The organism is Paracoccus sp. M683, from assembly GCF_007096355.1.
Lineage (GTDB): Bacteria > Pseudomonadota > Alphaproteobacteria > Rhodobacterales > Rhodobacteraceae > Paracoccus.
On sequence record NZ_VKDF01000016.1, the window covers coordinates 1 to 49,547 of the forward strand.

Below are 49,547 nucleotides of genomic sequence, written 5' to 3' on the forward strand. Positions count from 1 at the left end.
ACTATCGAGGAGGTGCAGCAGATAGCCACTGAATGGCTGTGGACCTACAACAACGAACGCCCCAACATGGGCATCGGCGGCGTCACACCCGCCATGAAGCTGAAAATGGCCGCGTAAATTCTACGCCAGCTGACCTGCCCCCCGCGAAATCCCTCATCGTGATTTAGAGTCTGCGCCAACTCTGAAGGAGCAGACACATGCGAAAGAGCCGTTTCACCGAGGCGCAGATAATCGGGATGATCAAGGAACAGGATGCCGGGATGCCGACGGCTGAGGTGTGCCGCAGGCATGGGCTGAGCACCGCCACGTTCTACGAACTGAAGGCTAAGTATGGCGGTATGGAAGTGTCCGAGGCGGCCAGGCTGAAGGCCCTCGAGGACGAGAATGCCAAGCTCAAGCGGCTGCTGGCAGACACGATGCTGGACAACGTGGTGCTGAAAGACCTGCTGGGAAAGAACTGACGACATTGATCAAGCGGCGAGATGCGGCGCTCCGGGTGATGCGGGATCATGACATCTCGCAGCGCCGGGCCTGCAGGCTGGTTGGTGTCGATCCCAAGACTGTCCGGCGAGATCGCCCACCGGACAGTGCCGATATCCGCAAGGAGATGCAGGAGATCGCCGGTAAGCGGCGCAGGTTCGGTTACCGCCGGATCGGCGTGCTGCTGGAGCGCAAGGGCATGGCCATGAACCACAAGAAGCTCTACAGGATCTATCGTGAAGAAGGGCTGTCCGTGACGCGGCGGCGTGGCCGGAAACGCGCACGTGGGACGAGGACGCCGATGCCGGTCGCGGGACGACCCAATGCGCGCTGGTCCTTGGACTTCGTGTCCGACAGCTTCGGCGCCTCACGTAAGTTCCGGATCCTCGCCGTGATCGACGACTGCACGCGGGAATGCCTGTGCCTCGTGGCGGACACCAGCCTCTCCGGCGCACGGGTCGCCCGGGAGCTCAGTGCCTTGGTCCGGGTCTACGGCAAGCCTGGCTGCATTGTCAGCGACAATGGCACCGAGTTCACCAGTCGGGCCATCCTGAAATGGGCCGACGAGAACAAGGTGCCGTGGCACTACATCGATCCGGGTAAGCCCCAGCAGAATGCGTTCATCGAAAGCTTCAACGGCAGCCTGCGCGACGAGCTGCTGAACGAGGAGCTTTTTGACAGCCTAGACGATGCGCGTCGGAAATTGGCCCTATGGCGTTACGACTACAACACGGTCAGGCCGCACTCTTCCCTGGGCAACCAGACGCCACAGCAAGCGCGCCGAGCGCTTGAGCAATTTGAGGGCTCCGCGCCCGGCGCGCTTCCGCCGGACGGCGAAGCCGAATACCCAAATCCAACCTGCAGACTCTCGTTATGAACGAGGGACCAGCAGGGGGCAGGTCATCATCCTAAAGCTCTTTCAGCCTTTCCACCTGCCGAGCGTCGGTTGGCCACAATTCGCCTGCCATCTATAGAGGGTCTGAGCCGCACCAAACGTTCCACATTTAACCTGTGGAATCCGGGCTGCGACAGGAGAGACGGCAGCGAGAACCGCTTTCCTGTATTGGTCGTATTGCATTGCTCTGATGGCTCAGTGACCAGGCAGCCGGGCACTGTGCGCCGTATCAGTGCCGGAAGGGACCGTCAGTTGCCGCCCCTTCCAGCGAACGTTCTCGATAAACAAGGGCAGCCAGAGTGAGGGATGGAGGCACGGAGCGCGATGCGGCCAAGGTTACTGCTCTGTCGTCGGCTTGTTTTCCAGCTGTCCGATCTCGTGATAGAAAGCGGTCATGTCGAGATGCGTGTCCTCGGCCCGCTGCGCATCATAGGCGACAAGATCTCCTTGAAGAAAATCCGCGTCCTCGCCCATCATTTCGGCAAGCCGGCGGTTCCCCAGGGTCAGTTCTGGCAGGGCGTTTCTCAGGACGACAGGCAAAGGCAGATTGCGCGATTTGGTCCAGCGTGATGCCTGTTGGTGCAGCGTCTCGTAAAGTGTCAGATAGGCGCACCGACGCTCTGCATGATCCTGGATCTTGCAGTTTTCGCGGCGCAGATACTCCATCGCCTCGGGGGATAGCGATTCGTTTACAGCCCCGGCAGGTGCTGCAAGGCGGTTCAGCGGCGGCGCCCCCGGAAGAAGCCTGAGGAAGCTTTCCGCCAAATCAGCACGCTGCTGGTTGTAGTCCAGGATGCGCACCCCGACGCCGGCGTTGATCCAGTATGCAATACGCGCATCATAGGCCAGCGTGCGGTTTTGCAGCATCTGCCTGGCAAACTGGTTGTAATCGCTGATGCCACCCCATTTGAGATGTTCGAAATATAGCGACTGCATCAGATCGACCTGATTGCGCAGATAGATCACCACGCCAAGATCGTGCCCACCAAGGGCGCCAAGCAATCGCGAGATCGATTCCGGCGACACGCCGACATCAAAATGTTCCGACGAAAGCAGGGCAGTTTCACTGTCGTTCGCCGCAAGCTCTTGCATGAGCTCTTGAACGAAACCGCCGGCGGCCTCGGCCCCGAGACGCTGCGCCGGATAGCCGAAACCTGTTGCGCGGGCGATGTCGTAATGATGCATCGACTGCACGCCGGTCTTTGGCACGAAAATTCCGGCATGCGCAAAGGCCGGCATGTTGTTCCAGATCAGGGCTTGCAGATAGGTCGACCCGGTTCTCAGACTACCTGCGTGCAGAATCACCTTCATGCCGATCAGGCCAGTTCTTTGCGCCGCTGCGCATTCAACGCCTTTACATAATTATAGGCGTCATCCAGTTCGCGTTGACGTTTGTCGCGCGTCTCCTGATGATCTGGGGTCCGGTACATCGAGGTCACTTTAGGGATCATCCCGAACTCGCCGTGATTGGAATAGCGCGACCAGAGGTTCCAGTCTTCCAGATGGTCGATATCCGCATGGAAGCTGCCTTCGGCCTCGAAGACGCTGCGCCGGAAGATGATGGCCTGGATCGGGATGAAGTTCATATCCCGAAGCCGTTTCTGATCATAGGGCAGCCTGTGCCCCGGAGGCAGCATATGCGCAATCTCGCGATAGGTTCCATCTTCTTCGAAACGTGTCCTAAGCTCCCAGGCCAGGGTATACGCGGCAACCAGATCGGGTGCGGCCATCAGCCTGCGCTGCAAAATCTCGACATGGTCGCCAAACAGCAGATCGTCATTATCGAGGAACATCATCAACTCGCCCGTAGCAGCCGACAACCCGAAATTGCCCGCGGCTGACCGGCCGCTGCCATCCGATTTCAGATAGCGGATCTCGCGGCCATAGGCCGTAGCGGCCCGCACCACGATGTCGCGCGCGAAATCGGTCCTGTCCTCGACAATCAGATGCTCAATATTCTGATAGCTTTGGTTGATGACGGCAGCCAAGGCCTCGCGCAGGATATCGGTCTTGGGACCATGGCTGCGGGTGACAATGCTTACCTTGGGTTCATTCCCCGACGGTTTCACACTGTCGAACGCGACAGCCGCCCCATCGCGCGCAAAGACATAGTCGAAGCCGGCGAAGGGAAAGTCTGCGGCATGGGTCGGCTTGAACGTGGTGCGGAAATGCTCGCGATGTTCGATGACGCGGGTTTGCGCCTCGATCATGCCGGCACGGCGCGCCGGATTACGCTCGACCGCGAGGGTTTCGGCAAGCAACCTTTCGCCCTCGGCGCCCGCAGCATCGCCGCCATAGCGATAGCGCAGAAGCACATTGGCCGCCAGCGAGCCTGACAGTTGCAGCGGCCGCAGGCTGGTATCTTCCAGATCGACGAAATGGGTGACGCTGATCTGTGGCAGATAGCGCAGGCGCCAGCCGAAGCCACGGAAACGGTAAGAAAGCTCGACATCCTCGCCATACATGAAGATGCGGTCATCATAGCCGCCGACATCCAGATAGGCGGTGCGACGCAGAAGCACGCAGGCATGGCTGTTCCAGATCGCCTCAAGCGTGACCGGATCGTAATATTTCGGATGTTCGTATGGGCATTGGCGCAATTCCCAGGCAGCGACATCCTTGCGATCAGCCCTGGCGGCACGCTGCACCCGTGTCAGGCTGTCGCGGTGAAGGCGCAGATCGACATTCGTGATCAGCACGAAATCGTCCGAAAGCTGACGGATCGCGTGGTCATGGCCTGCGCCAAACCCCAGATTGGGGCGGCGATGCAGGGTGAAAGACGCTTAGAGATCACCGAATTCGGCGATATGCGCCGATATCAGATCAATGGTGTTGTCCTGCGAGTCGTGGTCAACGATGGCGACATTCAACCTCGAAAGCGGAAAGTTCTGCTCGGCAAGGGATGTCAGGAAACCTGGAAGCCAGCGCGCCGAGTTATGCGTGACGATCGAAAGCCCCAGCGTTGCGCCATCGGGTTCCGGCGGTCGGTCATCCCAGATCGCCTGCGTCAGGGCGACATGCCAGTCCGAGAACAGCACGTCACCGCGCTCGGCAGCCATCAGGTTGACATATTCACCAGAGCTGCCGTTGCCGTTCGGCATCGAATTACCGATCTGATAGCCATTTGCCTTCAACTGGCGCAGGCGCGTGGCAAAGCCGCGAACGCCCTGTTGGCGAAGGACGCGGGTTGCGATGGCAAGGGTTGGGCGAACGCCTCCCAGCACGGCAACGGCGTTTCTCAGGCCCCGGGTGTTCTTCCAGCGCCCTTTCGTCATTCTGCCGACACTGCGAAGCGGCGCGGTCACGCGCCACGAGGTCGTTGACCGGTAAACAATATCTTTGGCCTCAAGAAGCTGCTGAGTCCGTGCTTCACTTGCCCCAAGCGCCGATGAATATTGACGGGACAACGCCTCGCGTTCACTCTCGAAACCTTGCTCCAACTCGGCCTGCGACTGGCGAGCGGCCGCGTCAGCCTGTTGCCGCGCATTGGTCAGCTCGGCCCGTGCCGCCTGCATCTGGTCGTCAGCCTGCTGCCGCAACGCCGCGATCTCGTCCTGCGACTGACGTGCCGCCTCGTCGGCCTGCTGCCGCACATCGGCCAGTTCGGCCTGCGCCGCCTGCATCTGGTCGTCAGCCTGCTGCCGCAATGCCGCGATCTCGTCCTGCGACTGGCGTGCGGCCTCGTCGGCCTGCTGCCGCGCATCGGCCAGTTCGGCCTGTGCCTGTCTTTTTGCGGACTGCGCCTCAACCAGCTTGTTCGAGGCCAAAAGCAGCACGGGTATGGATGCATTGATCTGTTGACGCACATCATCCAACTGCGCCCTTGCGACGGGTGACGCTGGATCCGCCTCCAGAAGGCGCATTGCCTCATAGACGCTACGCACCCATCCCATCGTCAGCGTATCACGGGCGAAGAAATCGCCATGCTTATTGTGATGCCGCTCATCCGTGTTCAGGAATTCCGCGACGGCCGTTCCGATGACATCGGCCCCGTTGGGCAACGTGATCTGGCCACATTGTTCGATATCGGCCACAACCGAGCGCCAGTCGCGCATGGTGCGGTCATAAGAGACCACGATCCGGTCAAGATGACGGGTCTCGTGCTCGGCTTCCAGTGTATGGACCAGCCACAACAACGCAGCATCCAGGGCGCTTTTATCGTCTGGCCAGCTTGAACGCGCCGAGAGCGACAGGATTACCTCTTGCGGATGCCGGAATGCCAGCACGGGAACAACCCGGCAATCCATTTCATCGAATACGGACAGATACTGCGGTACCAGACGGCAAATCCGTGGATCTTTCACCACGATCATGTCATCCGGCCCGAATTCCTTCCTGATGACCCGAGCCAGGTCCGATTCCATCATCGCGCGATCGCGGAAGGACACAGCCGCCAGGTCTGGTGACTGCCAATCAGACCAGGTCAGACCGAACGCCTCGAAGATACGGTCATTCGTCCGCACCAGTTCGCTCGATTCCCAATGCCCGGTCCGGTTTCCATCCCCGGCCGGGATCATCGTGCGTGGCAGTCCCGCCCCGGCAAGAGAGATGATGCGCGTCAATGCGCTGGTTCCCGATCTGTGCATGCCAAGAACAAGAAGCGCGACGCGCCTGCCGGCGGCTTGTGCCGGCCGCTGATGGGTCATGACGCCGGTTTGGCCGTCATCTCGGGCAATGCGAAGCAGTGTTTCGGGGGTAGGTTCACGCGACATTGCTTACTCCGATTGTTGCTCGGCAAACCGACAACGGCATGTTAGCAACCCAGGCCAACTGAGTGGGATTTCTACTGCCACTTGCCAATCAACCTTGCCCAACGGCACGCCCCCCCACCGATCCGTGCCAATCAGTCTTGGAATTACTATCCCGCTTCTTTCCGCTGATCGGGTTCGGGTCAAAACCTATGACCGAGAACCGTTGCGCAGATCGAACAAATTGGTCCGAAATCACACATTCATGAGCAGGCTAGATGACCGGTTTTCACGTCGGGCCCGGCCGGAAACTCACATGCCGTCGCACAACCATGACGGTCGCGGACTTGCGCCAGTCAATTTGACGGTTCGCGCCGTGCTTATGTTTTTTGTTGACGATATCTTCATTTTAGTTGATCAACACAACGAAATAGAGGAATGAAATGTCATCCAGCCTGACACTCTGCGAATGCTTTGCCCGCGACGGGCTTCAACATGAGGTCAAGCAGCTGCCGACAGCAACCAAGCTTGATCTGCTCGGCAGCTTTGCCCGCGCCGGATTTCGGCGGATCGAGGCGACAAGCTATGCAAATCCGGCGCGGGTGCCGGGATTTGCCGATGCCTCGGATCTGCTGGCCGCGCTGCCGCGCCAGCCGGGCAGATGGTACAAGGCCACCTGCCCCAATCCTCATGCAGTCAAGCGGGCATTGGCCGATCAGCAGGCCGGTCACGGCGCGGAAGAGCTGAGCTTCCTGATCTCGGCGACCGAGGCGCATACCCAACGCAACCTGCGAACCAGCCGCGAGGGGCAATGGCAGCGGGTAACGGAAATGGCCCGCATGGCCGAGGGTCGCTTTCGTCTGGTCGGCGTCATCTCGATGGCGCTGGGCTGTCCGTTCGAGGGCAAGGTTGATCCCGGCGCGGTCATTGCCGATGCGGCCCGGCTGGCCGATCTGGGCTGTGAACTGGTCACCATCGGCGACACGATCGGGTCCGGCTGCCCCTCAACCGTCAGGCACCTGTTTGGCCGCTTGCTGGGCGAGGTTCCGACAATCACGCCTGTTGCGCATTTCCACGACACACGCGGCACGGGAATCGTCAATTGCATGGCCGCGCTGGAAGCCGGGGCGACGCATTTCGACAGCGCAATGGGCGGGGTCGGCGGTCACCCGACACAGATCGCATATGGCGCGGGCGACACCGGCAATGTCGCGACCGAAGATCTCGTGACCCTGTTCGAGGCCGAAGGCCTGCCCCATGGAATCGACCTTGACAGGATGATGCGCGCCTCGGCCGCCTGCGAAGCCGCGCTAGGCCGCCAACTGCATTCAAGGATCGCGCGAACCGATCTTTGGCGCGTCAGGGATGAGCAAGCTGGAAAGGAGATTGTCTGACATGTCCGAAGATGGGCTGATCTTGATCGTGGACAGGGGGCAGGTGCGCATCGTCACGATGAACCGGCCCGACAAGCTGAACGCGTTGAACACGGCATTGACGCAGGCACTTCTGGATGCGCTGACGGATGCGGACCGCGCCGTGCATATCGGTGCCGTGGTTCTGGCCGGCGCGGGCCGTGCCTTCTGCGCGGGCGCCGATCTGGCCGAATTCAGCACCCTCACCCCGGCGCAGTCAGGCGCGGTCGAGGCACGTGCAGACCTGACATGCCGCCTTCAGATGGCGATGCAGAAACTGGGCAAGCCGGTGGTTGCGGCGGTTCAGGGCGCCGCCATCGGCGGCGGCGCGGGCCTGGCGATCGGCTGCGACATGGTGGTGGCGGCGCAGTCACTGAAATTCGGGTATCCGGAACTCAGACATTCCATTGTCCCGGCGCTGGTGATGACCGGCCTTGTGCGCGCGCTTGGTCGCAAGCAGGCATTTGAAATGGTCTCACTGGGGCGGCTTGTCGGTGCGGACGAGGCGCATGCCATGGGGCTGGTCAACCGCGTCGTCGACGAGGATCCGCTGACCGCAGCGATCGAGATTGCGGAAACCTGGGCAAGCTTTGAACCGCGGGCAATGCGCGCGGTCAAGTCGCTGTTCTACCGGGTCGAGGAATTGCCGACCGAGGCGGCGATGATGGCCGGCCGCGATGTCAACGCGCTGATGCGTTCGTTCCGCGAGCCAAAGCCATGAGACCGCTAGACGGCATCAAGGTGCTTGATTTCTCGCGCGTGCTGGCGGGCCCGATGGCAACGCAGATTCTTGCGGAATGCGGCGCATCCGTAACCAAGCTTGAGCATCCCGGCACCGGCGATGAAAGCCGTGTCTTCGAACCGGCCTTCGACGGCGGGCAAAGCGCCTATTACTCGGCCTTCAACCGCTCGAAGCGGTCGGTCGCGGTCGACATGAAAAGCGACGAGGGCCGACAGCTGGCCTTCCAGCTGGCCGCACAGGCCGATGTCGTGGTCGAGAACTTTCTGCCCGGAACGATGGACCGGCTGGGTCTTGGCTATGACGCGCTGGCCGAGGTCAATCCCGGCCTTGTCTATGTGTCGAATACCGGCTTTGGCCAGACCGGCCCCTACAGCAAACGCAAGGGGTATGACACGATCTTCCAGGCGCTTTCGGGTCTTGTCGACCTGACGGGCCACCCTGACGGTCCGCCCGCGAAGGTCGGGGTTCCCTTCGCCGACCAGACCTCGGGGTTGTGGATCGCCATTGCCGTGCTGACCGGGCTGCTTGGCCGGGTTTCATCGGGCAAGGGATGTCAAGTCGACCTCGCGATGATGGATGTGCAGGTCAGCATGCTGGCCCTGCCTGCCGCGCGGTATTTCGCCATGGGCGAGACACCCCGGCGCAGCGGCACCGAACATCCCGGCCGGGTTCCCTCGGCCGCGTTTCAATGCGCAGATGGATCCTGGCTGTTCATCTCGGCTTCGGATCAGCATTGGCCGGTTCTCTGCGATGTGTTGGGGCTTGCCGAGATGGGACAGGATACGCGCTTTGCCCGGAACCGCGACCGCGTGCGGTTGCGCGATCAGGTCACCCATGCGCTTGGCGATGCGATTGCGTCGCGTCAGCGGGCCGAACTTGCCGAAAGCCTTCGTGCCGCCGGCGTTCCTGCGGGCGAGGTCAATACCGTGCCCCAGATCCTGAACGATCCGCATATCCGCGCGCGTGGCATGGTGGACAGCTTTGACGATCCTGACCGGGGGCCGACACCCGGCCTGCGCACCCCGGCGCGCTTTTCCGGCTATGACGCGCATCGGTTCGAGGCGCCGCCTCGGCTTGGCGCCGATACGCAGCACATTCTGTCGGCAGAGCTTGGCCTGAGCGAGGCCCAGATCGCGGCGCTTTTCAAGAAAGGTATTGTGGCATGACCAAGCACGGCACAGTCAGGGTCGAAATCAGTGGAAAGCGCGCGGATGTCGTCCTGTCCCGCCCCGAGGCACGCAACGCCCTGAATCTTCAGATGTGCGAGGATCTGGTGCAGGCCTTTGCGATGATCGCCGCCAACGGCGATGTCGCGCTTGTCGTCCTGCGCGCCGAGGGCAAGGTCTTTTGCGCCGGTGCCGATATGAAGGAACGCGACGGCCGGGACGAGGCCTGGGTCATGATGCGCCGGCGGGCCGCCTTCCGTGCCTATGACGCCATCGCCGCCTGCGCGGTTCCGGTCATTGCGCAGGTGCAGGGGCCGTTGGTCGGGTCTGGCGGCGAAATGGCCATGAGCGCGGATTTCATCGTCGCAAGCCATGCGGCGACCTTCCGCTTTCCAGAACCGCAATGGGGCACGGTCGGCGCAACGCAAAGGCTTCAGCGTGTCATCGGCATCGCCAGGGCGAAAGAGCTGCTTTATACCGGCCGGATCATGGATGCAGACGAGGCGTTTTGCATCGGGCTTGTGACCCGGCTGGTCGCCCCCGAGGCGTTGTCAGGCACCGTCTCCGAAATGGCAGATCGCATCCTGCAAGCACCCACGCTTGCGATCAGGCTGACGAAGCATTGCGTTGACGCGGGCGGGCGCACGGATCTGGCATCGGGTATCGCCATTGAGCTGGCCGCCATCGACCGGCTGCTTACGGAAAGCGACTGGCGTGCCGGGGTGGCGCGGTTCGGTGCCACGGTCGGCAGGACGGCAAAGGGCAACCCGGCATGAGCTTTGTCATCGACGATCTGTGCCCGGTCACGGTCCAGGACGCGATTGTCAGGGCCGCCACCCTTGCCCCGGATGTCGAGGCGCTTGTTGCGCCCGATGGCCGCCTGACCTTTGGTGCGCTGGTCGGTCGCGTCGCCCATATCAGCGCATCGCTGGATGCCCTGGGGATAGGTCGTGGGGACCATATCGGGCTTTGCCTGGGCAACAGTGTCGATTTCTATACCCTCTTTCTGGCGCTTGGCAGCCGGGGCGCCGTGGCGGTCCCCATCAACACGCGCCTCAAGGCCGATGAGATTGCCTATGCGCTGCGGCAATCGCGGGTCACGCAGCTGTTCACGGCCGATACGCTGCTGAACGCCGATTTCATCGCCACGCTGCGCCAGATCGCGCCCGCGATTGATCACAGACTTCCCGATCCGGCCTTGCCCGAGCTGACCGAAATCGTCGTTCTGGGCAAGAATGTTCCGGCCGGATGCATGACATGGGACGCATTCATGGACGGCGCCAGCGCGCATTGTGATGCGGCTGCGACACCCGATGACACATTGCTGATCCAATACACCTCGGGCACCACCGCCTATCCGAAAGGCGTGATGCTAAGTCATCGGAACATGCTGGCGAATGGCTTCGTCTCGGGTCAGCGGATCGGGCTGCGCACGGCGGACCGTTTTCATTCCGCGCGGCCCTTCTTTCACGTCGCCGGCACGACGCTGTCCATCCTTGCCTGCCTTCAGAACCTGGCGACGCTGGTGACGATGACGCGCTTCGAACCCGCTGAAGCCCTGTCCCTTCTGGAACAGGAAGGATGCACGCATTTTTCCGGCAATGACACGATGGCGCTGATGCTGCTGAACCACCCCGATCGCCCGCATCGCAAGCTTTGCCTGCGCGGCGGCTGGATCGCCGGTTCGCAAGCGGTGCTGCGGCGCTTTGTAACCGATATGGGCGCGACCGAGGTGGTGTCGGGCTATGGGCTGTCAGAGGCCTCGCCCAATATCGCCCAATCCTGCTGGTGGGAGCCCGAGCATATCCGAACGGCGGGCCGGATGCGCCCTCAGCCCGGACTTGAGCTGCGCATCCTGTCGCCGGCAGATGGCACGGAATGCGCAGCCGGTGAAACCGGCGAAATCAGGGTGCGCGGCTGGTCAGTGATGCGGGGCTATTTCGACATGCCCGAGAAAACCGCCGAGGCGCTGACGGATGACGGCTGGCTTGCGACCGGGGATCTGGGCCGCCTTGGCGATGACGGGCGGCTGGAATTTCTGGGTCGGCTGAAGAACATCATCCGCGTCGGCGGCGAGAACGTGTCGCCAGAAGACGTCGAGGACCGGCTGCACCAGCACCCGGCAATCAAGCAGGCACAGGTGGTCGGCATCCCTGACGAGCGGCTGATCGAGGCCTGCGCGGCCTTCATTGTCCTGAACGAGGATGCTGATCTTGCACCGCAGCAGGTGATCGAATGGGCCAGGGGCAAGATGGCCGGTTTCAAGGTGCCGCGTCATGTCTGGATCGTCGACGGGTTCGAGGAAATCGGCATGACCGCATCATCCAAGATCCAGAAGCCCAAGCTTGCCGCCCATGCCCGCAGCCTGCTGGAAAAGGAAAGCCCGGCATGAGAATCGAAACCTCGGTCACCCGGCTGCTCGGCATCGACCTGCCGATCCTTCAGGCCGGCATGTCATGGGCATCCTCGAATGCGGCGCTGCCCTTGGCGGTGTCGCGCGCCGGCGGCCTGGGTGCCATCGCGGCCGGGCCGATGTATCTGGCGGCGCTGGAGGAAGCGATCGACACGGTCCGGGCCGGGACCGACCGGCCCTTCGCCGTCAACATGCCGCTTTACCGCAAGGGCGCAGATGAGATGCTGGACCTGCTTGAGGCCAAGCGCATTCCGGTGATCGTGGCCTCACAGGGCGGGCCGGGGAAATATCTCGACCGTTTCAAGGCCATCGGCACCGTCTGCCTGCATGTCGTTGCCTCGGAAACCCATGCCCTGAAGGCGGCCGGGCAAGGCGTTGACGGCCTTGTCGTGGTCGGCGGCGAGGCCGGCGGGCATCCGCCAGCCGACCTGGTTTCGACGCTGGTTCTGGTCCGCGCCATTGCACGGGCGACAGAGGGCCGGACCCCGCTGGTCGCATCGGGCGGATTTGCCGACGGGCAAGGTCTGGCGGCGGCGCTGGCGCTTGGCGCGGGGGCGGCGAATTTCGGAACCCGCTTCATCGCCACGCCCGAAGCCGGCGTTGCGGATGCCTATAAGCAGCGTGTGCTGCAAGCCGGCACCGCCGATACACGCACCGTCGGGCGCGGCTTCGGCATGATCCGCACGCTCAGCAACGACTTTGCCGACCAGATGGTCGCGCTTGAACGCGACGGCGCATCCGAGGCGACGCGCCGGGCCCATTTCAGTGCCGCAACGCTGAAGATGGCGGCACTGGATGGCGATGTCACGCGTGGCAAGGTCGAGGCCGGCCAAAGTGCCGGTTTGGTCGACCGGATCATGCCTGCGGCCGACATCGTGGCCGAGATCGCCCGCGACTATATCAACTGTCTGCGCGCAATGCCCCAGCAGCAGCCCGTCGACTTATCGGCGCAGGCGCGACAGCGCTGACCACGACCGGCCCGGCGCCTTGCCAGCCGGGCAGCGACCCGCTGGCGGCCGTCAGCCCATCTCTGTCTCGAAGATCGTCGCTGGCGGTGGCGGGCGGCGGCCCTGGCTTTCCTCGCCCTTCAGTCGCCGCAAATGGGCAAGCGAGCCGATCGTGACCTTCTCCATCAGGCGCATCAGCTCGCCCCGTTCGCCATCCGTCAGTTCCGACAGCATCTGCCTGTTGCGTTCCCGCGACGCCTGCAAGACCTCGCGCACCACGCCTTGCCCCCGCGGCGTCAGCCGCAGATGGATGCTGCGCTTGTCCTCGGGGTTGATTTCGCGTTCGACAAAACCCTTTTCCTCAAGCGCCGACACTGTCCGGCTCATCTGGCTTTTTTGGACACCCGCCCGTTTCGCCAGCGTATGAAGTGGCGTGACACCCAGAAAATCCAGCACCGCCATCGCCCGCCAATCCTGAACATTCAGGTCGAAATGCGGCCTGATATCCAACAGTGCAATTCGCGACGAAAGACCGGCGAGTCGTTGTAAATTATATGAAAAAAGGTATCTGATATCATCGCCCTCGGCCCCGATACCGTCAATTTTCTTTTTGGCCGTCACCCCACATCCTTTCGGACCATGAATTTCGTTGACAGTGTAACGTAATTGCCGCCTGCATCAATGTCGCTTTGGGAATGACGGCCGGCCGGCATCGGGATCCCCGCGGCCTAGGGGTTTGTTGCCACGCGGCGCCGTCTCAGGAAGGGCGCCACCACCGTCCACAGCAGCAGCAACCCCGATATCGTCATCACGGTTGCGCTGATCGGCCGGTCAAAGAAGGTCATGAAATCGCCACGCGACAGCAGCATCGCGCGGCGGAAATGTTCCTCCATCAGCGGGCCCAGCACGAAGCCCAGCAGCAGCGGTGCGGCCGGAAAGGCCAGCCAGCGCATCAGACAGCCCAAGGCGCCAAAGACAACGACCATCATCACATCGAAACTGGACGAGTTGATCGAATAGGTGCCGATGCAGATGAAAACCAGGATGGCCGGAAACAGCAGGTTATAGGGCACCAGCAGCAACCGCACCCAGACCCCGATCAGCGGGATATTCAGCACAAGCAGCATCAGATTGCCGATCCAGAAGCTCATGATCAGGCCCCAGAACAGCGCCGGCTGCGACGTCATCAGCGACGGGCCGGGGGCAATCCCGTTGATGGTCAGCGCCCCCAGCATCAGCGCCATCGTGGCGCTGCCAGGAATGCCAAGCGCCAGGGTCGGAATAAAGGCCGTCTGATCGGCGGCATTATTGGCTGCCTCGGGCGCGACAACGCCCTCGATCGCGCCCTTGCCAAAGCGGCCAGGCTCGGCTGCGACGCGCTTTTCCAGCGCATAGGCCATGAACGAGGCGATGGACGGGCCGGTGCCGGGCAATGTGCCGAAGAATGATCCAAGGCCGGTGCCGCGCAGGATGGGGCGCCATGAACGGCCCAGATCCTCGCGCGTCGGTTTCATCGCCCTCAGACTGACAGAGGATCTGTCAATGGCTCGCCGCGCCCGCGTGCCGACGCTGAAGATGACCTCGGCCACGCCGAACAGCCCCATGGCCAGCGTCACCAGATGAATGCCGTTGGCCAGTTCCAGAAACCCGAAGCTGAAGCGCGTCCCGCCCGAATATATGTCGATGCCAACGGTGCCAAGGATGATGCCGAACACCACCATCGCAAGGCCCTTGGCCGCAGAGCCGTCGGAAATGGCCGAGGCCGCGATCAGCCCCAGAACCATCAGCGCGAAATAGTCGGCAGACCCGAATTTCAGCGCATAGCTGGCGATGACCGGCGCAAAGGCCATCAGGATCACGATGGCAATCGAGGCACCGACAAAGGACGCCACCGTCGTCATCAGCAAGGCAACGCCGCCCCGCCCCTGCTGCGCCATCGGATAGCCATCAAGGCAGGCGACGGCGCTGGATGTCGTGCCGGGAATATTCAGCAAAATGGCCGCGGTCGAGCCTCCATAGGCCGTCCCGTACCAGATCCCGCCCAGCATGATCAGCGCGGTTGTCGGTTCGAAGTGATAGGTCAGCGGCAACAGCATGGATATCGCCGTCAACGGGCCGATCCCCGGCAAGACCCCGACCAGCATGCCGACCACGACACCGACGAAGCAATAGATCAGGTTGACCGGTGTGACGGCAGTATCCAGCCCGATGGCGACATTGGCCAGCAGTTCGTTCATGATGGCATCCTTAGCATCGGGAAGGGCAGGTTCAGGCCGAGAACAAAGATCAGATAGCTCAGCACACACATCACCACGGCGACGGCGGCGGCATTGACGATCCGAAAGTCGCGATCCCCCAGCGACGACAGAAAGACCAGCACCGCGATGGCCGGCGCGAGGCCAAAGCGGGGCATGACAAGGGCAAAGCCCGCGACCGAGGCCAGCACGCAGATCAGGGCGCGAGGTGAAACGCCGCGCCAGTCTGTTGGTTCGGATCGCATGAATGCCGGTATCAGGACCAGCAGGCCCAGCAGCGCCATGATGATTCCCGCACCAAAGGGAAACATGCCCGAACCCATCCGCTGCAATGTTCCCAGCGGGTATTGCATCGCGGCATGGACCGCCACGCCGATCCCCGTCAGCAGCAACAGGACACCGCCAAGGAAATCACGTTTGTCCACGGTCATGATGCGCTCCTCTTTTTCATGTTCGATCAAACAGCTGCCTGATGGCTGTGACCACAGCCAGCGGCGAGTCGCAGATGGTGGCCCCGGCATCCTTCAGGCGTCTGGCCTTGGCCACGGCCGTCTCTGAGCCGTTGCGCGCCAGCGCGCCGGCATGGCCGAACTGCCGCCCCTCGGGCAGGCTGCGCCCGACGATCATGGCAAATACAGGCGTCGACAGATCCGGCAGCGCAGCGGCAAGCTCGTCTTCCTTGCCGCCACCGATTTCGCCGATCAAGACAATGGCCTCTGTGGCCGGGTCGGCATCCATCAGCCGGGCATATTCGGCCGGCCGGCGACCGGTGATCGCGTCGCCTCCGACCGAGACGACGGTGCTTTGGCCGATGCCACCGGCCGTCAGCCTGCGCAGCATTGCAATCGCCAGCGTCCCACTGCGCGAAATGACCCCGACACGGCCCGGCATGCCAAAGCCCGCCGGAAGCCCGCCCAGCATGCCCTGACCCGGATTAAGCAGGCCAAGGCTGTTCGGTCCGATGACCCACGCGCCACGATTGCGCGCATGGGCAAGCGCCGGCATCATGTCATGAACCGGCGCATGTTCTGCGGCGACGGAAACCAGCGCGATCCCCGCATCCACGGCCTCGACAATCGCGGCGGCGACGCCAAAGGCTGGGGTATAGACGACAGAAACATCCGCCCCGGTCTTGTCCACCGCCTGCGACACCAGGTCAAAGACCGGCAGGCCCAGATGATCCGTGCCGCCAGCGCCGGCCTGGACCCCGCCGACAATCTGCGTCCCGGCCAGCCGCATCTGCCGGATCAGCCCGGCCGCATAAGATGAATGAACGTTCTGGATGACGACGCGACTGTCCGGCTTCAGCAGGATTCCCATGACCGCGCCCTCAGATCAGACCGGCATCACGGTCGAAACGCATCTGCGCGACCATGTCTTCCGCAAACTCGAAGGACGGATAGCCGGCCTCGGCAATCAGCTGACGCGCTGTTTCTGCGGTCATCGTCTTCTCTGCCGCGGCACTGGCGCAAAGACCGAAATAGAACGGCTTCGATGGCGGGTCGGCCCTGAGACGCGCCAGCAGAGAGATCACGCGCGGCGCCAGATCACGCGATGCCAGCGCCTGATAGAAGGCGATCGCGCGGATCCCGTCGGCCCGTGCCAGGTTCCAGGCCATGTCAAGGCGGGCATCTGCCGTATCGCCACGCGCGCCGCTGGCATTGTCGAAAAAGCTGGCCGCCGCAAAACCGGCATCATCCAGCAGATCGGCGATCATCATGCCCAGCCCTGCACCCGCGCTAAGCACCACCACGTCACCCGGCGATTGAACCAGCGTATATCCCCCGTCCTGCGCCTCGCGTTCCGCCGTGCTGCGGCCATGTGCGGCCAGCCGGCGGGACAAGGCGAACACCCGGTCGCGGTGGCGATAGGCCGCGCTGTCATCAACCGAGGCCTTGCAGTCCAGCGCAACCAGCCGCCCCTGCGGCGTCACTGCCAGCGGGTTGATCTCGATCATGGTCATGTCTTCGTTTCGGAACATGCGTTGCAGATCCGCCCCAAGCTGGGCAAGGCGCGGTATCGTCGCCGGGGGCGCCTGGGCCGCGATGAAGAACCGTGCCAGTTCATGAACCGGGCAGATCCCTTCGACAGGAAGCGGCAGCGAATGCAGGATCGCACCATCCTCGACATTCATGCCGCCGCTGGCCGAGAACATCAGCCTCGGCGCGCCAGCGACATCGTCCAGCATGATCGACAGATACAGCTCATCGCTGATATCGACGGGCGCCTCGATCATCATCACCGGCAGCAGGCCGCGATCTTTCAGGCGTGCAGCGATGGTGCCGGCCGTTGATGCGGCTTTGGCACCCGCCGGCCGCACAAGCCCCGCCTTCCCGCGCGCCCCGAACAGCGTCTGCGCCTTGACGATGTCAGATGGCGCGACATCCCGCACGGGACCACCGCCATATTCGAGCAGGCGCGAATCCGGGACCGCCACCCCACAGGCACGCAGAAGCGCCTTCGCATCCCATTCGCACAGATCCATCGCGCTAGACCTCCAGAACCGTTCTGCCCGATGAAATGGCCGAGACCCGCGCCCAGTCGATCGCCCCTGCAAGGTGCAGGACAGGTGGCATCGCGTAGCCGCCGCCTGCGACCGGCAGGTCGAATTGCAAAAGGCGACCGTCCAATATGTCGTGAAACGAGGCCTCGACCCCCCAAAGCGTCTCTGCTGAGGCCTGGGCCGCAAGACGCAGCTGCGCCAGCGCGCCAATATCGGTTTCGCCGAACAGGCCAATGACCGCCCGGCCGCCACGGGCAGCCACCGTATCAAGCATCTGGCGTGCCGCGTTCAGACCAACGCGCGCAGGCTTGGCCGCTATGTCGATCTGGCCCAGCTCGGCGAATTGCCGGGCCGCAAGAATGCCATCGCAATGGCGGTCGACCAGAATCGGGATCGCCTGACCGGAAGTCGCCGCGACAGGTTCCGCCAGCGGCACGATGGCAATCGGATCCTCGACAAAGCGCAGGTCGTATTGCTGCGCCAGCGCGACGACCTCGGAAAGCTGCGCCGCGCCATAGGCGCCGTTGGCATCGGCGCAAAGCCTTGTCGCATCACCCACCGCCTGACGGATGGATGACAGGATTTCTGCGTCCCGGACCAACCCCTGTCCAAGCTTGACCTTGATGATGCCGAACCCGTCCGCAACCGCCCGCACCGCCGCGCCGGCCATCTCGGCTGCCGTGGCGCGGGTCAGGACGGCAATTGCGGGGCCAACGGCGCCGCCGGTCACGAAGGCGGCATGATCGTGACGGAAATCGTCAAGCAGCGTATCCAGCCCAGCGCCAAGCGCAGAAACGTCCCTGATGCGCCCGATATCCCCGGCCCGAAAACCGGAAGACGAGATGACCGGCCAGGCAACGTCGCGGAACAGTTGCACAAAACCCTGCTGGCTTATGCCATTCCAGGCGGGGCGGCAGACCACCTCGGCCGCCCCCTCCTGTCCGGCGCGGTTCCACGCCCTGATGATGACATGGGCCGAGCGCGTCTCGACCCCGCCCGTGGTCCACTCGACAGGTGCGCGGTATTCCAGCGCAACGGCGTAAAGCTCTGCCCGGACGATCTGCGATGCTTCGGTCATTATCCGATTGCGTTCCTCGTGGCGGCCGCGGCTGCGGTCAATTGGCTTCCACGTCCCGCGTCGAATCTATGACCTGCTGCCAGCGCGGCAGATTGGTGGTGATCCGTTCGACGATCGCGTCGCCGGTCGCGAATTGCGGCGTCACACCCATCTTCAGCAGCGCCTGCTGGTAATCCTCCTGCGCAACGACCGTTTCGATCGCGGCCTCAAGCTGATCGACGACGTCATCGGGCGTGTCCTTATTGACCACCACCACGGACGGGGTTTCGACAAAGGCCATCTCGATTCCCAACTCGCCGACCGTCGGGACATCGGGCAGGACGGCATCGCGGCCCTCGCTCATGAAGGCCAGAAAGCGCAGCTCGTTCTCGAAGCCGATATAGTTCGAGCTGGACAGAACGGCGGCATCAATATGGCCCCCCATCAGATCGGCAACCGAAGCCGAGCTGCCCTGGAAGGGGATGTCGATGGCCTCGACCCCTGCGGCCTGGAACAGACCGACACCGTTGACGTGATGAAAGCCACCCCGTCCGGTATGCCCCCAGGTCATCTCGCCCGGCGCTTCACGCATTGCTGCCAGCAAATCATCAAGCGTCTGATAAGGGCTGTCGGACGATACGGCGATGGCCGAGGTCAATTGCGCCATCTGCGCCACATAACGGACGTCGGCGACCGGATCTATTGCCTGCTTCTCGAAAAGCGAGGTCAGGATGAACGTGCCAAGGGATTCATGCGCCAGCTTGTACCCATCTGCGGGGCCCGTGACGACTTCCTGCGCCGCCACATAGCCACCCGCCCCGGTCCGGTTGATCGGGGCAACCGGCTGGCCAAGGATCGCTTCCAGCCGTCCGGCGACCTGGCGGGCAACCTGATCATTTGCCCCACCAGCCGAAAACGGGATCAACAGCTCTAGCGGGCGGTCGGGATAGCCCTCCGCCACGGCCGAAGACGCAACCACGCTGATTGCAGTCACAATAGCCGCTTGCAGGCGGCCCACAGGTCCAAAACTCATATCATCCTCCCTGATGCATCCGAGGTTCAGGCGACAATCCTGACTTTAATTCACAATGTCAACTATCTTGTTGTCTATATAAACCATCTGCCTGTGCAGCCAATCCCCGTCAGCACCATTGCGGCACCTGGGCTTTCTGCTTGATTTCACCAAAGATATGACCTGATTGCCGACGGCCTGATGACCAGGTCCCACTGTCCTGCTTGCGACGGCATCCAGATAGCGGCGGGTCAACGCCTCGTGCTTGGGGCCGCAAAGGCGCTTGTGCTAAGCTGCCGCCAATCTCGAATTGTCCTCAAGGCCAAAGGCGAGATCGAACGGGTTGGCACCGGGATCAGAGCGACGGGTGGAAAAATTTTGGCTAAACTGAGAACAATGCCGGTCCTGGGCCTGACCTTGCTTGCGGGACTGGGCGTCTGGTTCATTGCCGACAAACGCGGTGAAGCCACTGAAATGGCGCCGCTGTGTCAGGGCATGCATGCCGACTCCGGCTTTGACGAGGCGCTTGTCTATATTCAGTCGGCACAAGGCTATTTGACCGGCCGTGTTGACAGCCCCGATCCGGCGCCATGCCCGGAAAGCACGGCCGGGCAGGTCCTGGCGACAACCGACGACCCTGCCGCATTGGGAAAATTCTACGATGACCGGATTGCGCAGCGCGCGGCGCTGTCATCGGTCGAGGCGCGATATGCCTGGGATGTGGAAACGCTTTTTCAGGTCAATCTGGAATGCGCCGCCGATTGGGACTGCGCGCAGAAGCGTATTTCGGCTTTGATTGCGGCCGGGCTGAAACCCTCGCAAAGCCTGGTCTTTTGCGGATTCGATGCCAGCCCCGCGCCAGAAGGCGCCGAAACCGAAGGATTGGCCGCCTTTCGCAGGCCGCAATCCCTGCCCTTCATCTGCGATGAATTGATCAGGGGCAGCGGCGTATCGGAGGGCTGGATAGCCGCCTATGCCGATTATTTCGACGGCCGATAGCAGGACGAAGCATAGAATGGGTTACACGGTTATCGACGGCATTGATTACTTTTGAACGCCGCGTCTCGATCTGCCTTTCGACGAGGGTGACAGTCCCTTCTTCACCCAGCCCGCAAAGCGCGGTGTCAATTATGACGTTCCTGCAAAGGCTGACTCGGCGGTCGTCATTCGCTTTCAAGGTGCGGCCGGTGCCGATCTGGCCGAGAAGATCGACAGTTCAGGCGGCAGTATTCCCGCCGCCAATCTGCCCGAGGTTCTTTTGAAGCTGCTCACCATCGCCAATCGCGCAGCCGATAACGAAGCCAGTTCGCCTGACGGTCACGTTGATTTTCGGGCGCCGCTGCCAGCCAGCATGTCTTTCTACAGCATCAGATATCGTCACCGGCGCTTGAGTTTCCCATGTTGATGCCGGGGATCGGGCCATTTCCACCGACCTTTATGTCGAGGTGCTGATCAAGACCTGAAGGATCGACGCAAAACCCGTCCCGAGGTCCAGGTGAACCGGCACCTGACCAGCAGATAAAGCGGTTTGCGCCCAGGCTGGATAGCGGCCGGATCAGGAAAGCCGTTCCAGCAGTCGACATTCTTCTGGGTCTCGACACAGCCGGGGGCCAGCGCGCACACCATCATCGCGGGTTCTGGCGTTGCTTCTGATCGGCGTGACGGTGGCTTCGGTGGCCCTTTTCCTGCTGTCGGCGCGGGATCAGCCGCCAGCCATTCACCCCGCCCGGTGATCCGTGAAAAGCTGCACAAGATCACCGAGAAGCCTCAGGCCGTTGGCATGATCGACGCAGCCAGGGACGGATCGACCCTGGGACCGGCTGACTGCGCGGGCGCCCCGACACGTTCCGCAAGCCGATCCAGCGTCGAGCGAGAGGCGCCAAGCCCGGACACGGTGTTCCACAGATCTTCTGCTGCTGCGGCGCCGATCAGCGTTGTCGCCTTTGCACGAAGCCGGTGTTCAAGGCTGTTGGGGTCGGCATCGGCAAGTATGTCGTGATGCGCCTCCAGGGTCTGACCGCGAACGACCACTGACACCGACGCCTGACTGTCCGTCAGGCTGTCATCCGGCTGGACCGTGACGCGATCGCGCAGCGCTTGCAGGTCGTCGCGGGCGCAGGTCTCGTCGCTATAGACCTCAAGCGAAGCGGTGTCGACGCCGCCCAGCATCATCGCAGCGGTCAGGCGATAGCTGAACTTGGCCTGAAGCCCTGTCGCAGGGGCGGGCTGGTTGCAAACCGCCAGCCAACGCGGATGCGTGCGGATCGTCACCGCTTCGACATCGCCCGGCACAACCCCGGCCGAGCGAAGGTCGCGCAATGCCTCAAGCATCGCATGCAGCCCGTGGCAGCAGGCATGGAACTTGTACGAGACGCGGGGGAACTGCCAATCGGTCCCGATCTGGTCAAGCGCCGCGCGTTCGGCGCTGCCCGCATGGGTTACACCAAAGCCCTGCACGCCCTCGATCGCATCGGGTGACGAGGTTGCACCAGCCTGCGCCAACAGCGCGCAGGTGACACCGACCTCGGCGGCGAAGCCGGCGTTCAGTGGCTTGCCCATGGTGCCGAACTGACTTTTCAAGCCCGCTGCGCGCGTCGCGGCCAGGCAAAGCGCCTCGGACATGGTCGCGGCATCCAGCCCAAGAACCCGCGCCGCCGCCGCAGTGGCGCCAAAGGCGCCCGACGTGCCGGTCTGGTGGAAGCCCGCCTCGTAATGCGACCGACCCAGCCATGCGCCGACCCGGCAGGCGGTCTCCAGGCCGACTGCGACGGCGTCAAGAAATGTCGCCGCATCGGCCTTCGCGGTTTCAGCAGCGGCCAGTGCCGCGGGAATCACGGCGACGCTGGGATGGCCGATATGGCCGAAATGCGTGTCATCATAGTCAAGCGCATGGCTGGTCGCGCCATTGACCAGCGCAGCCGCGGCGGCGCTTGCCCGGCCGCCCCCGAAAAGCGTGGCGCCCTTTGAGGACGGGGCAGTTTCCAGCGCCATCATCCGGGCAGCGCGGGCCACGGGTTCGTGCGTGCCCGCGATGCCGACCGTCGCCCAGTCGAAAAGCGAAAGCTGGACGAATCGCTGCATCCGCGCGTCCTGGACATCCGAGGTGGCGGCAAATGCCGCCAGTTTATGTGTAAGGGTTATGGTGTCTTTCATTCTGCGGCCATCCGAGAGGTCTCGACATCCGCACCAGCGCGCGCCAGCAGGTCGGCAAGCCATTCTGGCTCGCCCTCTGCCGGTGCCAGCGGGTCGCGGATTGCAAGTTTTTCTGTCAGCACCAGTTCTGCAAGCCGCCGTCGGTCCGCCGCAACGAAGGCATGGCTGCGCGAAAGGCGCGCGGCCTCCCAGGCGAGGAAGGTCGCCGAGGCGATGTTATAGACGGCGCTCGCCGCGCGGCGCGTTTCCGAAGCCTCGGCCAAGCCGTCCTGGCCCGAGGCCGCACGCAGCAGCGACATGACGCGGTCCAGCACGTCCCTCAATCGGTCAGCCAGCGGTGCCTCGATGTCCTCCTGAAGGCATTTGCCCAGATAGGCGTGCAGCGCATCGCCTGCCCCCTCGCGCCGCGCGGCCCGCATCACGTCGAGCGCCACGATGTTGCTGGTTCCTTCCCAGATCGACCCCAGATGCGCATCGCGCAAGACGCGGGCATCGGACCATTCCTCGATATAGCCGCAACCGCCGCGCACCTCCATCGCGTCGCCTGCCACCTTTCGGGCATCGCGGCAGGCGCGGAACTTCAACAGCGGCGTAAGAATGCGCAAGACCGCCGCCATCTCGGCATCGCCGCGATCGGCTGCGTCCAGCACTCGCGCGGTGTGAAAGGCCACACTGCGCCCCTGCTCTGCCGCCAGCAGCATTTTCGCCAATTGCCGCCGCATCAGCGGCATGTCGATCAGCCGCTTGCCGAATGCCCTGCGGTGGCGCGAGATGTGCAGCGCCTCGGAAACCGAGCGCCGCATCAGCCCGGCGCTGCGCACACCGTTTGCAAGTCGCGACATGTTGATCATGTCGGTCATCTGCTTGAACCCCTGCCCCGTTTCGCCGACGAGATAGGCCTCTGCCCCCTCAAGAACGATCTCACCCGACGCCATCGAGCGCGTGCCCATCTTTTCCTTGAGCCGGATGATCCGATAGCTGTTCAGGCTGCCATCAGGCAAATGCCGCGGCAGCAGGTAAAGCGACAGCCCCCTGGTGCCATCGCCGCTGCCCTCGGGCCGCGCAAGAACCATCGCCAGCGCCGCGTCGGGGTTCGAGCAGAACCACTTGTCGCCATACAGCCGCCAACTGCCATCCTGTCGCCGCGCGACGGTCTGGACCGCGCCCACATCCGATCCGGCGGCTTGCTCGGTCATGAACATCGCCCCCTGAAAAAGGCTGTCCATGTCCTGACTTGTGAGACGGTCGAGATAGCGCGAGACCAGCTCGTTCGAACCGAATTTGCAAAGTGTGCGGGTCAGCGAGTCCGTCATGCTCAGCGGACAGCACAGCCCGAACTCGGCCTGAACGAAAAGATAGACCAGCGCATATTTCGCGATGGGAGGAAGCTTGTCGGGCTGTCCGAAGACCCCGCCCCGATGTGACATGGCAGCCAGGCCGAACTCGCCGAAGGCATAGCGTTCGAGTTGCTGATATGCCGGGTGTTTTTCGATGCGCTGGATCGGCAGTCCGGTCCGGTCCCGCAGCACAAGCGCGGGCGGATTCTTGTCGGCGGCAAGTGCAAGCTGTTCCAGCCGGTCCCCCACCAGGGCACCCATCCGCGCCAGTTGCGGCCCCAGGACCTGATGCAAGCCGGCAGGCGTGTAGATGGACATCAGCGCCGCGAAGGCAGGGTCTGCGTGATAGGCGTTCGTGCCGCGGCTGTCGGGGACATCGCTTTCGATGGTCGTTTTCATTGTCTGTATCTCCCTTGGCCTTCCAGCGCCGATCTGGCGGCGTGGTATTCGTCCGAAAGCCGCGCCACGATCGTTTCGGTTGGCTGCAACGCTGTGGATTGCCCAACCGCTTGCCCCGCGCTCCAGACCTGTGACCAGGCGCGGGGCCGGTCGGGATCGGTCTTGGCACCCATGCGGCGCGGTTGGGCCAGACGAGCCTCGTCAAGACACACGCCGGCCTGCTCGATGCTTGGAACAAGATAATTGGCATGCGTGCCGGAAAACAGCGGTGTGTAGAGGATATGCTGGGATTGCGCCGCCACGATCATCCGCTTGTGGTCTTCGGGCGCGATCGCCTCGTTGGTGGGAATAAAGACCGTTCCGCAATAGGCGAAATCGCAGCCCAGCACCTCGGCCGCCAGAATGGCGCGACCGTTCGCGATGGCACCCGACAGCGCCAGCGGCCCGTCATGGAAGGCGCGCACCTCGTCGACCAGCGCGAAGGGGCTAAGCGTGCCGGCATGCCCCCCGGCGCCCGCGCAGACAAGGATCAACCCGTCGACGCCGGCCGCCACGGCGCGACGGGCATGCCGCGCCTTGATCACGTCGTGAAACACCAAGCCGCCATAGCCGTGCACGGCCTCGACCACCTTGTCGGGTGCCGACAGCGATGTGATGACCAACGGCACCTTGTGGCGCACCAATGTGGCAAGGTCCTGCTCAAGGCGGGTGTTATAGTCGTTGACGATCAGGTTCACGCCGAACGGCGCCGGGATCTCGCCGGTGTCTTGCTGATGCGCGTCAAGCCGGCGCCTGATCTCGGTCAGCCAGACATCAAGCTGATCGGCGGGGCGCGCGTTCAGCGCGGGAAAGGTTCCGATGATACCGGCCTTGCACTGAGCCACCACCAGATCAACCCCAGAGGCAAGGAACATCGGCGCGCCGATCAGCGGCAGTTTCAGGCTGGCACGCAGGGCGGTGATCCGATCATGCGTTGCGGAATGGAATCGGTCGGTCATGCGATCCTAACTTTCCTGACGGGTCCGGGCGGCAGGCACCGGGGCGCGCCGTCCGCCGATCCTGGGCAAAGCGTCGGCAGCCTGCCCCACGGCTGCCTGTCCGCGCAAAAGAAGCCGCCGCGCCCGCATGGCAACCGGCGAGCGCAGCATTTCGCCCTCGGCATCCGACGTTGGGCATTCGTCCGCCGCAAGTGCGTGGCGCGCCCAGTCCAGATCTTGTGGTGTGGCACAAAACCCCTTTTGCGCCGGCGCCAGTTGCCGCTGGTGGATCAGGCATTTGCCGCCGAACCCCAGCTCTCGGGCATGTCTTGCATCGTCGGTGATCGCCGCGCCATCGGTGACGCTGATCGTCACCCCGTCCAGCGGCGCCGGACGACCCGCCAGCCGTGCCGCCTGCACGATACGGCTGCGCAGCGGCAACAGCGCAATCCGTGTATGCGCGCAGCCCATCTCTTCGCACAGGTCGATCGACCCGAGGGCCAGCCGGTCTGCCTTTGCCGCGATCTCGTCGACCCGCGACAGGCCGGGCAGCGTCTCGATCTGGGCGATGACCTTCTGGCCGTGGTTCAGCGCAGCCCGGACTGCGGCAATCTGCTCGGCGCTTTCGCACTTGGGCAGGATGATCCCGTCGGTACCGATCTTGCGGGCAAAGGCCAGGTCATCGCGGTGCCAGACGGTGCCGACACCGTTTACACGCAGGAACAGCCTGACCATAGGATCCTTCGGCAGCGCACCTTGCGGGATACGCCGCACCGCCACCTTGCTGTCAGGCGCAACCGAATCCTCAAGGTCGATGACCACGATGTCCGATCCTGACATGCAGGCGGCCGCAAATGCATCCGGGCGCGCGGCAGAAACGAACAGTGGGAAACTCGGCGGCTCTTCTGGAAATCGGTTCATGGGACGCTCTTGTTTGCACGGCATCCGATCTTGCGGCACGTGGGCCGCGTAACGGATTCAGCGGGATTGCGGGCCGTTGTTGCGCAGGATCTCTTCCTCGGTCCGTTGCCACAGCTCGAAGGCGATCGGATCGCTGCGTTCTTCAAGAATATGGCCGACCAGCCCGATCGACCGCGCCATGACCCCGAAACCGCGAACGATCTGCCAGGGAAAACCGAACTCGCAGCAGATCGCCCCGATGGCACCCGTCGCATTGATCGGCAGCGGCTTGCCCCGGACCGCCTCGGCCTCGCGTTGCAGGCATTGCATCAACGCGACATATTCGCCCGACAACCCATTCTCTGCGGCGATCTGGAAAAGGCGCGGCGTGCGCGGATCCACCGGCTTGTGCAGCGGATGACCCAGCCCCGGCAGTATCTGCTTGCGCGCAGCATAGTCTGCGACCAGATCCTTTGCGATCGCTTCAAGGTCGGCGCCGGTGCCCAACCGCTCGGCCGGCAGCGCCTCGTAAAGCAGGCGCGACGCGCCCTCCATGGACCCGACAAAGACCGTGCCCAGACCGTTCAGCCCCGCCGCCACCGCCGCCTGCAAAGACTCGGGCGCGCCCAGATAGGTCAGTCGCGCGACCATGGCCGAGGGCGTGATCCCGTGTTCAACCAGGGTGATGACGATCGCATTGAATACCCTGGATTCCTCGGGCGTCGGCTTGCGATGCGCGGTCAGCAGGAAGGCCAGGTCACCCAGGTTCATCTTGCCCAGGATCTCGCTTGGCAGGTCAAGGCCGCGAACGCTGATCTTGTCTGGCGTGCTCCAGCCGATCTGCGAGGTCAGGTTGTCTTTGCGCTGAGGCATCGTCTTTTCCTTCAGGTCAGGATTCTTGCTTCGGTCATCGCCTGCACGTCCTCAAGGCGGTTGCCCGGCGCCAGTTCGACCAGCCGAAAGCCGTCAGGTGTCACATCCAGAACCGCAAGGTCGGTGTAGACGCGGTTGACGACGCCCAGCCCGGTCAAGGGATAGGTGCAGCGTTTCAGAAGCTTCGGCGTGCCGTCCCTGTTGACGTGGCGCATCATCACGAAGATCAGCGGCACCCCCGCCACCAGATCCATGGCACCGCCGACGGCAGGGGGGAATTTCTCGTCCAGCGTCGCCCAGTTCGCCAGGTCGCCGTTCTCGGCCACCTGATAGGCGCCAAGAACCGCGATATTGATATGCCCTCCGCGCATCATGGCGAAGCTGTCGGAATGCTCGAAATAGGCGGCGCCGGGCGCTGCGGTGACATAGCGCTTGCTGGCGTCGATCAGCTCGAAATCCTCGTGACCCGCGGGCGGGTTCGGGCCAACACCGAGAATGCCGTTTTCAGAATGGTAGATCACCTCGCGGCCCTCGGGAACATAGGCCGAGACATGGGTTGGCTTGCCAATCCCCAGGTTCACATAGCTTCCGTCCGGGATGTCTTGGGCCACGCGGGCGGCAAGGCTGGCATCGGTCAGCGGGTTCAGGTTCATGACGGTCATGGCCGCACCCCGTATTCCACGACGCTTTGGACAAAGATGCCCGGCGTCACAACGTTTTCAGGATCAAGCGGCGTGTCGGACATGTGCCGCACCTCCGCCACCGCATGTCGAGAGGCCATGGCCATCACCGGGTTGAAGTTCCGCGCGGTGGCGTGAAAGCAGAGATTGCCCCACTTGTCCGCCCGGTCAGCGCGAAGCAGCGCGAAATCCGCGTGCAGCGGGGCCTCGAACACATAGCCGCGCCCGTCGATCATGCGGGTTTCTTTTCCCTCGGCCAGCAGCGTGCCATAGCCCGTTGGCGTCAGGAACCCGCCAAGCCCCGCACCGGCGGCGCGAATACGTTCGGCCAGCGTGCCCTGCGGGACGACCTCCAGTTCGACCTCGCCTGCCTCGTAGCGCTTTTCGAACCAGATCGAGCCGGGAGAACGCGGATAGGAACAGATGACTTTCGCCACGCGCCCCGCTTTCAGCAGCTTGGCGATGCCGGTTTCTTCGGCACCGGCATTGTTCGAGATCACCGTCAGCCCCGTCGCACCCTGCGCAAGCAGCGCATCAATCAGGCCGAAGGGAATGCCCGAGGATCCGAACCCCCCGATCATCACCGATGCGCCATCCCGGATCGGGGCGACAGCGCTTTCCAGATCGGCAACACGCTTGTCCATCGGAATTCCTCCTGACGTCTGGATCAGGCCTTGGCGGCGTTTTTGCGCCGGACAAGCCCAAGGTTCACAACAAACACCGCGATCAGAATCCCGGCTCCGACAAGGCTGGTGGTCAGTTCTGGAAGCAGGATCAGCACGCCGCCCAGGGCAACCGCAATCCGGCTGACGATACCGATCTTTCCGACCTTGTAGAGCCAGGCTTCAAAGGCCGACGTGATCGCCCAGATGGCCACCAGTGTCAGCGCAACCCGCTCGAATATCTGCAACCAGGTGCCCTCCATGATCAGCGCCGGGTCGTAGACGAAGATGAAAGGCAGCACGAACAGGGGCATGCCAAGGCGCATGGCGTGAAACCCGGTCTGCATCGGCTTTGATCCGGCGACATTTGCCGCAGTGATCGCGGCCAGGGCAACGGGCGGGGTAATATAGGACAGCATGCCCCAGTAGAGGATGAACAGATGGCTGGCGATCGGGTTCAGCCCGGCCTGGACCAATGCCGGTGCCAGCAGGATCGACAGAAAGATGTAGCAGGCCGTGACCGTCATCCCCATGCCAAGCACAAAGCTGGTCACAGCCCCGGCGATCAGCATCAGCGCGGTGTTTCCGCCCGCATAAAGCAGCAACTCGCGAGAGAAGGCGCCGGCAACACCGGTGTAAGACAGGCCACCGACGACAAGGCCGATCCCGGCAAGCACCGCCACAAGGGTGGCAATATTGCCCGAGACGTCCAGCAGCAGGGCCTTGGCCCGGCCCAGCGTCAGGCGGGTGTCCTTGTTGAACGCCGTCGCCAGCAGCATCACCAACGAGGCATAATAGGGCGAGCGCGCTTCCATCCGCAGGCCCATCAGCACGAAGATCAGCACTGCAAGGCTTAGAAGGTAAGGCCAGCCCGATTTCAGCACCGGCCAGATTGCCGGCATCTCGCTGCGCGGCAGCCCGTTCAGGCCACGGCGCGCGGCATACATATCGACCTGAAACAGCAGTGCGACATAGAACAACAGCGCCGGAATGACTGCGGCGACCACGATGGTGGAATATTGCACCCCAAGGAACGAGGCCATGACAAAGGCCACCGTTCCCATGACAGGCGGCATCAGCGTCGCGCCGGTCGAGGCGCAGGCCTCGACTGCGGCGGCGTAATGCGCGGGATAGCCGACCCTGCGCATCGTCGGAATCGAGAACGGACCCGATGTCAGGATATTCGAGATCACGCTGCCCGAAAGCGAGCCGAGAATCCCCGAGCCCATGACGGCGACCTTTGCCGGGCCGCCCCGGCTGTGGCCCAGCAGCGCCGAGGCAAGCTCCATGAAGAAGTCGCTGCCCTTGGTCGCCACAAGGACAGAGCCGAAGATCACAAAGCCGATCACCAGTTCCGCAACGACCTGCATGGGAATGCCGATGATCGACTCGACGCCCAGCACATGCGCGCGCACGGTGCCGGCCAGCGAGTATTCGGTGCCCCACAAGAAGCCCGGCATGTAATCGGCATAAAGCGGGTAAGCGCCGAACAGCAGCGCCGTCACCAGCAGAATTGGGCCGCCTGCGCGCCGCACGCCTTCCAGCACCAGCACGATCAATATGGTGGCCATGATATCGGCCATCAGCGGCGCATCGAATTCCCAGCCCTGCTGAATGATGTCGAGGCCGTGATAGCCAAGCCAACCGGCACTGACCAGCGCCGCGACGGCAAGGATGGGATTCAGCCACCTAAGCCTGTGCGGGTGGCTGGTGCTTGCCGGCAAGATCAGGAAAGCCACCGCCAGAAAGATGCCGATGAGATAGTAGAGATAGGCGCTGCCAAGCGGCTGGAACCCGAAAAGGTTCAACAGAAACTGCTGGTTTATCGCCATGAGAACGCCCAGGGCGCCCAGCACCATGACGACCGCACGCATCACCGGCTCGTCGGATGTCGCATCAAGGGGGATTGCGGCCTGCACCGCCGAAACGGCGGGATCTGTGGACTTGTCGGAATTCATGGTTTCTTCCTGATCAAGACACCAAGCCCCCCCCGGCGCTATCCGCGCCGGGGAGGTTTGGCGAACTTCGGTTCAGTTCAACTGTGCGACGATTTCGGCCCGCCGGGCCATCCAGGCATCGGCAAACTCGGCATCAGAAAGCGCTTCGTTCTGCGCCTTGAACTCGTCCCATGCGGCCAGCATCGCATCCAGGCGCTCGATCCGTTTGGTGTTCCAGGCATCGTCTTCGTCGGTCCAGATGCCCTTTTCCTTGAGATAGCGGACCGCGCCTTCATGGAACGGCACATCCATCGCCGGCTTGCCGGACATCTCAAGGGTCCAGCGCTGCATGGTCGCAGTGCCGTCCTTGTAAAGATCATAGCTTTCGTCCAGCGCCTTGATGAAGGCATAGACGTCATCAGCCGATTTTTCGCTGGTGGTGGTGATCACCGGATAGCGATAGGCCGCCATCTTCGCGATCTCGCCTTCAGGCAGCCCGGCCGCCACGTCCTCGTCCGACGGCCCCATGATCGGCAGCACCTTCAGAAGGCCTTCCCAGCCTGCTGCATTGTCAGCCTCCAATGGCGCATAGTGAATGCCGCGCGGGCTTTCCGCCAGTTCGTAAAGCTGGCTGGTCGTCGGCGTGGTGCAGGTGGCGTCCGATTCATTCCGGGTCATCGACGACATTGCCGCCGCATAGGTCGGAAAGGTGACCACTTCGACATCATCAAGGGTCAGGCCGCCAAAGGCCAGGATTGCTTCGCATTTCACGTTCACCGACGGATTTCCCGCGACAAAGGCGATACGCTTGCCGCGGGCGTCCGCGACAGTGTCGATCCCGGCATCCCCGGCTGCGATCAGCGTGATGCCGGCAGGACGGCCGGCCACCGCGCGCAGGTCGCGCGGTCCCCAGTCGCGGGTGGCGAAATCAAAGGCGCCTTCGGACACGAAGAAGGCTTCTGTCGCCAGAAAGGCATAGTCGGCACGCCCCTGCAACAACGGTTGCAGGCGGCCGATGCCGCTGCCCGAGGGCTGAATCCGCACGCGGGTGCCGAATTGTTTGCCAAAGGCGTCGGCGATTGCCGAAGCTTCGGCATAGCCGGCCGAGCCGACGTCGTAGGACGTCCATACCATCGTCCCCGGCAGTTCCTGCGCCGACGCAGCGACCGTGCCAAGTGCCATGAGGCCACAAATGGCGGCCCCGAATTTGTATCCGGTTTTCATGCAATCCTCCCTGTGCATCGAAAAGACTCGATCAGGTCAGTCCTCTTCTGACCCGAAGCCCCAGCCTGCCATTGGCAGTCCACGCGGGGCTGATCTCTTCCTTCCAAGCAAAAGCTTGGCGAACTGGAAGTCATATATCAAATGCATTATGATAATATCAGAGATACTGTTGAGGCATGGATGGATCTGCGTCAGTTGCGATATTTTATTCAGGTGGTGGAGATGAACAGCATCACCGCCGCTGCCGAGCGCCTGAATATCGCGCAGCCTGCGCTTAGCCGCGTGGTAAAGGCGCTGGAGGACGAGTTGGACGCAAGCTTGCTGCGCCGCCACGGTCGGGGTGTGATGCCCACCGAAGAGGGGATACGCCTTGCTCGGCGGGCAAAGACCATTCTCGAAGATGTCGAGGATATGGCGGGTGATATTTCGGGCAATCGTGCCCCGCTGTCGGGTTCGGTAACGCTTGGCCTGCCGCCGACCGTGTCTGACATTCTTGCGACCCACCTGATCGAGCGCACGATGCAGACGCTTCCAGATGTGAAGCTGCGCATCAATTCGGGCTTCAGCGGCCATGTTCAGGACTGGCTCTTGCGTGGCAAGGTCGATCTGGGCGTCGCCTATGAAGGACAAAGATCGCCGTCCATCAAGGCGCAACCCATTATTATCGAACGACTTTTCCTGATTCAATCCGCCAAGGCCGAGGGTGCGCGGGACGGCGTTCCCATCCCGATCCGCGACGCGCTTGCGAAACCGCTGATCCTGCCCAACCCCGAGCACGGCCTGCGCGGTCGGATCGAGACGATCTCGCAAGACGAACGGATTGACCTCAATGTCGTGCTTGAGATTGATATTCTGCCGACCATGCTTGCCTTTGTCGAACGCGGGCTGGGCAGCACGATCCTGCCTCTGGTCAGCGTGACCAACCATATCAGCGACGGGCGGCTGATCGCGCGGCCAATCGTCCAGCGCACGATCGACCGGACGCTGGTTCTGATGACGCCATTGAACCGCCCCGGATCGCGCTTGATCAGCAATTTCGCCGATTTCCTGACCACCGAGGTTCACGCGATGGTCGCGTCTGGCCAATGGCCCGGCACCACGCTTTAAGGGTCAGGGCATGCGCTTCTGATATGGCAAGGAAGTCAGCCATACCAGCCAGGTCTGTGCCTGGCACTAGATCGCGCCGGTTGTGATAAGGCCAGCCAGCAACAGCAGCCACACCAGCAGGATCGCAAGGCAATAGGGACCGTTCCAGCCAAGCCCGATCGTGAAGCTGCTGCGCCCAATGATCGTCGAGGCAATCACCAGGGTCGTGATAAAGGGCGACAGGCCGATCACCGCCGTCCAGCCCCCGGTGATCGCCAGCGCGATCGCGGCGTTGCTCAGCCCCGGCATCGCAAGCTGTGCGGCAATCGAGCCGAAAACCGAGGCAGAGACGATTGGATTCACCCCGCAAAACGCCATGATCACGGTCAGCAGGCTAATGCTCAGCGCCAACGAGACGGGGCCAAACCCCAGCGCGACGATGGCCGCGCGAAGCTCTGCGGTCGGCAAAATGGCCAGCAGGATCACGGGCAGAAGGCCGGCTGCGGCAAAGATACCAACCTCTGCCCCAAGATCTGCAAGACGGGCCCAGGTCGCGCGGCTTGCGACCGCGATCCCGGCCGAGGCCCGTCCCATCGCGCGGCGCCCGGCCGAGGCCGCCCATAGCAGCGCATAGGCCGGCACGGCAAAGATCAGAACCTGCTGGAAGCTTAGCGGCGTCAATTCATACCCGATAAAAACTGCACCGCCCAAGGCAAGTATGTGGGCCACAAGGGCAAGGGCGCCACGCCAGCTGCCGGGCGGCGGGCTTGGGCGGGGCAGACCCAGGCGCCGGAACCGGCGTCCATCCAGACGGTCGAAGGCCCAGCCGATGGCAACAAAGACAATGGACATCGCAAATCCGATCGGCCCGAAGTCGGTATAGGATATGCCGGGCAGAGTGATCAGGATCGCGTTGGTTGCAAATCCGAACGGAGACCACAGCGAGATCATCGAAAATCCCCGGATCACCGCCAGGGTCATGCGGCGCAGCCGTGCCTCTCGGGCCGCATGCGGCAGATGCGCCGCCGAACTGCTGGTCATCGAGCGCTTGGTCAGATCCAGCAGCAGCGCCAGCCCGCCGAAATTGATCAGAACGCCGAACAGATGCCCGCCGAAGGTCATGGCAAGATACCGGCGCGACGCGGGCTGGTTGGTCACATATGCCCCCGCCTGCAAGACTTCCGGCGCAATCGCGGCGGCGGACCGCAGCGTGCCCAGAATAGCGATCAGCGCCGACAGGAAAATCATCCTGTTCGCGGCTTGCCAGAACACCTCGGCCGGCACACCGCGCGCGACCGCAAGTGCCAGCACCCCGGCCGACAGCAGAAGTGGCACCCATGTGCCGACGCGAAATTGCCGCCAGGCCAGAAACAGGAACAGGATCAGCGCTGCGACAGCCATCAGTGTCAGCATGCGCGACGGAACAAAGACCAGCAGCAGCGCGGCCGCAATGACGATGGCCAGGGCGACCCTGCGCAGCGTCGCTGGCAGGGAAGCGTCGTGCCATGGGTTCATGGCCGCAGGAGGTGGCGAACCCGGAATGTCTAGCGGCCCCGGAACTGCGGCGGTCTTTTCTCGGCAAAGGCCGCCCGCCCCTCGGCTGCATCCGCGCTGTTCAGCAGCATTGGCTGCAACGCCTGCTCGTATTCAAGCGCCGCAGAAAGATCGCGTGCGAACCAGTCCAGAACGAACTGCCGGGGCATGGCCGGGCCTTGCGCTTCGTCCATTGCAAGCGCCGAGGCGACGCGCAGCGCATCATTTGCATCCGCCAGTTCGTCAACCATGCCCAGCCTTTCCGCCTCGGGGGCGTCAACCACACGGTTGGTCAGGATGAACCGCCTGGCGCGGGCCGGACCGATCCGCGCCGGAAGGGTGCTTAGCAGGCCCATGTCAGGCATCAGGGCGATCTTGGTAAAGCTCGCGATGAATCGCGCCTCGCGCGAGGCGACGACAGTGGGGCAGGCCAGCGCAAGCGCAAGGCCGCCACCCGCCGCCCAGCCCTCGACCGCCGCAACCAGCGGTTTGGGGAAACGTGCCATGCGCGAGACCATATCGCTGATCACCGAGAAACGTTCGCGATGCGCCGCCAGGCTGCGCGCCCCCTGGTCCCGGATGTCGCCGCCGGCGCTGAAATGCCCCCCGGCACCAGTCAGCACAACGGCGCGCACGCCATCGTCGGTCGCCGCATCGGACAAAGCTGCGCCAAGAGCCTTGCGTGCGGTATGGCCAATGGGATTACGCCGCTGCGGATCGTTCAGCGTGATTGTCAGAAGGCCGTCTTCGCGCTGATCTGTTGCAATGCTCATATCGCCGTCCTCGGTTTGAAAATTCCGTTGCCGATCGCGATCTTGTCGCGTTCCACGATCCGCGTGCGGAATGACCCGTCGGCCCAGATCTCTGTCCGCAGGGTCTCGCCCGGATAGACAAAGGCGGTAAACCGCCCGTCCATCGAGCCGAAGCGATCCGCGTCATAGTCGCACAGCACGGCCAGCAGCGCATGGGCCGCACAGCCAAAGCTGCATAACCCGTGCAGGATCGGCCGCTCGAACCCGGCAGCGACAGCAATGCGCGGATCAAGATGCAGCGGGTTTGGGTCGGCGTTCCAACGGTAATAAAGCGCCTGCTCGGGCCGGGTCGGCGTGTCGAACAGGTGATCCGGCTTCGTCTCGGGCAGCTGATGCGGCGCCTTCACTGGCCCGTCCGGTCCGCCAAAGCCACCGTCGCCGCGCAGGAAGGTGGTGCCGCGACAGGTCGCCAGCAACAGACCTGTCGCGGCCTCCCGTATCTGCTTTTCGGAATAAAGCAGCGCGCCGCGACCCTCGCCCTTGTCGACCAGTCCCGTCACGCGGGTCTTGGCGATCACCGTGCCTTCGGCCGGCAGCGTGTGATGGATCGTCATGCCCTGCTCGCCATGAACCAGTTTCAGTGCATCGACACCGGTTTCCGGGTTTCCCAGCCAGAAGCCGGGATGGCCAAGGATGTTCGCCATGGCCGGCATGGCACGCCGATCGTCGGCCAGCGCACCGACATAGGCCAGCTGCTTCATGTCCACGGGGTTCTGTCCGATGCCGACGCTCAGCCCATATCGCGCGACCTCGGCAGGGCCATAGCTTTGCCGCACTTCCGGGATGTCGAAGTTCATCAGGTGGTCATAGTCAATCGCCATGGGGCGCAGCCTCCTGCCCGTCCAGTTCGATAACCGCGTCCAGCGCATAGGCACCCTGGCCCTGGGGCATTGCCAGCACCGGGTTAAGGTCGATCGACACCAGCCGCTCGCCAGCACCGGCCGCAAAGACCGAGAGGCGCGACAGCATCTGGGCCAGCGCGTCGATATCGGCCGAAGCCTGACCGCGTGCGCCCTGAAGGATCGCCGCGCTGCGGATCGACAGGATCATCTCGCGCGCGGTCTCGGGCCCGAAGGGACATGCCCGCAGCGCGACGTCGTTCAGGATCTCGACGAAAACGCCGCCCAGTCCGAACACAGCGACCGGCCCAAAGGTCGGATCGCGATTGATCCCCATCAGGCATTCGATCCCGCCTGACAGCTGTTTGGCGACAAGCACCCCTGTCACCCTGGCATCCGGCACATGTGTCGCGGCCGCCGACAGGATATCGGCATAGGCGGCATGCACAGCATCGGCAGTGCCGATGTTCAGCTTGACGGCGCCAATATCGGACTTGTGCAGGACGTCCGGAGACAGGATCTTCATGACCACCGGATAACCGAAGGCCTCAGCCGCGGCGACGGCATCCCCGGCGCTCTGCACCGCCCGCTCTGGCGCCGCCGTAATGCCGGCCTCGGCAAGAAGCGTCTTGGCCTGTGCCTCGTCTGGCGTTCCGTCGGGCAGCACCACCGGCTTTGGAACAGGGGGAATTGCGGCCTTGCCATTTTGCCTTCCCGCGCCGAAGCGCAGGATCGCATCCAGCGCCCTAACCGCACGGCAGGGATCACTGAACACCAGAATGCCCGCATCGTCATAGCGTTGCAGCACGTCGCGCTCGCCCAGGGCGCAAAAGGCAATGATACGGTCGGGAAAGGCCGCGCGCAGGGGGGCCATCGCCTCTAGGATCACGTCCGCCATGGCCGGACTTCCCGCCACATAGGTCAGGAAGCACAGCATCGCGCCATAGTCGCCATCCGCAAGCCCGCTGCGCGTGAACAGTTCAAGCAGCGATGGATCATTCAGTGCCTGCGCCGTGCAGTCCAGCGGGTTGACCGGGGAAGCATAGGGCAAGGCAGCTTTCAGCGCGGCCTGCGCTTTCTCGGGCATCGCAGGCATCGGCAGTCCGACGCGCTCGGCCTCGTCGCTGGCGACAATGCCTGCGCCTCCGCTGACCGTTACGACCCCCAGCGAGTGCCGGGCAGGAAAGACCTTTTTCGAGGCCGCGTAAGCGATGTCCATCATCGTCTCGGGATCGCGCAGGATGATCGCCCCGTGATCCGAAAGCACTGCGTCCGCCACCACCGCATCGCCTGTAAGAGAGGCGGTATGCGATGCGGCCGCACGGGCGCCGACGGCCGAGCGGCCTGACTTGAGCGCCAGAACCGGCTTGCCGGCGGCCCGCGCCGCGTCAAGCGCCGCAAGCAGTGCGGGGGCGTCGTTTATCGCCTCCATATAGGTGCAGATCACGTCGGTGCCTTCGCTTTCGGCCATCCAGCGGATCGCATCGGCGACGGTGATGTCGGCCTCGTTGCCGGTGGTGATCAGCACCGAGCAGCCCAGTCCCCGATCCCGCGCCAGCGCGCCAAGATGGGCACCAAAGGCGCCGGACTGGCTGGCGATCCCGATATTGCCCGGCCGCGGCAGCCCTGTGTCAAGCGACGACGAGAAGGTGCCATAATATCCGATGTCGACGTTATAGACGCCCAGCGTGTTCGGCCCCAGAATGCGCATCCCATGACTGCGCGCCAGCGCCACCAGCTCGCGCTGAGCGGCCTGGCCTTCCTCGCCAACCTCGGCAAAGCCGGCCGAGAACAGCGTCACCGCCTTGCAGCCCTTGCGTCCAAGCGCCTCTATCGTCTCGGGGACCAGCTTTGCCGGCACCGCGATCAGGGCGGCATCAGGCGTTTCCGGCAGGTCGTCGATGCTGGCGAAACAGGGAAGGCCCATGACGGTTTCGCGCTTGGGGTTGACCGGAAGGATCCGCCCCTCATAGCCGGCGCGAAGCATTGCGGCGATGGGGCGCCCGCCGATCCGCGTGGCGTCGTCGGATGCGCCGATCACTGCGACCGAACGCGGGGCGATCAGCCCGTCGATATGTTGCAGCAGTTTCACAGCACGCCCTCGTTCCCCAGAATCGCGGTGCACTGACTGGACAGCGTGCCGCCATTGCCGTGACAAAGTGCGATGTTGCAGTCCTTGATCTGGCGTTGTCCTGCCTGGCCGCGAAGTTGCGCGACCGCCTCGGCGATCAGGAAAAGGCCGTACATACCGGGATGAACGCAGGACAGCCCGCCGCCATTGGTATTCACCGCAAGTTCGCCGCCCGGTGCGATGCGCCCGTTCTCGACAAAGCGCCCGCCCTCACCCTTTGGACAGAAGCCCAGATCCTCAAGGAAAAGGATCGTGTTGATGGTAAAGGCATCGTAAACCATGGCCAGATCAATATCAGACTGGCTGACCCCGGCCATTTGCATCGCCCTTGGCCCGCTTTCAGCCGCCGCCGTTGTCGTCAGGTCCGGCATTGCCACGATCGAGCGGTGGTAATTCGCACCACCTGCCCCAAGGAAATAGACCGGCACGCCCGGCAGATCCTTTGCGCGCTCGGCCCGGACCAGCACGCAGGCGGCGGCGCCATCGGTCACCAGGCAGCAGTCGGCCTTGGTCAGCGGGTCCGAGATCATCCGCGCCGACAGCACCTCATCCTTCGTCAGCGGTCCGCGGGCGAACGCGTCGGGGTTCAGGTTTGCCCAGCCCCGCGCCGCAAGTGCCACGTCGGCAAGCTGTTCGCGCGTGGTGCCGTATTCCGCCATGTGGCGGCTGGTCGCCAGCGCATAGGCTGTGATCGGATGGCGCGGATTGTAGGGGGTTTCGTGCCATTGCGGCTCGCTCATGGACACAAGGCGACCGCCGGCAGTCCGCTGGTTCGAGCCGTAGCAGACCAGTGCCGCGTCGCAAAGCCCGGCCTCCAGCGCCAGCGTCGCCTGAAGCAGATGCATCTCGAAGCTGGAGCCGCCGACATTGGTGCCGTCGAAAAACTTCGGTCTCAGCCCAAGGTATTCCACCACGCTCATCGTTGGAAAGGCGTGGCTGCTGGTCGCGGCGAAAACGCCATCAATATCCTGCATCGTCAGTCCGGCATCTGCCACCGCTGCGACAGCAGCCTGACCAAGCAGTTCCATCGCCGAAAAGCCGGGTGCCTCACCCATGCCGGCCGTCGCCATGCCGACAATGGCGGATTTGCCGCGAAGGGTCCGGTCGCTCATGCTGCGTCCTCCTCAACCAGATCGAAAACCACGCGCGGGCCGTCTGCGGTGACCTCGATCCGCGCCTTTACCCGCGATCCGATCGCAGCAGTTTCCACGCGCGGAAGCGTGGACATCATCCGTACACCTTCGTCCAGATCCACCAGGGCCACGTTCCAGGACCCTCCGCGAGCGCGATTTACGGTGATCGCGTAAACCGTTCCGTTGCCCGTCGCCTCAACCCAGGTCAGGTCCGTCGCCCCGGATGGCGCGACCACGCGAGGCCAGAAAACATATTCGCCGGTGCTTTCCGCGCGCTGGATCATGAAGCGGCCCGCCGCCAGATAGGCTTCGTAGGCGGCCTGAGGCCCGATCTTTCCTGTCTCGATTTCGCTCATTTCGGTTCCCTCTTTTCGCACGCCTTCAGTCCTTCCAGCCCAGAAACAGGTGCGTCTGGGTTGTCACGCCGACGATCTTCCCGTCGCCGCGGGTCATGGTGACCTGCAACACCGAGGTCGCCCGGCCGACATGAAGCGGCTCGCAGCGCGCGGTAACGATGTCACCCAGTTTCACCGGGCGAATGAAATTGGTCTTTGCCTCGACCGTGGTGTTGGAAATCTCGGCCGGGCTGCTGATGAACGAGGCGGTGCCTGCGGCCGTGTCTGACAGCGTCATCAATGCGCCGCCATGCAGCACCCCGTTGCGGTTCGCCATGTCCTCGGTCACCGTCATCGTGCAAACGACCTCTGCGGGCGTGCAGGTCACGATCTCGATCCCCAGAAGGACCGAAAACCTAGACTGTGGCGGCATGTCGGCCAGGTCGCGGGGTCCGTGCGCCGTCATTGGTCAGGCGGCCCGCTGGGCAAGGGTGCGTCGCGCGATCACCAACTGCTGGATCTGGCTGGTCCCCTCGTAGATGCGCAGCAGCCTGATATCGCGGTAAAGCCGCTCGATATCGTATTCGGCCATATATCCCGCGCCGCCATGGATTTGCAGGGCGCGATCGGCAATGCGGCCCGCCGCTTCTGTGCAGAAATACTTTGTGCAGGATGCCTCGATGATCGCGCTGCCCTGGCGGTCGAACGTGTCAGCCGTTGCACGGACAAGGGCGCGTGCCGCGTGAAGCTCTGCCTGGCAATCCGCCAGCATGCCCTGCACCAGCTGATGCTCGCCGATGGGCTTGCCGAACTGCTTGCGCTCAAGCGCGTAATCGGTTGCGATGTCCAGCATTCGCTGGCCCTGCCCCACGGCCATTGCGCCGACATGGATGCGGCCACGATCAAGCACCTTCATCGCGGTCTTGAAGCCCTGATTCAGCCGGTCCGGGCCACCAAGAATGGCGGTTTCCGGCACCCGGACATTGTCGAAGATCACGTCCGAGGTCTTGGTGCCGCGCTGACCCAGCTTGCGGTCGGGCTTGGCAACGGTGATCCCCGGCGTGTCCGCCGGCACGATAAAGGCCGACACGCCGTCGGCGCCGTCCTTTTCGGGATCGGTGCGGGCAAAGACCGTGAACACCCCGGCGCGCACGGCATTCGTGATATAGCGCTTGGTTCCGTTGATGACGAAATCGCTGCCGTCACGCCGCGCCGAGGTGCGGATACCACCGGCGTCCGAGCCATTGTCAGGTTCGGTCAGCGCGAAAGAGGCGATAATGTCGCCGCTGGCCACGCCCGGCAGCCACTGTTGTTTCTGCGCCTGCGTGCCGTCGATAACGATCCCCTGCGAACCGATGCCCACATTGGTCCCGATAAGCGAGCGGAATGTCAGCGAGGCATAGCACAGCGCCTCGATCAGCTGCGCCTCCTGCGCCACATTGACCCCGATTCCGCCGAATTCCTCGGGCGTCGAAAGCCCGAAAAGCCCCATTTCCTTCATCTCGGCAACGATGTCTTCGGGGATTGCGTCTTCCTCTTCGACGCGCCGCTCTGCCGGGATCAACCGCTGACGAGCGAATCTTTGCACCGTCTCCACCAGCTGTTCGAAAACATCGCTATCCACGCCTGCCTGCATCGTTCGCTCCTCCCACGGGCAAATGTAAGTCCGGCCTTGCTCTAGCAGGATTATTCTGTATAGTAAATGCTATTCTGTATGGGGAATTAAATGATCGACGACGCCGGACTGAAACTTGTGCCCGCGGTGCAGAACGCGATGAGCATCATGCGCCTGCTTTCGGCGCAGGGCCGACCGATGGGTGCGACCCAGATCGCGCGCGAGACCGGGCTGAATGTTTCCTCGGCTTTCAACATCCTCAGAACCCTGGCCCATGAGGGGCTGCTGAGCTTTGACCCCGAGGCCAAGACCTATCGTATGGGTATGGGACTTCTGGAATTCGCCGTTCCGCTGCTGGGCGCGAATCCGGCAGACGTGATCCGGCCTGCGCTAACGGCCATCGCTCGGGACCATCAGACCATGATCGCGCTTTGGCAGATCACCCAGACCGAGCGCATCGTGCTGACCGACCGGTTCACTGCGCCCAATATCCTGCATGTCGTTCTGGCGCAGAACAGCCGTCTGCCGGTGTTTTCTGGCGCGATCGGCCGCTGCTATGCCGCGACGATGGGGTTGTCCGAGGCGCGGACGCGCAAGGGCTTCGACACCGTGCGCTGGCAGGATGCGCCCAGCTTCGAAAGCTATTGGGCCGACGTTCTGATGGCGCGCGAGACGGGAACCGCTCGGGACCGCAGCCAGCTGTTTCGCGGCCTCGACATCGTGGCATCGCTTTCACGTGACGCGGACGGGGTGCCCCGATTGGGCATGAGCAGCATCACCGTTGCCGGACAGCAGACCGACGAAAGCCTCGGCGCCATCGCAACCGCACTGGCCGAGGCCGCACGGCAGATCGAGCGCTGCCTTTTCGGTCGTAACGCCACAGCAAACTGACACATCGTTTCAAGGAAAGACGGAGGAGATATGCCCGAAATGAAGCAACTTGATGGAAAGGTCATGCTTGTGACCGGCGCCGGTGGCGGCATTGGACGCGCCATTGCGATGGAGGCAGCCAAGGCCGGCGCCGCAGTCGTGATCAATGACATCGGCGCCTCGCTTGAGGGTCAGCGCGAATCAAGCGCGGCCGCGCAGGAGACGGTTGCCGAGATAGAACGGGCGGGCGGCCGCGCGGTTGCCAGCGGCGACGACGTCACCGATCCGGCCGGCGCACAAGCGATGGTCAAGCTGGCCGTCGATGCATTCGGCCGGCTGGACGCGGTGGTGAACAACGCAGGCATTCTGCGCGACGGCTTTTTCCACAAGATGACCTACGAGAACTTCGATGCTGTGGTGAAGGTCCATCTGTATGGCACGTTCAACGTAAGTCGCGCCGCGTCCGACGTGATGCGCGAGCAGGGATCGGGCAGTCTGATCCACATGACCTCGACCTCGGGGCTGATCGGCAACCTTGCGCAGGCAAACTACTCGGCCGCGAAACTGGGGATCGCGGCCCTGTCGAAATCGCTCGCGCTTGACCTGCGGCGCTGGAACATCCGCTCGAACTGCATTGCGCCTTTCGCCTGGAGCCGAATGACATCCTCGATCAAGGTTGACAGCCCCGAACAGGAGGAACGCGTGAACCGCATGAAAGAGATGTCACCGGAAAAGATCGCGCCGCTCGCACTTTACCTTGCGTCGGACGAGGGCGCGGACACCACTGGCCAGATCTTCGCCGTGCGCAACAACGAGATTTTCGTCATATCGCAACCGCGCCCGACCCGGTCGGTCCAACGCAGCGAAGGCTGGACGCTGGACAGCGTCAGAACCCATGCGATCCCAGCACTTCGGGCCAGCTATGTGCCGCTTGACGTATCGGCAGACGTGTTCAGCTGGGACCCGGTTTGACCTGACCTTGCCGGCGGCATGGATCGACCGGGTGAAATTGCGCTCATGCTGCAAGAATGAAAGTAGCATGAGCGTGACAATGCGCAGCGCATCGTGCCACGGGCGGGATCTATGGTGGCAACACCGTCCCGAACAGCGTCGAATCCATGAAGGTGTTTTCCATCCGCACCCCAAGAAAGGCTGCGGCGAAAGTTTGCGCCGCAGGCAGCGACGGAAGCCGCCTTTCCGGGCGCTGTCATCTTTTGCGCAGCACCTTCCGGGGTTTTGCGCATTCCAACGCGGCCCCTATCCTGGGATACGCCGAGCAGAACAGCGGGCAGCATCCAAGGCTTTCATCATCCTTGTCCCTGCATTCTCAATGTTCCGTCGTTTTGCGGGTGTCGGGCAGCGGCCGCAGCAGATGCCGGACCACAGGTGCGCCCTCGCCTATATGGAAGGCATTGAGCATCTGCTGATCCGACTGATCGAAATGGGTGACGCGGGCGTGCTGGCGCTGATGCTCGACCCAGCTTTCGACCACGAATGCCTCGACCACCCGGCCGGGCTCTGCGACGTCCTCCCAAACATCCCAACGGATCGCGCCATCTCGCTGCCGCGTTATGCTGAACCTGCGCAGGGCGGCCACGAATTTGGCCATTTTCGCAGGGTCGACGCGATATTCGATTTCAACAAGCACCGGCCCGCGGTCGTCGTCAGGTGTAACGGCGACCACCGGTTCGGCCCAGTGGTTCGAGGGGGCAAGGTCGGTCGCGGCATCTTTCGGCAGCTGCCAGACGCGGGCCAGCAGGATCGACGCGGCCAGCCCAACGGACGCAGTGAACAGCGCAACCGGCACACTGAACCACGAGGCAATCGTGCCCCACAGAATACTGCCAGCCGCCATCGCGCCCTGAAAGACCAGCAGATAGACCGCAAGCGCCCGCGCCTTGACCCAACCGGGAGAGGCCATCTGCGCCGCCACATTCAGCGAGGTCAGCATACCGATCCAGGCGATCCCGGCCATGAACATCACCACCCCCGCGATCCAGCCAGTCGGAACCAGGCCCAGCGCCAGTGTCGCCAGCGCAAACCCCACGGTCGCCCAGATCGAAATCGTGTTGGCCGGAATGCGCTTGCGCAGCCGCTTCAGCAGCAGCGCACCCAATACCGCCCCGGCGCCCATGCAGCCCAGAAGCGCACCATAGCCGGCCGCATCAAGGCCAAGAATGCGGCGCCCGACCAGCGGCAGCATCGCCCAAAGCGCGCTGCCGAACAGAAAGAACCCTGCGGCCCGGATCAGCACCAGTCGCATGGCGCTGGAATGCCGGGCATAGCGGTATCCGGCCTTCAATGCGCCGAAAAAATGCTCGGGCGGCAGGCTGTGCGGCATTTCCTTGCGTTTCCAGAAAAGCAGCACTCCCAACACGGCCAGCACAGAGACCGCATTCAGCGCAAAGACCGCCGGAGGGCCGGCAAGTGCCACGATCACCCCTCCAAGCGCCGGGCCGATGGCGCGCGAGATATTCACCCCCAGGCTGTTCAACGCGACAGCATCGGGCAGCGTCTGCTTGTCGACCAGTTCAGGGACGATGGCCTGAAACACCGGCGCGCTGACTGCCGCCGAAACCCCCAGCACAAAGGTCGCGGCCAGCAGCACCCAGGGCGATGTCAATCCCAGAAGGGTCAGCACCGACAACACGGCAGCGGCGACAAGGCCAAGCGCCTGCGCCGCCAGCAGCAACTTGCGCCGGTCGACGATGTCGGCCATGGCCCCGGACGGCAGTGCCAGCAGGAACATCGGAAGCGTCGTCGCCGCCTGCACCAGGGCGACCAGCAGCGGGCTGGGCGATAGAGAGGTCATCAGCCATGCCGCCCCGACATCGTGCATCCAGGTGCCGATATTGGAAATGATCGTCGCAATCCACAACGCCCGGAAAACCGGGAAAGACAGGGGCCCCGAGGGTTCGGATTTTGGTTCAGCCATCTCGCCACCTCTCAACCGGAAACGGACATCACGCGATGGTGTCCGTATCGCGCGGAATGTCCACATGCGACGATCGGGATATATGCGGCCCAGGCAGCCCGGCAACCCCAGCCAAGCCGCCGCAGAACGCCCGTGCGTCCAGGGCCGGGATCTTGGCGCCAAGCCCGTCGTGTGGTCATTGCGATTGACCCCGATGCGTTGCGCGCAGCCACAGGCGACGGCAGGCCTGGTCCGGCCTGCTGCAACTCAGCGGTCCGGCAACAGCCGCCACCGACAACCAGTCGGGGATTGCCGCGGGCGCATATCAGATCTCTGCGCGTGGCCCGAGGGTAGCCGGGCCTGACAAAAGATGCACTCCGAACCCGGCGGCGCCTGTTCGTTTCCCTTGTCTAACGTCAGCGCCAATGGGACAGTTTAGGGTGGTTTGATAAGAGAGGGTTTCTGACACATCGTAACCGCCAAGGAGTGGAGATGAGACAGAAACCCGGAACCAAGCAGAGCCACGGCGAGAAAATCGTCAAAGACATCTGTCCCGAAAACCCTGAGGACGGACAAGCGCGGCCTGGTCACCACCGAACGGTTGCGTGAGCGGGGTGTGCTGTGACGATGCATTCTCGGTTCTCCAAAACCGCCAAGGGCGGCAACCGCACCCGCCGCAAGCTGGGCGTCCAGCCGGTGCTGGAATGGGCCTTTCGCACCGAGAAAGCCCGATTGGAACTGCCGGAACCACCCGATCCCGATCCCGAGCGCGGCGCCCGCCCCGGATACGGCCTCGAATATGTGCTGATGCAGCGCGCTACGCTGGGCTGCCGCATCGACGGTGGCCGCTACAAGCCGGACAGCTCCACCCACGAGGACGCCGAGGTCATTGCCGCCTGCATCGCCGGGCTGCCCACATCGCTGGGCGGCCTCCGCTTGGCGATCCGCATCGCGGAACTTGCGCGGGCAGGCATGGCGCCCGACTGGATGCCCGGTGCTGTGCCCCGCTGCGTGCCGGTCGAGATGAGGCGCAACCAGCATTGCGCACGCTCAATCACCATCCCCGTGGGCACCACGCGTGTGCTGACCCGCGGCAAATGGCGAACCGTCCAGCTTCGCGCCTGCCCGATCACCTGGTCCCCGCATCCCGATCAGATTGCGGCGGCACGGCGACATTACGCGCATGGGTGGCTGGCGCTGGAATGGGTGAGGGACGGGCTACTGGCTGGCGGCATGCTGCGCGAGATCAGGGTGATCGACGAAATGCCGACGCTGACGCCGTGGTCCGGAGCGACGTTCTTAGGGTGAGCGGTCAGCTGGTCACACAGAATGAAATCGGGCTGTTCATCCGCCTTGACGGCTTGGAGCTCTGGCCAGCGGGCCACTTATACGCGTGTTGCATATTGACGCGAATACAGTTCAGCCCCATTAATTCAACATCTATTGAGAGGTTGATTCGATGGAAGAGAGCCAGGCACTCGCCGCGTTTGCCGCCCTGTCGCAAGAGACCCGTCTGCGTATCGTCCGCCTGCTGGTGCAAGGCGGGCCGGAGGGCATGGCAGCCGGGGCGATTGGCGAAGCCCTTGGCGGGGCCACAACCTCGCGCCTGTCGTTTCATCTGACCCATCTCGAACATTCCGGGCTAGTCCAATCACGCCGCGACGGGCGCTTCATCATCTACAGCGCGGTTTATCCGGCCCTGGCCGAGCTGGTCGGCTTTTTGATGCAGGATTGCTGCCAGGGCCATCCCGAGATCTGCGCGCCGGCCGTCGCGGCGCTGAATTGCGCCTGCGCCCCAACCCCAGCCCGAAAGGCCTGACCCTTTGGACGTCATCATCTATCACAACCCGGACTGCGGTACCTCGCGCAATGTGCTGGCGATGATCCGCAATGCCGGGGTCGAGCCGCATGTCATCGAGTATCTGAAATGCCCGCCCTCGCGCAGGATGCTCGAAAACCTGATCGCCCTCATGGGGATCGCGCCGCGCGAGCTGCTGCGTGAGAAGGGCACACCCTATGCCGAACTTGGCTTGGGCGATCCCACCCTGAGCGACGCGGCGCTGATCGACGCCATGATGGCGCATCCGGTCCTGATCAATCGCCCCATCGTTGTCAGCCCCAAAGGGGTGCGGCTCTGCCGTCCCTCGGAACAGGTGCTGGACCTGCTGCCGCCCCAACAGGCCGCCTTCAGCAAGGAAGACGGCGATCAGGTCGTCGATGCCCAGGGCAACCGCACCCGCTCTGCCTGATCCGAGGAAACCCAGATGACCGCCCCCAACCCGGCCCGCCGGCTTTCATTTCTCGACCGCTATCTGACGCTCTGGATCTTCGCGGCCATGGCCCTTGGCCTGTTGCTTGGCACCGTCTTTCACGGTCTGCCGGATGCGCTGAACGCCCTGTCGGTTGGCTCGACCAATATTCCTATCGCCATCGGCCTGATCCTGATGATGTATCCGCCGCTCGCGAAGGTTCGCTATGAAGATCTGCCGCAGGTTTTTACCGACAAGCGGGTGCTGGCACTGTCTCTGGTGCAGAACTGGCTGATCGGCCCGATGCTGATGTTCGTGCTGGCGGTCATCTTCTTGCGCGACCAGCCGGAATACATGACCGGTCTGATCCTGATCGGCCTTGCCCGCTGCATCGCCATGGTGCTGGTCTGGAACCAGCTTGCGCGGGGCGACAATCAGTATGTTGCCGGGCTGGTGGCCTTCAACTCGATTTTCCAGATCCTGTTCTTCTCGGCCTATGCGTGGTTCTTTCTGACCGTGCTGCCACCGCTGTTTGGTTTGCAGGGCAGCGTGATCGATGTCGGCTTTTGGACTGTGACCGAGGCCGTGCTGCTGTATCTGGGTGTGCCCTTCGCCGCAGGTTTCCTGACCCGCCGCCTGTTGATCGCACGTAAGGGTAACGCCTGGTATCGCGACGTCTTCCTGCCGAAGATCAGTCCGATCACGCTGATCGCGCTCTTGTTCACGATTGTCGCCATGTTCAGCTTGAAGGGCGGGGATGTGGTGCGTCTGCCGCTGGATGTGGTCAGGATCGCCATCCCGCTGGTGCTGTATTTCGCCATCCAGTTCATGGTCAGCTTTGCCATGGGCCGACTGATCGCCAGAGACTATCCGCGCACCACCGCCATCGCCTTCACGGCGGCGGGCAACAATTTCGAGTTGGCGATCGCGGTTGCCATCGCCGCCTATGGGCTGGCTTCGCCCGTGGCCTTCGCGGCCGTTATCGGCCCGCTGGTCGAAGTCCCGGTGCTGATCCTGCTGGTGAATGTCGCCCTGCGCCTCAGACCACGTTGGTTCCCCGCCGACACCGCGCCGATGGAGGTCCGCCCATGAGCCCCGACCTGCCAAACCTGTCGCCCGAAGCCCTCATGCCGCTGGACATTCCCGCCGTTCCGCGCGCGACCCATCCGCCGCGCATCCTGCTGCTCTGCGGCTCTCTGCGCGAACGATCCTGCAGCCGCTTCGCCACTTTTGAGGCCGAACGCCTGTTGCGCCATTTCGGCCGTGAAACCCGCGTGTTCCACGCCAACGGCCTGCCGCTGCCCGAGGATATCATGGCCGGTCTGTTCCTCGATGAGGCTGAAAGCGCTCTGGCGCTCGAGGACCATGAAGATCTCCGCGCGACCTATGCGGATAAACCTCGGGTGCGGCTGCGCCGCACCGAGGTGATCGAGGCCAGGGGTCGGCAGATGCAGGACCAGAAGGCGCAACCCCAGGAACGGGTTGCAGCGGCGATCGACCTGCTTCTGAATATGGATCGGATGTAGGGCATGGATGCCAGCCGTCTGGTCAGCACCATGGAGGCCCTGCCCGAGACGGATCATCGACGCACGGCTTATGAGGCACTGCGTCAGGATATGTCTGTGCTGGAATCCTCGGATCTGGGCACCAAGGCCCGAGATCTGCTCGGGAAACTCACCCCGGAGGATGTGCAGGGCTTGTTGCCGGTGGAACTGGTTCAGTCGCAGGAGCTGGACGAAGCCACTCGCCGGGATCTGATGCGGGCCGTGACCAAGATTGCCGAGGTCAATCCCGAAGCCGTCAGCCTCGATCAATATGATCTGGTGCTCGATCAGGTGGGCGGGAGCCAGGCTCAATTCTGGCGCAAATCCCTGGAGACAGCGAAGCGCATTCTTCTGGGCTTTCGGAAGACCTCCGCAATGGGTGGCCGGCATTCATGGCGGCGATAGGGACAGCACCAACAGCCCCGATGCAATCATGATGCCTATCGTTTGGCAAATGAATCATGCTGCCGAATTCGAGTGGATTTTGGTCAACGGGTCCCCTTATGACGTCTATGACGGGGTGCACTTTACATGGCAGGGTATAGCGCTCTACGGTGAGATCGGAACCTGGCTGCTGGCGCAAAAGTGGGCAGGCAGGCCTGTCCCGGGTAATCCTCCCCGTTTTAGCGGGGCGCTGGCGTAGAATTTACGCGGCCATTTTCAGCTTCATGGCGGGTGTGACGCCGCCGATGCCCATGTTGGGGCGTTCGTTGTTGTAGGTCCACAGCCATTCAGTGGCTATCTGCTGCACCTCCTCGATAGTTTCAAAGATGT

At 63.2% G+C, this 49,547-nt stretch carries 48 protein-coding genes; 18 read left to right on the forward strand and 30 right to left on the reverse strand.

Features of this window, described 5'->3' with window-relative positions; all coding sequences use genetic code 11:
- The coding region (locus tag FNJ84_RS18915; RefSeq protein WP_143794794.1) for an integrase core domain-containing protein at positions 1–117 on the forward strand (117 nt) is incomplete at its 5' end.
- Between the two features lie 80 nt (positions 118–197).
- Positions 198–1,357 (forward strand): IS3 family transposase gene (locus FNJ84_RS18920; protein WP_255471299.1). Its coding sequence is split into 2 segments (ribosomal slippage): positions 198–447 and positions 447–1,357, totalling 1,161 coding nucleotides; the frame shifts between segments, so codons are not numbered across the junction.
- Between the two features lie 354 nt (positions 1,358–1,711).
- Here the strand turns inward: FNJ84_RS18920 and FNJ84_RS18925 are convergent.
- From FNJ84_RS18925 to FNJ84_RS18935, 3 genes are all read right to left on the reverse strand, one after another.
- Positions 1,712–2,686: a hypothetical protein gene (locus tag FNJ84_RS18925; protein ID WP_143794795.1), complete on the reverse strand. Its 975-nt coding sequence runs from the start codon at positions 2,684–2,686 to the stop codon at positions 1,712–1,714.
- A 5-nt stretch (positions 2,687–2,691) separates the two neighbouring features.
- A complete protein-coding gene (locus tag FNJ84_RS18930) occupies positions 2,692–4,074 on the reverse strand; it encodes a glycosyltransferase (RefSeq protein WP_143794796.1) in 1,383 nt (460 codons plus the stop codon).
- Positions 4,075–4,158: 84 nt separating this feature from the next.
- On the reverse strand, positions 4,159–6,021 hold the full coding sequence (locus tag FNJ84_RS18935) for a hypothetical protein (RefSeq protein ID WP_143794797.1): 1,863 nt from the start codon (positions 6,019–6,021) through the stop codon (positions 4,159–4,161).
- 485 nt (positions 6,022–6,506) lie between these two features.
- Between FNJ84_RS18935 and FNJ84_RS18940 the strand changes: the two genes are divergently transcribed.
- The 6 genes from FNJ84_RS18940 to FNJ84_RS18965 are packed head-to-tail and all read left to right on the forward strand — an operon-like array spanning position 6,507 to position 12,764.
- Positions 6,507–7,457, forward strand: a complete 951-nt coding sequence (locus FNJ84_RS18940) for a hydroxymethylglutaryl-CoA lyase (protein ID WP_143794798.1) — start codon at positions 6,507–6,509, stop codon at positions 7,455–7,457.
- Position 7,458: 1 nt separating this feature from the next.
- Positions 7,459–8,196 (forward strand): enoyl-CoA hydratase/isomerase family protein, encoded by a 738-nt coding sequence (locus FNJ84_RS18945; protein ID WP_143794799.1) that lies wholly within the window; start codon positions 7,459–7,461, stop codon positions 8,194–8,196.
- Positions 8,193–9,383 (forward strand): CaiB/BaiF CoA-transferase family protein, encoded by a 1,191-nt coding sequence (locus FNJ84_RS18950; protein ID WP_143794800.1) that lies wholly within the window; start codon positions 8,193–8,195, stop codon positions 9,381–9,383. The genes FNJ84_RS18945 and FNJ84_RS18950 overlap by 4 nt, the downstream gene beginning before the upstream one ends.
- Positions 9,380–10,159 (forward strand): enoyl-CoA hydratase/isomerase family protein, encoded by a 780-nt coding sequence (locus tag FNJ84_RS18955; RefSeq protein ID WP_143794801.1) that lies wholly within the window; start codon positions 9,380–9,382, stop codon positions 10,157–10,159. Before FNJ84_RS18950 ends, FNJ84_RS18955 begins: the two co-directional genes overlap by 4 nt.
- Positions 10,156–11,775, forward strand: coding sequence for an AMP-binding protein (locus FNJ84_RS18960; protein WP_143794802.1), 1,620 nt, complete (start codon positions 10,156–10,158; stop codon positions 11,773–11,775). The genes FNJ84_RS18955 and FNJ84_RS18960 overlap by 4 nt, the downstream gene beginning before the upstream one ends.
- Complete coding sequence (locus FNJ84_RS18965; RefSeq protein ID WP_143794803.1) at positions 11,772–12,764, forward strand: nitronate monooxygenase family protein; 993 nt, start codon at positions 11,772–11,774, stop codon at positions 12,762–12,764. Before FNJ84_RS18960 ends, FNJ84_RS18965 begins: the two co-directional genes overlap by 4 nt.
- A 51-nt stretch (positions 12,765–12,815) precedes the next feature.
- On the opposite strand, the gene FNJ84_RS18970 is transcribed toward FNJ84_RS18965, so the two are convergent.
- The 7 genes from FNJ84_RS18970 to FNJ84_RS19000 form a co-directional block, all read right to left on the reverse strand.
- Complete coding sequence (locus FNJ84_RS18970; protein ID WP_143794804.1) at positions 12,816–13,253, reverse strand: MarR family winged helix-turn-helix transcriptional regulator; 438 nt, start codon at positions 13,251–13,253, stop codon at positions 12,816–12,818.
- A 218-nt stretch (positions 13,254–13,471) separates the two neighbouring features.
- Positions 13,472–14,980: a tripartite tricarboxylate transporter permease gene (locus FNJ84_RS18975; RefSeq protein WP_143794805.1), complete on the reverse strand. Its 1,509-nt coding sequence runs from the start codon at positions 14,978–14,980 to the stop codon at positions 13,472–13,474.
- Positions 14,977–15,429 carry a tripartite tricarboxylate transporter TctB family protein gene (locus FNJ84_RS18980; protein WP_185968601.1) on the reverse strand — a complete coding sequence of 151 codons (453 nt, stop codon included), beginning with the start codon at positions 15,427–15,429 and terminating at the stop codon, positions 14,977–14,979. The genes FNJ84_RS18975 and FNJ84_RS18980 overlap by 4 nt, the downstream gene beginning before the upstream one ends.
- Positions 15,430–15,445: 16 nt before the next feature.
- Complete coding sequence (locus FNJ84_RS18985; RefSeq protein ID WP_143794807.1) at positions 15,446–16,318, reverse strand: succinate--CoA ligase subunit alpha; 873 nt, start codon at positions 16,316–16,318, stop codon at positions 15,446–15,448.
- Positions 16,319–16,328: 10 nt separating this feature from the next.
- Positions 16,329–17,483, reverse strand: coding sequence for an ATP-grasp domain-containing protein (locus FNJ84_RS18990; RefSeq protein WP_143794808.1), 1,155 nt, complete (start codon positions 17,481–17,483; stop codon positions 16,329–16,331).
- A gap of 4 nt (positions 17,484–17,487) precedes the next feature.
- Complete coding sequence (locus FNJ84_RS18995) at positions 17,488–18,579, reverse strand: enolase C-terminal domain-like protein (protein ID WP_143794809.1); 1,092 nt, start codon at positions 18,577–18,579, stop codon at positions 17,488–17,490.
- A gap of 37 nt (positions 18,580–18,616) precedes the next feature.
- The gene (locus FNJ84_RS19000; protein WP_143794810.1) at positions 18,617–19,591 is read right to left on the reverse strand and encodes a tripartite tricarboxylate transporter substrate binding protein; all 975 of its coding nucleotides are present in this window, start codon (positions 19,589–19,591) and stop codon (positions 18,617–18,619) included.
- A gap of 375 nt (positions 19,592–19,966) precedes the next feature.
- Between FNJ84_RS19000 and FNJ84_RS19005 the strand changes: the two genes are divergently transcribed.
- Positions 19,967–20,569, forward strand: a complete 603-nt coding sequence (locus FNJ84_RS19005; protein ID WP_143794811.1) for a hypothetical protein — start codon at positions 19,967–19,969, stop codon at positions 20,567–20,569.
- Between the two features lie 217 nt (positions 20,570–20,786).
- Here FNJ84_RS19005 and FNJ84_RS19010 read toward each other — a convergent pair whose 3' ends face one another.
- The 10 genes from FNJ84_RS19010 to FNJ84_RS19055 form a co-directional block, all read right to left on the reverse strand.
- Positions 20,787–20,993 carry a hypothetical protein gene (locus FNJ84_RS19010; protein ID WP_143794812.1) on the reverse strand — a complete coding sequence of 69 codons (207 nt, stop codon included), beginning with the start codon at positions 20,991–20,993 and terminating at the stop codon, positions 20,787–20,789.
- A 344-nt stretch (positions 20,994–21,337) separates the two neighbouring features.
- Positions 21,338–22,723 (reverse strand): MmgE/PrpD family protein, encoded by a 1,386-nt coding sequence (locus tag FNJ84_RS19015; protein ID WP_143794813.1) that lies wholly within the window; start codon positions 22,721–22,723, stop codon positions 21,338–21,340.
- Entirely contained in the window at positions 22,720–24,459 is a 1,740-nt protein-coding gene (locus FNJ84_RS19020; protein WP_143794814.1) for an acyl-CoA dehydrogenase family protein, read from the reverse strand. The genes FNJ84_RS19015 and FNJ84_RS19020 overlap by 4 nt, the downstream gene beginning before the upstream one ends.
- On the reverse strand, positions 24,456–25,457 hold the full coding sequence (locus tag FNJ84_RS19025) for a nitronate monooxygenase family protein (protein WP_143794815.1): 1,002 nt from the start codon (positions 25,455–25,457) through the stop codon (positions 24,456–24,458). The genes FNJ84_RS19020 and FNJ84_RS19025 overlap by 4 nt, the downstream gene beginning before the upstream one ends.
- 6 nt (positions 25,458–25,463) lie before the next feature.
- The gene (locus FNJ84_RS19030; RefSeq protein ID WP_370454612.1) at positions 25,464–26,381 is read right to left on the reverse strand and encodes a CoA ester lyase; all 918 of its coding nucleotides are present in this window, start codon (positions 26,379–26,381) and stop codon (positions 25,464–25,466) included.
- A gap of 33 nt (positions 26,382–26,414) precedes the next feature.
- Positions 26,415–27,209 (reverse strand): citryl-CoA lyase, encoded by a 795-nt coding sequence (locus FNJ84_RS19035; RefSeq protein WP_143794817.1) that lies wholly within the window; start codon positions 27,207–27,209, stop codon positions 26,415–26,417.
- 11 nt (positions 27,210–27,220) lie between these two features.
- Positions 27,221–27,862 carry a 3-oxoacid CoA-transferase subunit B gene (locus FNJ84_RS19040; RefSeq protein WP_185968603.1) on the reverse strand — a complete coding sequence of 214 codons (642 nt, stop codon included), beginning with the start codon at positions 27,860–27,862 and terminating at the stop codon, positions 27,221–27,223.
- A gap of 5 nt (positions 27,863–27,867) precedes the next feature.
- Positions 27,868–28,533, reverse strand: a complete 666-nt coding sequence (locus FNJ84_RS19045) for a 3-oxoacid CoA-transferase subunit A (RefSeq protein ID WP_143794818.1) — start codon at positions 28,531–28,533, stop codon at positions 27,868–27,870.
- A gap of 23 nt (positions 28,534–28,556) precedes the next feature.
- Positions 28,557–30,509 carry a TRAP transporter fused permease subunit gene (locus FNJ84_RS19050; RefSeq protein ID WP_143794819.1) on the reverse strand — a complete coding sequence of 651 codons (1,953 nt, stop codon included), beginning with the start codon at positions 30,507–30,509 and terminating at the stop codon, positions 28,557–28,559.
- A gap of 72 nt (positions 30,510–30,581) precedes the next feature.
- Positions 30,582–31,712 (reverse strand): TAXI family TRAP transporter solute-binding subunit, encoded by a 1,131-nt coding sequence (locus FNJ84_RS19055; protein ID WP_143794820.1) that lies wholly within the window; start codon positions 31,710–31,712, stop codon positions 30,582–30,584.
- A 180-nt stretch (positions 31,713–31,892) separates the two neighbouring features.
- Here FNJ84_RS19055 and FNJ84_RS19060 point away from each other — a divergent pair, with 180 nt between their 5' ends.
- Complete coding sequence (locus FNJ84_RS19060; protein ID WP_255471300.1) at positions 31,893–32,819, forward strand: LysR family transcriptional regulator; 927 nt, start codon at positions 31,893–31,895, stop codon at positions 32,817–32,819.
- A 66-nt stretch (positions 32,820–32,885) separates the two neighbouring features.
- Here FNJ84_RS19060 and FNJ84_RS19065 read toward each other — a convergent pair whose 3' ends face one another.
- From FNJ84_RS19065 to FNJ84_RS19100, 8 genes are read right to left on the reverse strand one after another with little or no spacing between them, the layout of a single operon-like run.
- Positions 32,886–34,313: a hypothetical protein gene (locus FNJ84_RS19065; protein WP_143794822.1), complete on the reverse strand. Its 1,428-nt coding sequence runs from the start codon at positions 34,311–34,313 to the stop codon at positions 32,886–32,888.
- 29 nt (positions 34,314–34,342) lie between these two features.
- A complete protein-coding gene (locus FNJ84_RS19070) occupies positions 34,343–35,104 on the reverse strand; it encodes an enoyl-CoA hydratase/isomerase family protein (protein ID WP_143794823.1) in 762 nt (253 codons plus the stop codon).
- Positions 35,101–35,964: a MaoC/PaaZ C-terminal domain-containing protein gene (locus FNJ84_RS19075; RefSeq protein ID WP_143794824.1), complete on the reverse strand. Its 864-nt coding sequence runs from the start codon at positions 35,962–35,964 to the stop codon at positions 35,101–35,103. Before FNJ84_RS19075 ends, FNJ84_RS19070 begins: the two co-directional genes overlap by 4 nt.
- Positions 35,954–38,074, reverse strand: a complete 2,121-nt coding sequence (locus FNJ84_RS19080) for an acetate--CoA ligase family protein (protein ID WP_143794825.1) — start codon at positions 38,072–38,074, stop codon at positions 35,954–35,956. The genes FNJ84_RS19075 and FNJ84_RS19080 overlap by 11 nt, the downstream gene beginning before the upstream one ends.
- Complete coding sequence (locus tag FNJ84_RS19085; RefSeq protein ID WP_143794826.1) at positions 38,071–39,225, reverse strand: thiolase; 1,155 nt, start codon at positions 39,223–39,225, stop codon at positions 38,071–38,073. Before FNJ84_RS19085 ends, FNJ84_RS19080 begins: the two co-directional genes overlap by 4 nt.
- Positions 39,222–39,602, reverse strand: coding sequence for a Zn-ribbon domain-containing OB-fold protein (locus FNJ84_RS19090; protein WP_143794827.1), 381 nt, complete (start codon positions 39,600–39,602; stop codon positions 39,222–39,224). The genes FNJ84_RS19085 and FNJ84_RS19090 overlap by 4 nt, the downstream gene beginning before the upstream one ends.
- A 25-nt stretch (positions 39,603–39,627) precedes the next feature.
- Positions 39,628–40,047: a PaaI family thioesterase gene (locus FNJ84_RS19095; RefSeq protein ID WP_143794828.1), complete on the reverse strand. Its 420-nt coding sequence runs from the start codon at positions 40,045–40,047 to the stop codon at positions 39,628–39,630.
- 3 nt (positions 40,048–40,050) lie between these two features.
- Entirely contained in the window at positions 40,051–41,217 is a 1,167-nt protein-coding gene (locus tag FNJ84_RS19100; RefSeq protein WP_143794829.1) for an acyl-CoA dehydrogenase family protein, read from the reverse strand.
- Between the two features lie 90 nt (positions 41,218–41,307).
- On the opposite strand from FNJ84_RS19100, the gene FNJ84_RS19105 reads away from it, so the two are divergent.
- Together FNJ84_RS19105 and FNJ84_RS19110 are read left to right on the forward strand one after the other, a co-directional pair.
- Positions 41,308–42,087 (forward strand): IclR family transcriptional regulator, encoded by a 780-nt coding sequence (locus FNJ84_RS19105; protein ID WP_143794830.1) that lies wholly within the window; start codon positions 41,308–41,310, stop codon positions 42,085–42,087.
- 30 nt (positions 42,088–42,117) lie between these two features.
- Positions 42,118–43,038, forward strand: a complete 921-nt coding sequence (locus FNJ84_RS19110) for an SDR family NAD(P)-dependent oxidoreductase (protein ID WP_143794831.1) — start codon at positions 42,118–42,120, stop codon at positions 43,036–43,038.
- Between the two features lie 355 nt (positions 43,039–43,393).
- Here FNJ84_RS19110 and FNJ84_RS19115 read toward each other — a convergent pair whose 3' ends face one another.
- Positions 43,394–45,001, reverse strand: coding sequence for an MFS transporter (locus FNJ84_RS19115; protein WP_143794832.1), 1,608 nt, complete (start codon positions 44,999–45,001; stop codon positions 43,394–43,396).
- 606 nt (positions 45,002–45,607) lie between these two features.
- Here FNJ84_RS19115 and FNJ84_RS19120 point away from each other — a divergent pair.
- The 6 genes from FNJ84_RS19120 (at position 45,608) to FNJ84_RS19145 (ending at position 49,178) form a co-directional block, all read left to right on the forward strand.
- Entirely contained in the window at positions 45,608–46,288 is a 681-nt protein-coding gene (locus tag FNJ84_RS19120; protein ID WP_143794839.1) for a hypothetical protein, read from the forward strand.
- Positions 46,289–46,439: 151 nt separating this feature from the next.
- Positions 46,440–46,799: a helix-turn-helix transcriptional regulator gene (locus tag FNJ84_RS19125; RefSeq protein WP_143794833.1), complete on the forward strand. Its 360-nt coding sequence runs from the start codon at positions 46,440–46,442 to the stop codon at positions 46,797–46,799.
- Between the two features lie 4 nt (positions 46,800–46,803).
- The gene (gene arsC / locus FNJ84_RS19130; protein WP_143794834.1) at positions 46,804–47,229 is read left to right on the forward strand and encodes an arsenate reductase (glutaredoxin); all 426 of its coding nucleotides are present in this window, start codon (positions 46,804–46,806) and stop codon (positions 47,227–47,229) included.
- A gap of 15 nt (positions 47,230–47,244) precedes the next feature.
- Complete coding sequence (gene arsB, locus FNJ84_RS19135) at positions 47,245–48,321, forward strand: ACR3 family arsenite efflux transporter (protein WP_143794835.1); 1,077 nt, start codon at positions 47,245–47,247, stop codon at positions 48,319–48,321.
- Positions 48,318–48,755, forward strand: a complete 438-nt coding sequence (locus tag FNJ84_RS22565) for an NAD(P)H-dependent oxidoreductase (protein WP_300042808.1) — start codon at positions 48,318–48,320, stop codon at positions 48,753–48,755. Before arsB ends, FNJ84_RS22565 begins: the two co-directional genes overlap by 4 nt.
- A gap of 3 nt (positions 48,756–48,758) precedes the next feature.
- Positions 48,759–49,178, forward strand: coding sequence for a hypothetical protein (locus FNJ84_RS19145; RefSeq protein WP_143794836.1), 420 nt, complete (start codon positions 48,759–48,761; stop codon positions 49,176–49,178).
- A gap of 241 nt (positions 49,179–49,419) precedes the next feature.
- On the opposite strand, the gene FNJ84_RS19150 is transcribed toward FNJ84_RS19145, so the two are convergent.
- Positions 49,420–49,547: integrase core domain-containing protein (locus FNJ84_RS19150; RefSeq protein ID WP_143794837.1), on the reverse strand; the 128-nt coding region annotated here is incomplete at its 5' end.

Bases quoted from the DNA above. Each gene is read 5' to 3' on its own strand.
- FNJ84_RS18935 (WP_143794797.1), bottom strand. From the start codon at position 6,021: ATGACCCATCAGCGGCCGGCACAAGCCGCCGGCAGGCGCGTCGCGCTT.
- FNJ84_RS18985 (WP_143794807.1), bottom strand. From the start codon at position 16,318: ATGGGAATCCTGCTGAAGCCGGACAGTCGCGTCGTCATCCAGAACGTT.
- FNJ84_RS19055 (WP_143794820.1), bottom strand. From the start codon at position 31,712: ATGAAAACCGGATACAAATTCGGGGCCGCCATTTGTGGCCTCATGGCA.
- FNJ84_RS19040 (WP_185968603.1), bottom strand. From the start codon at position 27,862: ATGAACCTGAACCCGCTGACCGATGCCAGCCTTGCCGCCCGCGTGGCC.
- FNJ84_RS19010 (WP_143794812.1), bottom strand. From the start codon at position 20,993: ATGGCCCGATCCCCGGCATCAACATGGGAAACTCAAGCGCCGGTGACG.
- FNJ84_RS18950 (WP_143794800.1), top strand. From the start codon at position 8,193: ATGAGACCGCTAGACGGCATCAAGGTGCTTGATTTCTCGCGCGTGCTG.
- FNJ84_RS19090 (WP_143794827.1), bottom strand. From the start codon at position 39,602: ATGAGCGAAATCGAGACAGGAAAGATCGGGCCTCAGGCCGCCTACGAA.
- FNJ84_RS19125 (WP_143794833.1), top strand. From the start codon at position 46,440: ATGGAAGAGAGCCAGGCACTCGCCGCGTTTGCCGCCCTGTCGCAAGAG.
- FNJ84_RS19025 (WP_143794815.1), bottom strand. From the start codon at position 25,457: ATGACCGACCGATTCCATTCCGCAACGCATGATCGGATCACCGCCCTG.
- FNJ84_RS19000 (WP_143794810.1), bottom strand. From the start codon at position 19,591: ATGAGTTTTGGACCTGTGGGCCGCCTGCAAGCGGCTATTGTGACTGCA.
- FNJ84_RS19085 (WP_143794826.1), bottom strand. From the start codon at position 39,225: ATGAGCGACCGGACCCTTCGCGGCAAATCCGCCATTGTCGGCATGGCG.
- arsB (WP_143794835.1), top strand. From the start codon at position 47,245: ATGACCGCCCCCAACCCGGCCCGCCGGCTTTCATTTCTCGACCGCTAT.
- FNJ84_RS18990 (WP_143794808.1), bottom strand. From the start codon at position 17,483: ATGGATCTGTGCGAATGGGATGCGAAGGCGCTTCTGCGTGCCTGTGGG.
- FNJ84_RS19100 (WP_143794829.1), bottom strand. From the start codon at position 41,217: ATGCAGGCAGGCGTGGATAGCGATGTTTTCGAACAGCTGGTGGAGACG.
- FNJ84_RS19145 (WP_143794836.1), top strand. From the start codon at position 48,759: ATGGATGCCAGCCGTCTGGTCAGCACCATGGAGGCCCTGCCCGAGACG.
- FNJ84_RS19115 (WP_143794832.1), bottom strand. From the start codon at position 45,001: ATGGCTGAACCAAAATCCGAACCCTCGGGGCCCCTGTCTTTCCCGGTT.
- FNJ84_RS19005 (WP_143794811.1), top strand. From the start codon at position 19,967: ATGCCGGTCCTGGGCCTGACCTTGCTTGCGGGACTGGGCGTCTGGTTC.
- FNJ84_RS19095 (WP_143794828.1), bottom strand. From the start codon at position 40,047: ATGACGGCGCACGGACCCCGCGACCTGGCCGACATGCCGCCACAGTCT.
- FNJ84_RS19045 (WP_143794818.1), bottom strand. From the start codon at position 28,533: ATGGACAAGCGTGTTGCCGATCTGGAAAGCGCTGTCGCCCCGATCCGG.
- FNJ84_RS19060 (WP_255471300.1), top strand. From the start codon at position 31,893: ATGGATCTGCGTCAGTTGCGATATTTTATTCAGGTGGTGGAGATGAAC.
- FNJ84_RS18925 (WP_143794795.1), bottom strand. From the start codon at position 2,686: ATGAAGGTGATTCTGCACGCAGGTAGTCTGAGAACCGGGTCGACCTAT.
- FNJ84_RS19075 (WP_143794824.1), bottom strand. From the start codon at position 35,964: ATGGCGATTGACTATGACCACCTGATGAACTTCGACATCCCGGAAGTG.
- FNJ84_RS18975 (WP_143794805.1), bottom strand. From the start codon at position 14,980: ATGAACGAACTGCTGGCCAATGTCGCCATCGGGCTGGATACTGCCGTC.
- FNJ84_RS22565 (WP_300042808.1), top strand. From the start codon at position 48,318: ATGAGCCCCGACCTGCCAAACCTGTCGCCCGAAGCCCTCATGCCGCTG.
- FNJ84_RS19030 (WP_370454612.1), bottom strand. From the start codon at position 26,381: ATGCCGTGCAAACAAGAGCGTCCCATGAACCGATTTCCAGAAGAGCCG.
- FNJ84_RS19120 (WP_143794839.1), top strand. From the start codon at position 45,608: ATGCATTCTCGGTTCTCCAAAACCGCCAAGGGCGGCAACCGCACCCGC.
- FNJ84_RS18940 (WP_143794798.1), top strand. From the start codon at position 6,507: ATGTCATCCAGCCTGACACTCTGCGAATGCTTTGCCCGCGACGGGCTT.
- FNJ84_RS19020 (WP_143794814.1), bottom strand. From the start codon at position 24,459: ATGAAAACGACCATCGAAAGCGATGTCCCCGACAGCCGCGGCACGAAC.
- FNJ84_RS18955 (WP_143794801.1), top strand. From the start codon at position 9,380: ATGACCAAGCACGGCACAGTCAGGGTCGAAATCAGTGGAAAGCGCGCG.
- FNJ84_RS18960 (WP_143794802.1), top strand. From the start codon at position 10,156: ATGAGCTTTGTCATCGACGATCTGTGCCCGGTCACGGTCCAGGACGCG.
- FNJ84_RS18980 (WP_185968601.1), bottom strand. From the start codon at position 15,429: ATGACCGTGGACAAACGTGATTTCCTTGGCGGTGTCCTGTTGCTGCTG.
- FNJ84_RS19065 (WP_143794822.1), bottom strand. From the start codon at position 34,313: ATGAACCCATGGCACGACGCTTCCCTGCCAGCGACGCTGCGCAGGGTC.
- FNJ84_RS18965 (WP_143794803.1), top strand. From the start codon at position 11,772: ATGAGAATCGAAACCTCGGTCACCCGGCTGCTCGGCATCGACCTGCCG.
- FNJ84_RS19105 (WP_143794830.1), top strand. From the start codon at position 41,308: ATGATCGACGACGCCGGACTGAAACTTGTGCCCGCGGTGCAGAACGCG.
- FNJ84_RS19035 (WP_143794817.1), bottom strand. From the start codon at position 27,209: ATGCCTCAGCGCAAAGACAACCTGACCTCGCAGATCGGCTGGAGCACG.
- FNJ84_RS18945 (WP_143794799.1), top strand. From the start codon at position 7,459: ATGTCCGAAGATGGGCTGATCTTGATCGTGGACAGGGGGCAGGTGCGC.
- FNJ84_RS18995 (WP_143794809.1), bottom strand. From the start codon at position 18,579: ATGACCGAAGCATCGCAGATCGTCCGGGCAGAGCTTTACGCCGTTGCG.
- FNJ84_RS19050 (WP_143794819.1), bottom strand. From the start codon at position 30,509: ATGAATTCCGACAAGTCCACAGATCCCGCCGTTTCGGCGGTGCAGGCC.
- FNJ84_RS19070 (WP_143794823.1), bottom strand. From the start codon at position 35,104: ATGAGCATTGCAACAGATCAGCGCGAAGACGGCCTTCTGACAATCACG.
- FNJ84_RS19015 (WP_143794813.1), bottom strand. From the start codon at position 22,723: ATGAAAGACACCATAACCCTTACACATAAACTGGCGGCATTTGCCGCC.
- FNJ84_RS19110 (WP_143794831.1), top strand. From the start codon at position 42,118: ATGCCCGAAATGAAGCAACTTGATGGAAAGGTCATGCTTGTGACCGGC.